This is a genomic window from Streptomyces sp. NPDC002513, from assembly GCF_053595355.1.
Map to the genome: position 1 here is coordinate 1 of NZ_JBSFXK010000029.1, position 55,693 is coordinate 55,693.

Annotated in this window: 55 protein-coding genes and 1 pseudogene (1 of these 56 cut by a window edge); 39 read left to right on the top strand and 17 right to left on the bottom strand. The window is 70.8% G+C overall.

Annotated elements, in window-relative coordinates; all coding sequences use genetic code 11:
• Positions 1-118 precede the first annotated feature (118 nt).
• Positions 119-682 carry a hypothetical protein gene (locus ACWD5Q_RS19860; protein ID WP_451428318.1) on the bottom strand — a complete coding sequence of 188 codons (564 nt, stop codon included), beginning with the start codon at positions 680-682 and terminating at the stop codon, positions 119-121.
• Between the two features lie 520 nt (positions 683-1,202).
• Here ACWD5Q_RS19860 and ACWD5Q_RS19865 point away from each other — a divergent pair.
• The 7 genes from ACWD5Q_RS19865 to ACWD5Q_RS19895 all read left to right on the top strand — a co-directional run bounded on the left by ACWD5Q_RS19865 (position 1,203) and on the right by ACWD5Q_RS19895 (position 7,832).
• The gene (locus ACWD5Q_RS19865) at positions 1,203-1,358 is read left to right on the top strand and encodes a hypothetical protein (protein WP_451428319.1); all 156 of its coding nucleotides are present in this window, start codon (positions 1,203-1,205) and stop codon (positions 1,356-1,358) included.
• Between the two features lie 36 nt (positions 1,359-1,394).
• Positions 1,395-1,622, top strand: a complete 228-nt coding sequence (locus ACWD5Q_RS19870; RefSeq protein ID WP_451428320.1) for a hypothetical protein — start codon at positions 1,395-1,397, stop codon at positions 1,620-1,622.
• A 269-nt stretch (positions 1,623-1,891) separates the two neighbouring features.
• A complete protein-coding gene (locus tag ACWD5Q_RS19875) occupies positions 1,892-2,518 on the top strand; it encodes a hypothetical protein (RefSeq protein ID WP_451428321.1) in 627 nt (208 codons plus the stop codon).
• A 170-nt stretch (positions 2,519-2,688) separates the two neighbouring features.
• Positions 2,689-3,795 (top strand): 23S rRNA (adenine(2503)-C(2))-methyltransferase RlmN, encoded by a 1,107-nt coding sequence (gene rlmN, locus ACWD5Q_RS19880; RefSeq protein ID WP_451428322.1) that lies wholly within the window; start codon positions 2,689-2,691, stop codon positions 3,793-3,795.
• Positions 3,796-4,036: 241 nt separating this feature from the next.
• Positions 4,037-5,158, top strand: coding sequence for a thiamine ABC transporter substrate-binding protein (locus tag ACWD5Q_RS19885; protein ID WP_451428323.1), 1,122 nt, complete (start codon positions 4,037-4,039; stop codon positions 5,156-5,158).
• The gene (locus tag ACWD5Q_RS19890) at positions 5,134-6,798 is read left to right on the top strand and encodes an ABC transporter permease (protein ID WP_451428324.1); all 1,665 of its coding nucleotides are present in this window, start codon (positions 5,134-5,136) and stop codon (positions 6,796-6,798) included. Before ACWD5Q_RS19885 ends, ACWD5Q_RS19890 begins: the two co-directional genes overlap by 25 nt.
• Before the next feature lie 2 nt (positions 6,799-6,800).
• Positions 6,801-7,832, top strand: a complete 1,032-nt coding sequence (locus tag ACWD5Q_RS19895; RefSeq protein ID WP_451428325.1) for an ABC transporter ATP-binding protein — start codon at positions 6,801-6,803, stop codon at positions 7,830-7,832.
• 87 nt (positions 7,833-7,919) lie between these two features.
• Here ACWD5Q_RS19895 and ACWD5Q_RS19900 read toward each other — a convergent pair whose 3' ends face one another.
• The 6 genes from ACWD5Q_RS19900 to ACWD5Q_RS19925 all read right to left on the bottom strand — a co-directional run bounded on the left by ACWD5Q_RS19900 (position 7,920) and on the right by ACWD5Q_RS19925 (position 13,512).
• Positions 7,920-8,606, bottom strand: coding sequence for an LAETG motif-containing sortase-dependent surface protein (locus ACWD5Q_RS19900; RefSeq protein WP_451428326.1), 687 nt, complete (start codon positions 8,604-8,606; stop codon positions 7,920-7,922).
• Positions 8,607-8,831: 225 nt separating this feature from the next.
• On the bottom strand, positions 8,832-9,239 hold the full coding sequence (locus ACWD5Q_RS19905; RefSeq protein WP_451428327.1) for a VOC family protein: 408 nt from the start codon (positions 9,237-9,239) through the stop codon (positions 8,832-8,834).
• A gap of 184 nt (positions 9,240-9,423) precedes the next feature.
• Positions 9,424-10,668: a hypothetical protein gene (locus tag ACWD5Q_RS19910; RefSeq protein ID WP_451428328.1), complete on the bottom strand. Its 1,245-nt coding sequence runs from the start codon at positions 10,666-10,668 to the stop codon at positions 9,424-9,426.
• Positions 10,650-11,393 carry an ABC transporter ATP-binding protein gene (locus ACWD5Q_RS19915; RefSeq protein WP_451428329.1) on the bottom strand — a complete coding sequence of 248 codons (744 nt, stop codon included), beginning with the start codon at positions 11,391-11,393 and terminating at the stop codon, positions 10,650-10,652. Before ACWD5Q_RS19915 ends, ACWD5Q_RS19910 begins: the two co-directional genes overlap by 19 nt.
• A 236-nt stretch (positions 11,394-11,629) precedes the next feature.
• The gene (locus ACWD5Q_RS19920; protein WP_451428330.1) at positions 11,630-12,994 is read right to left on the bottom strand and encodes an aspartate aminotransferase family protein; all 1,365 of its coding nucleotides are present in this window, start codon (positions 12,992-12,994) and stop codon (positions 11,630-11,632) included.
• A 2-nt stretch (positions 12,995-12,996) separates the two neighbouring features.
• Positions 12,997-13,512 (bottom strand): Lrp/AsnC family transcriptional regulator, encoded by a 516-nt coding sequence (locus ACWD5Q_RS19925; RefSeq protein WP_451428331.1) that lies wholly within the window; start codon positions 13,510-13,512, stop codon positions 12,997-12,999.
• Positions 13,513-13,677: 165 nt separating this feature from the next.
• Between ACWD5Q_RS19925 and ACWD5Q_RS19930 the strand changes: the two genes are divergently transcribed.
• From ACWD5Q_RS19930 to ACWD5Q_RS19945, 4 genes are all read left to right on the top strand, one after another.
• Positions 13,678-15,117 carry a gamma-aminobutyraldehyde dehydrogenase gene (locus ACWD5Q_RS19930; RefSeq protein WP_451428332.1) on the top strand — a complete coding sequence of 480 codons (1,440 nt, stop codon included), beginning with the start codon at positions 13,678-13,680 and terminating at the stop codon, positions 15,115-15,117.
• A gap of 367 nt (positions 15,118-15,484) precedes the next feature.
• On the top strand, positions 15,485-16,675 hold the full coding sequence (locus ACWD5Q_RS19935) for a polyamine ABC transporter substrate-binding protein (RefSeq protein WP_451428333.1): 1,191 nt from the start codon (positions 15,485-15,487) through the stop codon (positions 16,673-16,675).
• Positions 16,676-16,842: 167 nt separating this feature from the next.
• Entirely contained in the window at positions 16,843-17,433 is a 591-nt protein-coding gene (locus ACWD5Q_RS19940) for an ArsR/SmtB family transcription factor (protein WP_451428334.1), read from the top strand.
• A gap of 14 nt (positions 17,434-17,447) precedes the next feature.
• Positions 17,448-17,636, top strand: a complete 189-nt coding sequence (locus ACWD5Q_RS19945) for a hypothetical protein (RefSeq protein WP_451428335.1) — start codon at positions 17,448-17,450, stop codon at positions 17,634-17,636.
• A gap of 139 nt (positions 17,637-17,775) precedes the next feature.
• Here the strand turns inward: ACWD5Q_RS19945 and ACWD5Q_RS19950 are convergent, their stop codons facing one another.
• Positions 17,776-18,051: an SHOCT domain-containing protein gene (locus ACWD5Q_RS19950; protein ID WP_451428336.1), complete on the bottom strand. Its 276-nt coding sequence runs from the start codon at positions 18,049-18,051 to the stop codon at positions 17,776-17,778.
• 381 nt (positions 18,052-18,432) lie between these two features.
• Between ACWD5Q_RS19950 and ACWD5Q_RS19955 the strand changes: the two genes are divergently transcribed.
• From ACWD5Q_RS19955 to ACWD5Q_RS19975, 5 genes are all read left to right on the top strand, one after another.
• Entirely contained in the window at positions 18,433-18,855 is a 423-nt protein-coding gene (locus ACWD5Q_RS19955) for a sortase-dependent protein (RefSeq protein ID WP_451428337.1), read from the top strand.
• Positions 18,852-19,475, top strand: a complete 624-nt coding sequence (locus ACWD5Q_RS19960) for a class F sortase (protein WP_451428338.1) — start codon at positions 18,852-18,854, stop codon at positions 19,473-19,475. Before ACWD5Q_RS19955 ends, ACWD5Q_RS19960 begins: the two co-directional genes overlap by 4 nt.
• Positions 19,476-19,562: 87 nt before the next feature.
• The gene (locus tag ACWD5Q_RS19965; RefSeq protein WP_451428339.1) at positions 19,563-20,054 is read left to right on the top strand and encodes an RNA polymerase sigma factor; all 492 of its coding nucleotides are present in this window, start codon (positions 19,563-19,565) and stop codon (positions 20,052-20,054) included.
• Positions 20,038-20,532, top strand: coding sequence for a hypothetical protein (locus ACWD5Q_RS19970; RefSeq protein ID WP_451428340.1), 495 nt, complete (start codon positions 20,038-20,040; stop codon positions 20,530-20,532). Before ACWD5Q_RS19965 ends, ACWD5Q_RS19970 begins: the two co-directional genes overlap by 17 nt.
• A gap of 51 nt (positions 20,533-20,583) precedes the next feature.
• Entirely contained in the window at positions 20,584-21,120 is a 537-nt protein-coding gene (locus ACWD5Q_RS19975) for a hypothetical protein (protein WP_451428341.1), read from the top strand.
• Positions 21,121-21,177: 57 nt separating this feature from the next.
• Here the strand turns inward: ACWD5Q_RS19975 and ACWD5Q_RS19980 are convergent, their stop codons facing one another.
• Positions 21,178-21,870, bottom strand: a complete 693-nt coding sequence (locus tag ACWD5Q_RS19980; protein WP_451428342.1) for a glycerophosphodiester phosphodiesterase — start codon at positions 21,868-21,870, stop codon at positions 21,178-21,180.
• A 13-nt stretch (positions 21,871-21,883) separates the two neighbouring features.
• Positions 21,884-22,997 (bottom strand): annotated as a pseudogene (locus tag ACWD5Q_RS19985) (adenosine deaminase).
• 285 nt (positions 22,998-23,282) lie between these two features.
• Between ACWD5Q_RS19985 and ACWD5Q_RS19990 the strand changes: the two are divergent.
• Both ACWD5Q_RS19990 and ACWD5Q_RS19995 read left to right on the top strand, forming a co-directional pair.
• The gene (locus tag ACWD5Q_RS19990; RefSeq protein WP_451428343.1) at positions 23,283-23,996 is read left to right on the top strand and encodes a DUF4190 domain-containing protein; all 714 of its coding nucleotides are present in this window, start codon (positions 23,283-23,285) and stop codon (positions 23,994-23,996) included.
• 94 nt (positions 23,997-24,090) lie between these two features.
• Entirely contained in the window at positions 24,091-24,534 is a 444-nt protein-coding gene (locus tag ACWD5Q_RS19995; RefSeq protein WP_451428344.1) for a DUF4190 domain-containing protein, read from the top strand.
• A 102-nt stretch (positions 24,535-24,636) separates the two neighbouring features.
• Here the strand turns inward: ACWD5Q_RS19995 and ACWD5Q_RS20000 are convergent, their stop codons facing one another.
• Positions 24,637-25,197, bottom strand: a complete 561-nt coding sequence (locus tag ACWD5Q_RS20000; protein ID WP_451428345.1) for an NADAR family protein — start codon at positions 25,195-25,197, stop codon at positions 24,637-24,639.
• Between the two features lie 210 nt (positions 25,198-25,407).
• On the opposite strand from ACWD5Q_RS20000, the gene ACWD5Q_RS20005 reads away from it, so the two are divergent.
• Genes ACWD5Q_RS20005 through ACWD5Q_RS20030 form a run of 6 tightly spaced genes read left to right on the top strand, consistent with a single transcriptional unit; the run spans position 25,408 to position 32,621 of the window.
• A complete protein-coding gene (locus ACWD5Q_RS20005) occupies positions 25,408-26,961 on the top strand; it encodes a gamma-aminobutyraldehyde dehydrogenase (protein WP_451428346.1) in 1,554 nt (517 codons plus the stop codon).
• Between the two features lie 51 nt (positions 26,962-27,012).
• Positions 27,013-28,260 carry a polyamine ABC transporter substrate-binding protein gene (locus ACWD5Q_RS20010; RefSeq protein WP_451428347.1) on the top strand — a complete coding sequence of 416 codons (1,248 nt, stop codon included), beginning with the start codon at positions 27,013-27,015 and terminating at the stop codon, positions 28,258-28,260.
• A gap of 5 nt (positions 28,261-28,265) precedes the next feature.
• On the top strand, positions 28,266-29,426 hold the full coding sequence (locus ACWD5Q_RS20015; protein ID WP_451428348.1) for an ABC transporter ATP-binding protein: 1,161 nt from the start codon (positions 28,266-28,268) through the stop codon (positions 29,424-29,426).
• Positions 29,426-30,355, top strand: a complete 930-nt coding sequence (locus tag ACWD5Q_RS20020; protein WP_451428349.1) for an ABC transporter permease — start codon at positions 29,426-29,428, stop codon at positions 30,353-30,355. Before ACWD5Q_RS20015 ends, ACWD5Q_RS20020 begins: the two co-directional genes overlap by 1 nt.
• The gene (locus tag ACWD5Q_RS20025; protein WP_451428350.1) at positions 30,356-31,156 is read left to right on the top strand and encodes an ABC transporter permease; all 801 of its coding nucleotides are present in this window, start codon (positions 30,356-30,358) and stop codon (positions 31,154-31,156) included. It abuts the gene before it with no gap.
• A gap of 46 nt (positions 31,157-31,202) precedes the next feature.
• Positions 31,203-32,621: an NAD(P)/FAD-dependent oxidoreductase gene (locus tag ACWD5Q_RS20030; RefSeq protein WP_451428351.1), complete on the top strand. Its 1,419-nt coding sequence runs from the start codon at positions 31,203-31,205 to the stop codon at positions 32,619-32,621.
• 56 nt (positions 32,622-32,677) lie between these two features.
• Here ACWD5Q_RS20030 and ACWD5Q_RS20035 read toward each other — a convergent pair whose 3' ends face one another.
• Together ACWD5Q_RS20035 and gabT are read right to left on the bottom strand one after the other, a co-directional pair.
• A complete protein-coding gene (locus ACWD5Q_RS20035; protein WP_451428352.1) occupies positions 32,678-33,379 on the bottom strand; it encodes a phosphatase PAP2 family protein in 702 nt (233 codons plus the stop codon).
• A 528-nt stretch (positions 33,380-33,907) separates the two neighbouring features.
• A complete protein-coding gene (gene gabT, locus ACWD5Q_RS20040; RefSeq protein WP_451428353.1) occupies positions 33,908-35,242 on the bottom strand; it encodes a 4-aminobutyrate--2-oxoglutarate transaminase in 1,335 nt (444 codons plus the stop codon).
• 314 nt (positions 35,243-35,556) lie between these two features.
• Between gabT and ACWD5Q_RS20045 the strand changes: the two genes are divergently transcribed.
• From ACWD5Q_RS20045 to ACWD5Q_RS20055, 3 genes are all read left to right on the top strand, one after another.
• Positions 35,557-37,704 carry an ATP-binding protein gene (locus ACWD5Q_RS20045; protein ID WP_451428354.1) on the top strand — a complete coding sequence of 716 codons (2,148 nt, stop codon included), beginning with the start codon at positions 35,557-35,559 and terminating at the stop codon, positions 37,702-37,704.
• Positions 37,705-37,916: 212 nt separating this feature from the next.
• A complete protein-coding gene (locus ACWD5Q_RS20050; RefSeq protein ID WP_451428392.1) occupies positions 37,917-39,581 on the top strand; it encodes a PucR family transcriptional regulator in 1,665 nt (554 codons plus the stop codon).
• Positions 39,582-39,724: 143 nt separating this feature from the next.
• Entirely contained in the window at positions 39,725-41,170 is a 1,446-nt protein-coding gene (locus tag ACWD5Q_RS20055) for an aldehyde dehydrogenase family protein (RefSeq protein WP_451428355.1), read from the top strand.
• Positions 41,171-41,323: 153 nt separating this feature from the next.
• Here the strand turns inward: ACWD5Q_RS20055 and ACWD5Q_RS20060 are convergent, their stop codons facing one another.
• Both ACWD5Q_RS20060 and ACWD5Q_RS20065 read right to left on the bottom strand, forming a co-directional pair.
• Entirely contained in the window at positions 41,324-42,562 is a 1,239-nt protein-coding gene (locus tag ACWD5Q_RS20060; RefSeq protein ID WP_451428356.1) for an MFS transporter, read from the bottom strand.
• A 291-nt stretch (positions 42,563-42,853) separates the two neighbouring features.
• Positions 42,854-43,291 (bottom strand): MarR family winged helix-turn-helix transcriptional regulator, encoded by a 438-nt coding sequence (locus ACWD5Q_RS20065; RefSeq protein ID WP_451428357.1) that lies wholly within the window; start codon positions 43,289-43,291, stop codon positions 42,854-42,856.
• 224 nt (positions 43,292-43,515) lie between these two features.
• Between ACWD5Q_RS20065 and ACWD5Q_RS20070 the strand changes: the two genes are divergently transcribed.
• Genes ACWD5Q_RS20070 through ACWD5Q_RS20080 form a run of 3 tightly spaced genes read left to right on the top strand, consistent with a single transcriptional unit; the run spans position 43,516 to position 44,485 of the window.
• Positions 43,516-43,899: a type II toxin-antitoxin system RelE/ParE family toxin gene (locus ACWD5Q_RS20070; RefSeq protein WP_451428358.1), complete on the top strand. Its 384-nt coding sequence runs from the start codon at positions 43,516-43,518 to the stop codon at positions 43,897-43,899.
• Positions 43,896-44,234 carry a helix-turn-helix domain-containing protein gene (locus tag ACWD5Q_RS20075; protein WP_451428359.1) on the top strand — a complete coding sequence of 113 codons (339 nt, stop codon included), beginning with the start codon at positions 43,896-43,898 and terminating at the stop codon, positions 44,232-44,234. Before ACWD5Q_RS20070 ends, ACWD5Q_RS20075 begins: the two co-directional genes overlap by 4 nt.
• Positions 44,235-44,248: 14 nt before the next feature.
• Complete coding sequence (locus tag ACWD5Q_RS20080) at positions 44,249-44,485, top strand: helix-turn-helix domain-containing protein (RefSeq protein WP_451428360.1); 237 nt, start codon at positions 44,249-44,251, stop codon at positions 44,483-44,485.
• Between the two features lie 198 nt (positions 44,486-44,683).
• On the opposite strand, the gene ACWD5Q_RS20085 is transcribed toward ACWD5Q_RS20080, so the two are convergent.
• Positions 44,684-45,481 (bottom strand): hypothetical protein, encoded by a 798-nt coding sequence (locus ACWD5Q_RS20085; RefSeq protein ID WP_451428361.1) that lies wholly within the window; start codon positions 45,479-45,481, stop codon positions 44,684-44,686.
• 594 nt (positions 45,482-46,075) lie between these two features.
• Between ACWD5Q_RS20085 and ACWD5Q_RS20090 the strand changes: the two genes are divergently transcribed.
• The 4 genes from ACWD5Q_RS20090 to ispG all read left to right on the top strand — a co-directional run bounded on the left by ACWD5Q_RS20090 (position 46,076) and on the right by ispG (position 52,112).
• Complete coding sequence (locus ACWD5Q_RS20090) at positions 46,076-48,022, top strand: acyl-CoA dehydrogenase family protein (protein WP_451428362.1); 1,947 nt, start codon at positions 46,076-46,078, stop codon at positions 48,020-48,022.
• A gap of 205 nt (positions 48,023-48,227) precedes the next feature.
• Complete coding sequence (gene dxr, locus ACWD5Q_RS20095) at positions 48,228-49,484, top strand: 1-deoxy-D-xylulose-5-phosphate reductoisomerase (RefSeq protein WP_451428363.1); 1,257 nt, start codon at positions 48,228-48,230, stop codon at positions 49,482-49,484.
• An 8-nt stretch (positions 49,485-49,492) separates the two neighbouring features.
• Positions 49,493-50,785 (top strand): M50 family metallopeptidase, encoded by a 1,293-nt coding sequence (locus ACWD5Q_RS20100; protein ID WP_451428393.1) that lies wholly within the window; start codon positions 49,493-49,495, stop codon positions 50,783-50,785.
• A 169-nt stretch (positions 50,786-50,954) separates the two neighbouring features.
• Positions 50,955-52,112, top strand: coding sequence for a flavodoxin-dependent (E)-4-hydroxy-3-methylbut-2-enyl-diphosphate synthase (gene ispG, locus ACWD5Q_RS20105; RefSeq protein WP_451428364.1), 1,158 nt, complete (start codon positions 50,955-50,957; stop codon positions 52,110-52,112).
• Positions 52,113-52,138: 26 nt separating this feature from the next.
• Here the strand turns inward: ispG and ACWD5Q_RS20110 are convergent, their stop codons facing one another.
• Positions 52,139-52,630, bottom strand: a complete 492-nt coding sequence (locus ACWD5Q_RS20110) for an ATP-binding protein (RefSeq protein WP_451428365.1) — start codon at positions 52,628-52,630, stop codon at positions 52,139-52,141.
• Positions 52,631-52,765: 135 nt separating this feature from the next.
• Here ACWD5Q_RS20110 and ACWD5Q_RS20115 point away from each other — a divergent pair, with 135 nt between their 5' ends.
• From ACWD5Q_RS20115 to ACWD5Q_RS20135, 5 genes are all read left to right on the top strand, one after another.
• Complete coding sequence (locus ACWD5Q_RS20115; protein WP_451428366.1) at positions 52,766-53,581, top strand: helix-turn-helix domain-containing protein; 816 nt, start codon at positions 52,766-52,768, stop codon at positions 53,579-53,581.
• On the top strand, positions 53,578-53,835 hold the full coding sequence (locus tag ACWD5Q_RS20120; RefSeq protein ID WP_451428367.1) for a DUF397 domain-containing protein: 258 nt from the start codon (positions 53,578-53,580) through the stop codon (positions 53,833-53,835). The genes ACWD5Q_RS20115 and ACWD5Q_RS20120 overlap by 4 nt, the downstream gene beginning before the upstream one ends.
• 93 nt (positions 53,836-53,928) lie before the next feature.
• Positions 53,929-54,777, top strand: coding sequence for a GNAT family N-acetyltransferase (locus ACWD5Q_RS20125; protein WP_451428368.1), 849 nt, complete (start codon positions 53,929-53,931; stop codon positions 54,775-54,777).
• Positions 54,778-54,808: 31 nt separating this feature from the next.
• Positions 54,809-55,357 (top strand): GNAT family N-acetyltransferase, encoded by a 549-nt coding sequence (locus ACWD5Q_RS20130; RefSeq protein ID WP_451428369.1) that lies wholly within the window; start codon positions 54,809-54,811, stop codon positions 55,355-55,357.
• Positions 55,358-55,479: 122 nt separating this feature from the next.
• Positions 55,480-55,693: the beginning of a proline--tRNA ligase gene (locus ACWD5Q_RS20135; protein ID WP_451428370.1), read on the top strand. 1,487 nt of this gene lie beyond the right edge of the window; 214 of the gene's 1,701 nt are visible here — the first part of the coding sequence; it begins with the start codon at positions 55,480-55,482; its stop codon lies off the right edge, out of view.

Below are 55,693 nucleotides of genomic sequence, written 5' to 3' on the forward strand. Positions count from 1 at the left end.
CACCAACTCCGGCGTAAAGGTCCGCGACAGCAGCCCCATCCGTGTCCGCTCGGGGTATGTCTCACCAGCTATGTGCCCACTCGCCACAAGATCAGGACCCTACCCGACCAAGATCACACTACGGAAGCGACGTTGCGTCGTAGACAGCCAAGGCCAGCGCTAGCTGGGAGATCGCCGGTGCGCCGATCTTCTTGCTCGTCAGGATCCTCCTGATCTGGGTGTGTTCGACCACCGTCTCAAGCTGGTCGAATCGGAAGTACGGGTCGACCAGGAGACCCTCTCCGATGTCGGAAAGTGCTCCGATTACCCGCACGTATGCGAATGGATCAGACGGGTCCAGGATCACCGCGGAGGCGTCCTCATTCGCCACGTCCAGTTTGGGTGCGGAGAGATCGGCGAGAATCGCGTGACCCAGTGGTGTGAGTTTCACCGACTCACAAGCGACCTTGATCCATCCAACTCGCTCTAGATACTGCGTCCAAGTCTCAAGGGGCTCACTTTTCCCGCCCAGGGCGGCACTAAAAGTGCTCACGAAGTCTTGGATCGTTGAATTGCTTCGCATGCGCCTGAAAGGAGCCCTGGCATAGGCTTCCAGGTTATCCGCGCTGAGGATTGCTCCGCGTCGAGTTGCGGCACTGATGTATGCGAGGAGTCTATGTCCATCCTCAGTTGCGATGTTCATGTCGCCAGTATGCGCGTGCCTCGCCCGTCGTACACCAGGTTTTTGAAGCAGGCCAGCGGGTCTGCTGTAGCGGGCCGGACAGCGTGCCGGAAGGTCGTGTTTTGCTCACCTCTGGCGCTCCCGCTGGAGGGTTCGGACGCCAGTTGGAATGGAGCTGGTACGAATGAGTAGATGCGAGCTTCGTACCCCCACCATGGCTGACCTGAACCTCGCTGTGCTGGGGCACAACCGAGCTCGTCTGAGTGTCTACTACAGCAGCGAGCCGAGCCGAACCAGAGTGGTTGCCAACGGTCACCAACCGGATACACCGTCGGCGGCTCGGCACATCCGGCAGGATCACGGCATGGACCCTGCCGTCATCGCCGCTCTCATAACCACCCCGACTGCAGTCCTTGCGGCCGTCACCGCATACGCCGCCGGTCGAGCCCAGGGGCGAGGCACCGTGGACGCCGTACGTCGCCAACACCAACGCGACGCCTACGCCGCATTCCTATCCGCCGCCGTCTCCTTCGCTGATCAAATGGACTGGCGACGGTGCGTGGAGCTGGTCACCAGGGATACAACCAACTCGACCTCTCCGGAGAGCGCCGAAGCAGCGCACCGCCTCGCGGCTGGCATCCGAGCCGCCGTCGACATCAGGCCCATGCAGGATGCCGCCATGTCGGTGCATCTGTAAGGCCCGAAGCACATCAGCCAGCTCGTCATCGCAGCCATGGACCGGGCCCGCCAAAACCAGAAGGATGCGGACACGGCGATCCAGAACACTTCGTCGACATCCGGCACATTTGCGCTGCCCGATCCCGAAGAGGCCGACTACGCCTTCAACCGTAGCGTGGCGATCTTCACGGCCGCCGCCAGCGCTCACTTAAACGGGGACAACGCCCTTGCGGCGGAGGCCCAAGCGTCGGCAGCTACACAAGTGACCAGCCGCCCGGCGTGACGTACGGGTGCCTGCGACCACGCTTGCCTACCGCTTCCTGCTTCACGGCTGCAATTTCGTACGCGCCCCCCGTCGACAACTGCCGACGGCTGAGCATCAGGTCAGGACGCTGATCGTTTGGGCGGGCACAGATCACGGCCCCCGGTGATCAGTTGTGGCTGTTCCGAGCGGTGATCATGCGTGGCTGTCCTGGCCAGATCGCCCCCTTGTGCCGCCCTCGTGTACGTGACACACAGTTCAGAGGAGGGGCCGGGGGAGGGGAGCACTGCATGTCGGTGTTGGGTGGCTATCCGGTGGGGCCGTCGGCCTGGGCCGTCGAGCGGTTTGGGCGGCATGCCGGCGCGCTTGCCGCTGCGGTTCCGGTGCAACTGGCCAAGGCGCACGAGAAGGCTCATGCCGCGCACCTCGCCGCAGGACTGAAGAAGCGGAGTCCGTACGGCGTCGCCCTTGCGGGAGTGGTGCGCGAGAACCTGGCGGAGACGGCGCGGGAGCTGGGGGAAGCCGTGCGAGACGTGCGCGGATACGAGTATGCGGTGATCAACGATCACGCACTCTTCCCGTTCCGGTACGCGGACAGGCCGAGGCCCCTGTACCGAGCCCGACTGCCCGCGAACGCGTCGCCCACTCGGCACCGGCTGTTCCGGGAGCACGGGCCGCAGCCTCCGGAAGGTCTATTCGACGTCGACGAGGACTTGGCGACCGAGGAGTACCTGGGGCTGCACGAAGCGTTCGAGGAGCTGGGAGCTTCCACCAGGCTGGTCTGTGTGTTCTTCACGGCCAACGCCGAAGACGGCATCCATGCCATCCACTGGGGGGACGCCCACCTCGAACCCGATCGCACCTTCACATGGCCCTACAGGGAACAGCTCCCGGTCGCTCCCGTGCAGCTGGAGTGACGGGAGGAAACGCCGCTGCCTGGGCACGGCCGGGCGGGGGCTGGCTGACTCCTGGGCCGTCCCTGGGCCGTGCGAGGCCGACCAACGCTGAGAGGCGGCGCCCGCGGGTGACCACCCCCACCCCGCTCTGGCCTGGGGACCCGGCGATGATCTGCCACACTGGACGTGTTATGCCTGCACCCGGAGAACTCACCTTTGTCGCGCCGCGCGGAGCCAAGACCCCGCCGCGGCATCTCGCCGATCTCACGCCCGCCGAGCGCAAGGAGGCGGTCGCCGCGATCGGTGAGAAGCCGTTCCGCGCCAAGCAGCTCTCGCAGCACTACTTCGCGCGGTACTCGCACGACCCGGAGCAGTGGACCGACATCCCCGCCGCCTCGCGCGCCAGGCTCCAGGAGGCGCTGCTCCCGGAGCTGATGTCGGTCGTCCGGCATCTGTCGACCGACGAGGACACCACCCGCAAGACGCTGTGGCGGCTCTTCGACGGGACGCTCGTGGAGTCCGTGCTCATGCGCTACCCCGACCGGGTCACCATGTGCATCAGCTCCCAGGCGGGCTGCGGTATGAACTGCCCCTTCTGCGCCACCGGTCAGGCCGGCCTCGACCGCAACCTGTCCACCGCGGAGATCGTGCACCAGATCGTGGACGGCATGCGGGCCCTGCGCGACGGCGAGATCCCCGGCGGCCCGGCACGGCTGTCCAACATCGTCTTCATGGGCATGGGCGAGCCTCTCGCCAACTACAAGCGCGTCGTCGGCGCCATCCGCGCCCTCACCGACCCCGCGCCGGACGGGCTCGGCCTCTCGCAGCGCGGGATCACCGTGTCGACCGTCGGGCTGGTGCCTGCCGTCCACCGCTTCGCCGACGAGGGCTTCAAGTGCCGCCTCGCCATCTCGCTGCACGCGCCGGACGACGAACTGCGGGACACCCTCGTGCCGGTCAACACGCGGTGGAAGGTGCGCGAGGTCCTCGACGCCGGGTTCGAGTACGCCGAGAAGTCCGGGCGCCGGCTGTCCATCGAGTACGCCCTGATCCGGGACATCAACGACCAGGCGTGGCGCGGCGACCGGCTCGGCCGGCTGCTCAAGGGCAGGCCCGTGCACGTCAATCTGATCCCGCTCAACCCGACGCCCGGCTCCCAGTGGACGGCGTCGCGGCCCGAGGACGAGAAGGCGTTCGTCGAGGCGATCGCCGCCCATGGGGTGCCGGTGACCATCCGGGACACCCGGGGCCAGGAGATCGACGGAGCATGTGGCCAGCTGGCGGCCGCTGAGCGGTAGTCTGAAGGACGTTCGTATCTCGTCGTCCTTACTGTCCATACTTCATTCATATCTTCATATTCCGACAGGGGAGCGCCGCAGCGCTGAGAGTGCGGGACAGCCCGCAGACCCTCTGAACCTCGCCCAGGTCATTCTGGGTAGGGAGTTCGGTCTTCACTCGAGCTGTTGCGCCCTGCCCGGGACCCTTCGGGGCTCCCGGGCGGGGCCGCGTCTCTTCCTGGTCACCTCCAGGAGGACTTCAGTGAGCATCACCCGCAGGCAGTTCGCGGCCGTCGCCGCCGGGCTGGGCCTGGTCACGCTGTCCGCGTGCGGATCGTCCGGCTCCACCGGCGCGAGCGGCGGCGATCCCAAGACCGTGACCCTCGTCAGCCACGACTCATGGGCCGCCTCCAAGAGCGTCATCGCGGCGTTCGAGAAGGAGTCCGGCTACCGCGTCAAGGTCCTCACCGACGGCGACGCGGGCCAGGCCGTCAACAAGGCGATCCTCACCAAGGACAACCCGCAGGGCGACGTCTTCTTCGGCGTCGACAACACCCTGCTGTCCCGGGCGCTGGACAACGGCCTGTTCCAGCCGTACGCGGCCAAGGGGCTGGACCGGGTCGGCGCGCAGTACCAGCTGGACCGCGACAAGCACCGGGTCACCCCGATCGACTACGGCGACATCTGCGTCAACTACGACAAGAAGTACTTCGCCGACCACAAGCTCGCCCCGCCGGCCTCCTTCGACGACCTCACCAAGCCGGCGTACCGGAACCTCCTCGTCACCGAGAACGCCGCCACGTCCTCGCCGGGCCTCGGCTTCCTGCTCGGCACCGCCGCCCGGTACGGCGACGGGGGCACCTCCCGCTCGGGCGGAGCCGGAAGCGGGGGAGGCTGGCAGGGCTACTGGAAGAAGCTCAAGGACAACGGCGTGAAGGTGGTCGACGGCTGGGAGCAGGCGTACGAGCAGGAGTTCTCCGGTTCGGCCGCGGGCCGCAAGGCGGGCGGCGACCGGCCGCTCGTCGTCTCCTACGCCTCCTCGCCGCCCGCCGAGGTCGTCTACGCCACGCCGCGGCCCACGACCGCGCCGACCGGCGTCGCGACCGGCACCTGCTTCCGCCAGATCGAGTTCGCGGGCCTGCTGAGCAACGCTCACAACCCCCAGGGCGCCAAGGCGTTCCTCGACTTCCTGATCAGCAGGAGGTTCCAGGAGGACATGCCGCTGAACATGTTCGTCTACCCGGTCGTGCAGGGGGCGCGGGTGCCCGCCGAGTTCACCGAGTTCGGGCCCGCGGCCAAGAACCCCGAGACCATGGCCCCGGCCCAGATAGCCGCCAACCGTGACCAGTGGGTCAGGTCGTGGACCTCGCTCGTACTGAAGTAGCCCCGAGAGGACGGGGCGGCGCGGCGCGGTTCGGGCTGATGGCCCTGCCCGTCGCGTTCTTCGCGGTCTTCTTCGCCTACCCCGTCGCCGCGATCGTCACGCGCGGTCTGCGCGTCGACGGGGTCTGGCGCCTTCGGCGCCTGGCGGACGTGCTCGCACAGCCCGACATCCTGCATGTGCTGTGGTTCACGACCTGGCAGGCGCTCGCCTCCACCGCGCTCACCCTGCTGGTGGCGATGCCCGGCGCCTATGTCTTCGCCCGCCTGGACTTCCCCGGCAAGCAGGTGCTCCGCGCGGTCGTCACCGTCCCGTTCGTGCTGCCCACGGTGGTCGTCGGCACGGCGTTCCTGGCGCTCGTCGGCCGCGGCGGACTCCTCGACGACCTGTGGGGCGTCCGGCTCGACACGACCGTGTGGGCCATCCTGCTCGCGCATGTCTTCTTCAACTACGCGGTCGTCGTCCGCACGGTCGGCGGCCTGTGGGCGCAGCTCGACCCGCGCCAGGAGGAGGCCGCACGGGTGCTCGGCGCCTCCCGCGCCGCCGCCTGGCGGACGGTCACGCTGCCCGCCCTGGCTCCGGCCGTGGCCGCCGCCGCCCTCATGGTCTTCCTGTTCACCTTCACCTCGTTCGGTGTGGTGCAGATCCTGGGCGGCCCCACCTTCTCCACCCTGGAGGTGGAGATCTACCGGCAGACCTCGGAGATCTTCGACCTGTCCACGGCCGCCGTGCTGACGATCGTGCAGTTCCTGGCGGTGGGCGCGATCCTCGTCGTGCACGCCTGGACCGTGCGCCGCCGGGAGAGCGCGCTCCGGCTCGTCGACGCGTCCCGCACGGCGCGCAGACCGCGCGGGGCGGGCCAGTGGGCGCTGCTCGGCTCGGTCCTCGTCACCGTCGCCGTCCTGCTCGTCCTGCCGCTGGCCGTGCTCGTCGGCCGGTCGCTCGACGCGCCCGGATTCGCGTACTACGAGGCCCTGACGCACACGGACGGCGGGACCTTCCTCGTCGCCCCAGTGAGCGCCGTCGGCACCTCCCTCACCTACGCCGTCGTCGCCACCCTCATCGCCGTGCTGATCGGCTCGCTCGCCGCCGCCGCCCTCGCCCGCCGGGACGCCGGCCGCCTGGTCCGCGGCCTGGACGCGCTGCTGATGCTGCCGCTGGGCGTGTCCGCCGTGACCGTCGGCTTCGGGTTCCTGATCTCGCTCGACCGGCCGCCGCTGGATCTGCGCGGTTCCTGGATCCTGGTGCCGCTCGCGCAGGCGCTGGTGGGCGCCCCCTTCGTCGTCCGTACGATGCTGCCCGTGCTGCGCGCCGTGGACGAGCGGCTGCGGGAGGCGGCGGCCGTACTCGGGGCCTCGCCGTGGCGGGTGTGGCGTGAGGTCGACCTGCCGATCGTGCGGCGGGCGCTGCTGATCGCGGCAGGGTTCGCGTTCGCGGTGTCGCTGGGCGAGTTCGGGGCGACCGTGTTCATCGCCCGGCCCGACAACCCCACGCTGCCCGTCGCGGTGGCGCGGCTGCTCGCGCGGCCCGGCGACCTCAACTACGGCCAGGCGATGGCCCTTTCGACGATCCTGATGGTGGTGTGCGCGGTGTCGCTGCTGGTCCTGGAGAGGCTGCGGACCGATCGGACGGGGGAGTTCTGACGATGCTCGGACTTGAACAGGCGACCGTGCGCTTCGGGGCGAGCACCGTGCTCGACGAAGTGGACCTCCAGGTCGCCGAGCACGAGGTGGTGTGCGTGCTCGGGCCCAGCGGCGGCGGCAAGTCGACGCTGCTGCGCACCGTGGCCGGGCTGCAACCGCTGAACTCCGGGCGGGTGGTCCTCGACGGCCGCGATCTGGCCGGGGTGCCCGCGCACCGGCGCGGGGTGGGGCTGATGTTCCAGGACCACCAGCTCTTCCCGCAGCGCGACGTGGGCGGGAACGTCGCCTTCGGGCTCCGGATGCAGGGCGCCTCGCGCGCCGAACGGGACGTGCGCGTGGTCGAGTTGCTGGACCTCGTCGGGCTGCCCGGGGCGGCCGGACGGGCTGTCGCCGCGCTCTCCGGCGGTGAGCAGCAGCGGGTCGCGCTCGCCCGCGCGCTCGCCCCCCGGCCCCGGCTGCTGATGCTGGACGAGCCCCTGGGCCAGCTCGACAGGTCGCTGCGCGAGCGTCTGGTGGTCGAACTCCGTGAGCTGTTCGGCCGGTTGGGCACGACCGTGCTCGCGGTCACCCACGACCAGGGGGAGGCCTTCGCGCTCGCGGACCGGGTCGTCGTGATGCGCGAGGGACGGATCGCCCAGTCCGGTACGCCCCTTGAGGTCTGGCAGCGGCCCGCGGACGCGTTCGTGGCACGCTTCCTCGGCTTCGACAACGTGGTGCAGGCGGCCGTCTCCGGGGAGGCCGCGGACACTCCGTGGGGCAAGCTCCCCGTCCCCGAGGGTTCCCCGCAGGGGCCGCGCGCCGTGCTCGTACGGCCCGCCGGCGTACGGCTCGTGCCCGTCTCCGAGGGACTGCGCTGCACCGTGACCGCACGCACCTTCCGCGGCACCCATGTCGCCGTACGCCTCCAGCCCGAGCAGGCACCCGCGCTGGAGGCGGCCTGTCCGCTGCGGGCGGCACCGGAACCCGGGGACGTGACCGGGGTCGTGTTCGACGCCGCCGAGGTCGTCGTACTCGGGGGCGCGTCCGGCGTGTAGGCGGGCGCCGGCCACCCGTCCCGGCACGCACAACGGCCCGCCCCCGGCAAGGGGCGGGCCGTTGGTTCTGCGCTCGTGCCGCGTACGTCAGTTGCTCTTCGACGCGCCGCGACGGCGCATACCGAAGAAGACCGCGAGGCCGCCGATGACGACCAGGCCGCCGGCGATACCGGCGATCAAGGGCGTGCTGGAGCTGGCACCGGTCTCGGCCAGGTTGGAGCTGCCGGCCGCGGGCGAGGGGGCGTTGCCCCCGGCGGCGCCGGGGGCCGTGCCGCCCGACTCCGACGGGGTGGCCGACGCGCTCGGCGTGGCCGACGGCTTCGGGACGGCCGAGGCCGGGGGAGTGGTGGCCGGAGCGGTGGTCTCCGAGGTGGTGCAGGCCTTGTCCGGCGTGGTCAGGCCCGACGAGATGTCCTGGTCGACCCGGCCGCCGTTGGCGTTGACGTGGATGCGGTACCGGGCGGTCGGCGCCCAGTCCTCGGAGAAGGTGACGATCGCACCCTCCTTGGCGCCGGTGACTGTCTGCTCGCCGACCTTCTTCACGTCGGCGCCGTTCGACTCGAGGTAGACCGTGACGGTCGCCTCCTTGCCGGAGGAGTCCGTGTCCGTGACGGTGATGATGCCCTTCCCGTTGCCGTCGCAGGACGCGACGGCGGAGAAGTCACCGATGCTGCAGGCGAGCGCGTTTCCTGCGGCGCCGAGCGCGAGCGCGGCGGTGGCGGAGGCGACGCCGAGGATGCGCACTGATCGTGCGGTGCGGGAGGATATGGACACGATTGCCCTTCACGTGATGCGCAACTGCGGGGGGTTCTGGGGACGTTGCTGCGACAACACTGTCCCCACGAGGCTCACAGGTTTATAAGCGGCGGCTGAGCGCTGTCAACGCCGATGTCCGGCATGACACCCGACTTTGCCGGGTCATTAACAGCCGGGACGTTTGAGAAGCCGCCGGATCACCTCGACTCCCCCCGCAGTGGCGCCCCGTTCACCTCGGCGGGTTCAGCTCTGGACGGCCGCGGGGTCCATCCACATGACCTCCCAGGTGTGGCCGTCGAGGTCGTCGAAGGAGCGGCCGTACATGAAGCCGTGGTCCTGCGGCTCCCCGCTGACCGAGCCGCCCGCCGCGAGCGCCCGGTCCACCAACGCGTCGACCTTCTCCCGGCTCTCGGCGCTGAGGCACAGCAGTACCTCGCTGGTCCTCGTGGCGTCCGCGATCTCCTTCTTGGTGAAGTCGGCGTAGTGCTGCTTGCTGAGCAGCATCGCGATGATCGTGTCGCTGATGACGACGCAGGCGCTGTCGTCCGCGGTGAACTGCGGGTTGATCGTGTAGCCCAGCTCGGTGAAGAACTTCTTCGACGCCTCGACGTCGACGACGGGCAGGTTCACGAAGATCATCTGCTGGTACATGAGCGGTCTCTTTCGGTGATGTGGTGGTCCGTACGGGTCCGGACCGTCCGTGTGGCGGTCCGCACGGGTCTGGACCGTCCGTGTGGCGACCCGTACGGAAGAAGAGACCGCGGGCCGCGGCGAAACTCATCGGTGCTCATCGGTGTGCTGCCCTGATTTTTCGAAGAACGCGTCCCGGGACCGCTCAGCCCCTCAGCGGCATCGCCGCCAGATCCGCGACCGCCCACGTCAGCGGCACGAACACCACGGCCAGGGCACCCACCCGCAGCAGCGCCGCCCCGCGCAGCAGGGTGGCGGGCGCGCCCAGCCGCACCAGCGCGGCCACCGTGCCGGCGCGCGTCTGCCGCGCCTCGACCGCCGCCGTCGCCAGCGTCGCCAGCGCGCACCCCGCCACCAGCAGCGCACCGAGCGTGGTGAGCGGCCCGAAGGAGAGACGCGCGCCGGCGTACGGCGCTGTCATGGCGTACGCCCCCGAGGCCACCGCGCACACCACGCCGAGCGGCCTCCCGATCCGCCCCGCCTCCCGCTGCAGACCGCGCCCCGCGAGCAGCCGTACCGCCCCCGGACGCGCGACCTCCAGCAGCCGTCCGCACAGGTGGGCGACGGCGGGCCCGGCCAGTGCCAGCCCCAGCGCGGTCAGCGCCCAGCCCGCCAGAACCCCGGCGGGCCCGCCCGCGATCCCGCCGGGCAGCGGGAAGCGCGATGCCCCGCCCGAGCCACTGGCGTGCGCCTCCACGGCGAGCCCCGTGGCGACCGCGGCCACGCCCCAGGACAGTCCGCCGGGCGCGGGCCCGGCCTCGGGGGCCAGGCCGGGCACCGGGACCTCGTCCGCCGCGCCGTCGGCCTGTTCCCCGGGGGCGGCGTCCGCGCCGGAGGCGGCCGGCGGGGCGTTGCGGCGTCCGGCACGGCGCCGCCCCGCGTCCTTCGGCCGCAGGGCCACCGCGCTCGCCATGGAGGCCGCGAGCGGTACCAGCGTGAGCAGGGTGAGCGTCGCGGGCAGCGGCAGCGGCAGATCCGCGGCGAGGAACCCGGCCGCCGCGCCGTCGAACGGCGTTCCGGGCAGATCCCCGCGCAGATGCAGGAAGGCCAGCAGCGCCAGCAGCGAACCGAGCGCGGTCGACAGGGCCGTGGTCAGTGCCGACAGGGCCATCAGCCGGGCGGGGCCGAGGCCGATGGCGGCGAGACCGGACCGGGGGCGGGTGCCGGGGTCCGTACGGGCGACGGCGACCGCGAGGTACACCGTGGCGGTCATCGGCACGGCGCACCAGACCAGCCGCAGCACCGAACCGGCCGGCGCGTCCGGGTGCGCCAGCGCGTACCCGAGCGTGCACAGCAGCAGCAGGCCCGTGCCGGCCGAGGCCGCTGCGACCAGCAGCCGGCAGAGCTGGACCAGGGGGTGGGCCCCGCGGGCTAGACGGAGAGCGAGCACGCGGCCCGGCCTTCCGTCTCCGCCTCCGGGACCGGCGGCAGCTCGACCGTGGTCACGCGCCGCCCGTCCAGCAGGGACACCGTGCGGTCGGCGAGGGCCGCGACGTCCGGGTGCAGCGTGGCCAGGACGACCGTGATGCCGTGCGAGCGGGCCGCCGAGGTGAGCGTACGCAGCACCTGGGCGCCCTCGAAGCGGTGCAGGGTGGCGGTCGGCTCGTCCGCGAAGAGCACGGTCGGGCCCGCGGCGAGCGCCCGCGCGACGGCGAGCCGCTGCCGCTCGGCCCCCGCCAGTCCGTCCGGGCGCTTGCGGGCGCAGCCGCCGATGTCGAGCCGGTCCAGCCACTCCAGGGCGGCGGACTTGGCCCGGCGGCGGCCGGCGCCGCGCAGCATCAGCGGCAGGGCGGCGTTCTCCCAGACGTTCAGTTCGGGCACGAGCAGCGGCACCGGGTCGATCCAGCCGAAGCGGTCGCGGTGCAGTCGTTCCCTGCTGAGCGAGCCCATGGTGTGCACCGGCGTGCTGTTGAACCAGACCTCGCCCCGCTGGGCGGGCAGCAGCCCCGCCAGGCACTGCAGGAGGGTCGTCTTGCCGCTGCCGCGCGGGCCGGTGACGGCCAGGATCTCGCCCTCCCGCACCCCCACGGAGACACCGCAGAGCGCGGGCGAGCCAGGGTGCTGGAAGTGCAGGGCGTGTGCCCAGAGCAGGTCGTTCTCCGGCGGGGCCACCATCGCGTACACCTCGGTTCAGATCCGTTTTCCCGTGCCGATCCCCGTCCGGGGAACCCGTTCGGGGGAACGAAGGCGGGACCGATCGGTCACTTCGCACGCTAGGCAGACGGCACCGGGAGCCAGGAACAGCAACGGCCCCGGACCGCCGTTTCTCACTCGAACGGGCGGCACGGGGCCGTTGGTTGATCATCCAGAAGGATGAATCATCCAGCCGGGCGATCGGAACCTCGGGGGGCTCAGAGCTTGGTCCACGCCTCCGTCAGCGTCGCGCGCAGGATCTGCTCGATCTCGTCGAACGTCTCCTGGTTGGAGATCAGCGGCGGGGCGAGCTGGACGACCGGGTCGCCGCGGTCGTCGGCCCGGCAGTACAGGCCGTTGTCGAACAGCGCCTTGGAGAGGAAGCCGTACAGGACGCGCTCGGTCTCCTCGTCGTTGAAGGACTCCTTGGTGTTCTTGTCCTTGACCAGCTCGATGCCGTAGAAGAAGCCGTTGCCGCGGACGTCGCCGACGATCGGCAGGTCGTGCAGCTTCTGCAGCGTGGACAGGAACGCGCCCTCGTTGTCGAGCACGTGCTGGTTGAGGTTCTCGCGCTCGAACAGGTCGAGGTTGGCGAGGCCCACCGCGGCCGACACCGGGTGGCCGCCGAAGGTGTAGCCGTGCAGGAAGGTGTTGTCACCCTTGTAGAAGGGCTCCGCCAGGCGGTCGGAGACGATGCACGCGCCGATCGGGGAGTAGCCCGAGGTCATGCCCTTGGCGCAGGTGATCATGTCCGGGACGTAGTCGAACTTGTCGCACGCGAACATCGTGCCGAGGCGGCCGAAGGCGCAGATGACCTCGTCCGACACGAGCAGCACGTCGTACTGGTCGCAGATCTCGCGGACCCGCTGGAAGTAGCCGGGCGGCGGCGGGAAGCAGCCGCCGGCGTTCTGCACCGGCTCCAGGAAGACCGCGGCCACCGTCTCCGGGCCCTCGAAGAGGATCTGCTGCTCGATCTGGTCGGCGGCCCAGCGGCCGAAGGCCTCCGGGTCGTCGCCGTGGATCGGGGCGCGGTAGATGTTGGTGTTCGGCACCTTGTGGGCGCCCGGGACCAGCGGCTCGAAGGGGGCCTTCAGGCCCGGCAGGCCGGTGATGGACAGGGCGCCCTGCGGGGTGCCGTGGTAGGCGACCGCACGCGAGATGACCTTGTACTTGGTGGGCTTGCCGACCAGCTTGAAGTACTGCTTGGCCAGCTTCCAGGCGGTCTCCACCGCCTCGCCGCCGCCGGTGGTGAAGAAGACCTTGTTCAGGTCGCCGGGCGCGTGGTGGGCGAGGCGCTCCGCCAGCTCCACGGCCTTCGGGTGGGCGTAGGACCACACAGGGAAGAACGCCAGCTCCTGCGCCTGCTTGAACGCCGTCTCAGCCAGCTCGGTGCGGCCGTGGCCCGCCTGGACCACGAACAGACCGGCGAGACCGTCGAGGTAGCGCTTGCCCTTGTCGTCGTAGATGTAGGTGCCCTCGCCTCGCACGATGGTCGGCACGGGCGCGTTCTCGTACGAGGACATGCGGGTGAAGTGCATCCACAGGTGGTCGTACGCGGTCTTGCTGAGGTCCTTGGTGCTCACGGCTATCGGGTTCCCCACATGTAGGTCTGCTTCTTGAGCTTGAGGTAGACGAAGCTCTCGGTGGAGCGCACTCCGGGGAGAGCCCGGATGCGTTTGTTGATGACGTCCAGCAGGTGGTCGTCGTCCTCGCAGACGATCTCCACCATCAGGTCGAACGAGCCTGCGGTCATCACCACGTACTCGCACTCGGACATGGCGGTCAGCACGTCGGCGACCGACTCCACATCGCCCTCGACGTTGATCCCGACCATCGCCTGTCGGCGGAAACCCACGGTGAGCGGGTCCGTGACGGCGACGATCTGCATCACGCCCTGGTCGAGCAGTTTCTGGACGCGCTGGCGCACGGCCGCCTCGGACAGGCCGACGGCCTTGCCGATCGCGGCGTACGGCCGGCGGCCGTCCTCCTGGAGCTGTTCGACGATGGCGAGGGAAACGGCGTCCAGCTGGGGGGTGCCGTTCCTGGACTCGCGGGAGTCCCTCTGGTCTGCGCTTCGACTGGCCACGACCTCACTCTGCACGACGTCTCGACAGTTTCGCAAGGCTCAATCAATGAAATTCGTCGTTTCCGTGATGGAAGCCTGCGGATTTCGCAGCGAGAGCGGGACTGGGGCTGTTGAAAACGTGGGGGTACGGATTAGGGTGGACGTCTCAGCGATTGGACACCCGAACTTGGAGGGCCCGCAGTGAGCACCGAGCTGCGCCGTCTGCGCAACTACATCGACGGCGAATTCCGCGACGCCGCCGACGGGCGGACCACCGAGGTGGTCAACCCCTCGACCGGCGAGGCGTACGCGACCGCCCCGCTGTCCGGGCAGGCGGACGTCGACGCCGCGATGGCGGCCGCCGCCGCGGCCTTCCCGGCATGGCGCGACACCACCCCCGCCGAGCGTCAGAAGGCCCTCCTCAGGATCGCTGACGCCTTCGAGGAGCGCGCCGAGGAACTGATCGCGGCCGAGGTCGAGAACACCGGCAAGCCGGTCGGGCTGACCAGGTCGGAGGAGATTCCGCCGATGGTCGACCAGATCCGCTTCTTCGCGGGCGCGGCCCGGATGCTCGAGGGCCGCTCGGCCGGCGAGTACATGGAGGGGATGACCTCGATCATTCGCCGTGAGCCGGTCGGCGTCTGCGCGCAGGTGGCGCCGTGGAACTACCCGATGATGATGGCCGTGTGGAAGTTCGCCCCGGCGATCGCGGCGGGCAACACGGTCGTGCTGAAGCCGTCGGACACCACCCCGGCGTCCACGGTCCTGATGGCCGACATCATCGGCTCGATCCTGCCCAAGGGCGTCTTCAACGTCCTCTGCGGCGACCGCGACACCGGCCGCATGATGGTCGAGCACCCGACCCCGGCGATGGCGTCCATCACCGGTTCGGTCCGCGCCGGCATGTCCGTCGCGGAGTCGGCCTCCCATGACCTCAAGCGCGTCCACCTGGAGCTGGGCGGCAAGGCGCCGGTCGTCGTCTTCGACGACACCGACATCGCCACGGCGGTCGAGGGCATCTCGGCGGCGGGCTACTTCAACGCCGGCCAGGACTGCACGGCCGCCACCCGTGTCCTCGTCCAGGAGTCCATCCACGACGAGTTCGTGGCCGCGCTCGCCAAGGCCGCCGCCGAGACGAAGACGGGCCGGCCGGACGACGAGGAGGTGCTCTACGGGCCCCTCAACAACCCGAACCAGCTCAAGCAGGTCTCCGGCTTCATCGAGCGCCTGCCCGCGCACGCCAAGGTCGAGACCGGCGGCCACCAGGTCGGCGACAAGGGCTACTTCTACGCGCCGACCGTCGTCTCGGGCCTCAAGCAGGACGACGAGATCATCCAGAACGAGGTCTTCGGCCCGGTCATCACCGTCCAGTCCTTCACGGACGAGGCGCAGGCCGTGGAGTGGGCCAACGGAGTCGACTACGCCCTCGCGTCCTCGGTGTGGACCAAGGACCACGCGCGTGCGATGCGGCTGTCCAAGGCGCTCGACTTCGGCTGTGTGTGGATCAACACGCACATCCCGCTGGTCGCGGAGATGCCGCACGGCGGCTTCAAGAAGTCCGGCTACGGCAAGGACCTGTCGGCGTACGGCTTCGAGGACTACACGCGCATCAAGCACGTGATGACGTCGCTGGACGTGTAAGGACGCCTGGACGGGCGCGAGGAGCCACGCGCGCGTACGGGTGGCCGCGCGCGAGCGGTCGCACGCGTGCCGTTTGCGAGCGCTCGTACGCGTAGCCACGCGTGAGCGGTCGCACGCGTGCCCGTCGCGAGCGCTCGCAGGCGTAGGCGCCCCTACGGCAGGTGCCCGGCCCCGCACGGGAGTTGTCCCGTGCGGGGCCTTCGCGTGGGCGCGCTCCGTGCGGCGCGGGCGGGACCGGGCCGCGGCGCGGAACCCCGGCACCGCCCGCCGGTCACCGCCTGCCGATTGACAGGGTGTCGGGTTCCCGCGGGGGCGCTCGACGCGGCGTCGATTGTCCGGCCGGCAAGGGGGGCGGCATGCTGCCGGGATGCCCCGGATACCGATGACTCCCGTGCTCTCCCGCCGTTCCCTTCTGCGCTCCCTGGGCGGGGGCGCGGTTCTCGGCGCGCTCGCCGGCTGTGGCGTGCCCGCCGCCTACGTGGCACCCGGCGACCGGCCCGCCACCGACCTGTCCGCCCGGGACAGGCGGCTGACCTGGGCGAACTGGCCGCTGTACATCGACACGGACGACAACAACCCGAGCCGGCGGCCGACGTTGGAGGCGTTCGAGAAGCGCACCGGCATCGCGGTCGACTACGTCGAGGAGATCAACGACAACGACGAGTTCTTCGGCAAGATCAGCCCGGCCCTGATGAACCATCAGCAGACCGGCCGCGATCTGATCGTCATCAGCGACTGGATGTGCGCGCGGTTCGTACGTCTTGGCTGGGTGCAGGAGATGGACCGGGCCCGGCAGCCGCAGGTGACGCGCCACCTCGATCCCCTCCTGCGCTCGCCCGCCTTCGACCCGGGGCGGAAGTTCACGGTGCCCTGGCAGTCCGGCATCACCGGCATCGCGTACAACCGCCGCAAGCTCGGCCGCGAGATCCGGCAGGTGCGGGACCTGTGGGCGGGCGACCTCAAGGGCCGGGTCACCCTGCTCTCCGGACTGGACGAGGCGATCGCGCTGCTGATGCAGGGCAACGGGGTGGACATCACCCGGTGGACCGCCGACGACTTCCACCGGGTCTGCGACCAGGTCGAGGGGCACGTCCGCAGCGGCCAGATCCGCCGGTTCACCGGGAACGACTACACCAAGGACCTGGTCAGCGGGGATGTGCTGGCCTGCCAGGCGTACTCCGGCGATGTGATCCAGCTCCAGGCGGACAACCCGGACATCCGCTTCGTCGTCCCCGAGGAGGGCGCCGAACTCTGGGCGGAGTCCCTGATGATCCCCAACCGGGCCCGCCACAAGGCGAACGCCGAGCGGCTGGTCGACTACTACTACCAGCCGGAGGTCGCCGCGACGCTCGCCGCCTGGGTGAACTACGTCTGCCCCGTCCCCGCCGCCCGGGACGTCCTGGCCGCCGCCAAGGACGAGGACACCGCCGCCCTCGCCGAGAACCCGTTGATCTTCCCGGACGCGACGATGCGCCGCCACCTGGCGATCGCACGGGACGTCACGTCGACGGAGCGAGTGGAGTTCGCGAAGCGCTGGAACAAGATCGTGGGGCTGTGAGGGGCCGACGGAAGGGATGCGACGAGGATTTCCGGTCGGCGCAGGAGAGGGCCGACCGGCACCGAGTTCATCTCTGACCTTCCCGCAGATGTCGCCAAGCGCCTTACAAAGGAATCGTTGCAAAGAAAGAGTTGCAACGGTTCCTTCGCATGGGTACTTTTGCAGGCATGGACGAACCGCAGGATCCGGACCCCAAGGTCCGTAGTCTCGACGCCCGCTCGCTGCGCGGCCTCGCTCACCCGCTGCGCATGCGGCTGCTGGACGCGCTGCGCTTCGGCGGCCCGGCCACCGCCTCCCAACTCGCCGAAAAACTGGGTGAGTCGAGCGGCGCCACCAGCTACCACCTGCGACAGCTCGCCGCCCATGGCTTCATCGAGGACGCCCCCGAGCGGGGCAAGGGCCGCGAGCGGTGGTGGAAGGCGGTCCACAAGGGCCTGCGCTTCGACGACGCCCTGCTCACGGACGCCAATCCGGAGGTACGCGGGGCCGCCGACATGTACCTGCACGAGGTCGCGACCACCCACGCCCGGGAACTGTCGTCCTGGCTCGGCAACCGCCAGGCATGGTCGGACGAGTGGAACCGCACCTGGGACATGAGCAGCGCGACGCTACGACTGACTCCCGAACTCACCCGCGAGCTCGTCGAGAAGATGCACGCGCTCGTCGACACCTACCGCGACCGGGCTGCCGGTGAAGACGACGCCGACACCGCTCAGGTACGCATCCACACCCACGCATTCCCCCTCACCACGGAATGAGAGGCCACCGCCCGATGCACCCCGAGACCCACCTCACCCTGCACCGTGTCCGCGCCGCCGAACTCCGTGCCGAGGCCGAGGCGTACCGTCTCGCCGCTTCGGTCAGGCGCCCCCAGGGCCTCCGCATCCGCGTCGGCTGGGCCCTCGTGGAGGTCGGCCTCCGACTGGCCGCCGCACCCAGGACGGCGGTCGCCGTTCCCTAGCGCTGTGTGCGCGCCGCTGTGTCGGTCCGGCTGCGGCGTCGCCCGGAGGCTGATTCCGATCCCGGCGCGGCGCGGGCAGCCCGGTGTGCGGGCCCCTATCGGGGCGGCGCGGCCGACCGGCCGACCGGGGCGTCGCCCTTCACCGGTGCTCTCGCAGTACCGTGAGGCGCCGTCTGTACTCGTCCTCGTCGATCTCCCCGCGGGCGAAGCGCTCCGCCAGCAGATCCTCGGCCTGCCGGCTGCCGCCCCATCCGGACCCGCCGGAGGCGGACGGGACCGCGTCGGGCCGCTGACCCGGGTGGGTGCGGTGGGAGTGGAGAACGAGGGCGAGGAGCCCGGCGATGAGCAGCGCCCAGAACGAGACCATGATCACGACCATGACCAGCCAACCGCCCCAACCGCCGTACCACATCATGGCGACCGCCTTCTCCCGGCAGAGTGTCCGCTGATCCTGCCTTCTCCAGGATGGAACGCGGCGAGGCCGGTGGGGAGGGGGCACATGGTCTCCCGCAGGGGGCCGAACGGTCCCCGGGGCAGCCGGCTCGGCAGCGGTGCCGCGGTCGATCGCGCGGGCACCGGTGCCGTCGACGGGGATCGGGGCCGACGACCCCGGGCGGGCTGAGGGGAAGGCGCGCCGCGTGGTCGCCGCACCCGTGTGCGGGCCGTGATCCGGAAGGACGGCCTCCACGCGTCTTTGCCTTCTCTTTACAACCCCCTCCGTCGCTGCCTCGTCTCTCCGCTCGATCCGTACGCCAGCCCGCCGAGATCGGGCGGGCCGACGAAAGAGAGCGACTCCATGCGCCGAACCCTCCTGTGCGGCACGGCACTCGCCTGCACCGCCGTCCTGGCGGGCACCGTGCCCGCGTTCGCCCACGGGGCGACCCCCAGCCCGGTCCCCAGCCGCCCCTCCGCCACCGTCTCCCCGGCACCCAGCGCCTCGCCCAGCAAGGCTCCGAGCAGGGCCTCCGCGGTGCCGAGCGCCGCCCCCACCAGGGCGCCGGGCAAGGCCTCCGCGGTGCCGAGCGCCGTCCCCACCCGGCCGTCGGGCGGGGGCCAGGTCTCCGTCGTGCCGAAGGGCGCGCCCGACACGGGGGTGACGGCCTCGTCCTCGGACTCCGGGACCGAGGGCGGACTCATCGGCGGGGGCGCCGCCGCGGTGCTGGCCGCGGGCGGCGCGGCGGTCTTCGTCGTACGCCGCCGGCGGGCGACCGGGGCATGAGCCCCCTCTTTAGGCGCGCCTTCGCCGCCGCGGCGACGGCCGCCCTGCTGGTGGGCTGCGGCGGCCCCTCGCCGCACCGGTCCACGGCCCCGGGCTCCGGCAGCGCGCCACCGCCCGCGCCGGCCTCTGTGAAGTCGGCGCGGCCCCTCGTGCGTTCGGTACCGGTCCGGCTGCGGATCCCGGCCATCGGGGTCGACACCCCGGTGATGCGGCTGGGGCTGGCGCCGGACGGCACGGTGCAGGTGCCACCGGTCACGGCGCACGACCGGGCGGGCTGGTACCGGCACTCGCCGACGCCCGGCCAGGTCGGCCCGTCGGTCATCCTGGGCCATGTCACGGTCGGCGCCTACGGGGACGGGGTGTTCCGCCGTCTCGCGCGGCTGCGCCGGGGCGACCGGATCGAGACGCGCCTGGAGAACGGCACGGTGGCGGTGTTCGCCGTCCGCGGCGTCCGCGTGGTCGCCAAGGCGGACTTCCCCACCGGCGACGTCTACGGCGACGTGCGCCGCCCGGAGCTGCGGCTCATCACCTGCGGCGGCCCCCGTACCGGCGACGGGTACCTCGACAACGTGATCGTCTTCGCCGCGCTGAGCGCCACGCCGACGTCCCCCCACCCCTGACCCGAGGTCACGGATCCCGGGGCGGCGGAACGTACACCGACGGCCCGGGGTCCTTCCCCACGAGTGCCCGAACGACCCTGGAGAGCGTTGAAACGGTCCCGTGAGAGGGCGGCGTCCGAGCTGTTCGCCGCCCTCTACCCGCGCCTTGCCGGCTGGTGCCGCCGTCTCGTCGACGACGACGAGACGGCGCACGAGATCGCCTCGGAGGCGTTCACCCGGCTCTGGGCCCGCTGGACGTCGGTGGAGGAGCCCCGCGGCTTCCTCTACGTCACCGCGGCCAACCTCGTCCGGGACCACTGGCGCAAGCTGGAGCGCGAGCGCCGGGCCGTGCACCGGGTCACCTCGGAGGCGGCCGTCCGCCCCCACAGCGAGCAGGCCGATCCGTCGGTACGCCTGCTCGTGCAGTCGCTGCCGGAACGACTGCGTGTCCCGATCCTGCTGCACTACTACGCTGACATGCCGATCCGGGAGGTGTCCGCACTGACCGGGCGCAAGGAAGGAACCGTCAAGGCCGATCTCCACGCGGCCCGGGAACTGCTCCGCGTCCATCTGAGGAGAAGCCTTGACCACACGCCTTGACGACGGCCCGGAGTTCGAACCCCACGACCCCCTCGCGGTGATCCTCCGGCCCCCTTCCGAGCACCTCGGCCCGCCCCCCGGCCGGTACGGGGCGATCCGCCGTGCCGCGGCCCGCCGCCGTGTGCTGCGGGCCGCGGCGGGGGCCGGCGTGACCTGCGTCGTCGCCGTCCTCGTCGCGCTGCCGCTGCGTCTGACGACACCCGAAGGGCCCGCGTCCCCCGTGGTCCCGCTCGCGCCGCCGCCCGCGAGTGGCCGTACGCTGCCGGCCACCCCGTCGGCGTCCCCCTCGGTGCCGAAGCCGTCCGAGCCCGCGCGCCCCACGGCCGGCAGCAGGCCCCGGGCCGGCGCGTCCCGCGCCCCGAGCAGTCCGGCGACCCCCACCCGCGGGCCGTCGGCGATACCGACCCCGGCACCGGGCGAGCCGTCGGCGGGCGCGAGCGGGGGCGTCCCCAAGTCCGGGCGCGGCCCCCGGTCGTAGAGCTCGCACCCCCACTTTTGAACGTGTTCAACTCACCGGTACGCTCCTGCCATGAGCGACAGAGCCGCCCTCCTGAAGGGCATTCGCGCCTGGTTGGTCCTCTTCGTCGTCTGCCTCGTGCTCAGCGGTGCCACGGCCTTCCCCCTGGTGCACGAACTGCGCTGGGCCGAGGATCTGCTGACGTCCCTGTCGGTGCCGCGGCACCTGCCCGCCCTCATGGACTGGATCGAGCGGGTACGCCAGGGGATCGACGCCACCGACGCCCGGTACCCCTTCGTGCTGTACGGCACGGACTGGCTGGCGTTCGCCCACCTGGTGATCGCGGTCGCCTTCTACGGGCCGTATCGGGATCCCGTCCGCAACATCTGGGTCGTCGAGTTCGGGATGATCGCCTGCGCGGGCATCGTCCCGCTCGCCCTGATCTGCGGACCGATCCGCGGGATTCCCGTCTGGTGGTCGCTGATCGACATGTCGTTCGGGGTCTTCGGCGTGATCCCGCTCGCCGTGGTGCGGAAGAAGATCAAACGGCTGGAGGGGCTGACGGCACCGGCGTCCTGGACCCCTCGCGCCGGGGCTGTCAGCGGGTGAACGCGTGGCGCACGGCCACGTTCACGTTCGACCGCCCGGGCCCCGGAGGGCGTGGCGTCAGTGGCCGCGCACCGCGTGCAGCGCGTCGAGGCGGTTCGTCGTGATCGAGTCCACGCCCAGCCCGAGAAGGCGCCGCATCGCGCGGCGGGTGTCGGGGGTCCACACGGACAGCAGCAGGCCGCCCCGGTGCACCTGGGCCGCCAGCTCCGCGCTCACCAGGGAGAAACGGTAGTTGAGCCAGCGCGGGCGCACCGCGTCCAGCACGGCGGGCCGGGGCGGGGCGAGCGTCGTCCAGGTCAGGGCGATCTCCGCCGAGGGGTCGGCGGCCCGGACCGCCAGCATGGTCTGCGCCCCCGCGCAGTAGTACGCCCGTTCCCGGGCGCCGCACTCCCGGACCACGTCCACGACCCGGCGCACGGCCCGGGCCGAGGGCGCGCCCGGCAGGTCGATCATCACCCGGCTTCCGTCGGTCGCGCCCAGCGCCTCCGCCAGGGTCGGCACGCCGCCCGCTGTCAGCCCGTGCACCTCGGCGGCCAAGAGCGCGGCGAGCGGCCGGTCCCGCTCCCACAGCCGCTTCAGTGTCGCGTCGTGCAGCAGGACGGGAACGCCGTCCCGGGTGAGCCGTACGTCGATCTCGATCGCGTCCGCGCCCCGTTGGAGCGCGGAACGCAGCGAGCCGATCGTGTTCTCGCGGTGGCGGTAGGGGTCGCCGCGATGGGCCACGGCGGTCACGGTACGCATGGGGCTCATTGTGGCGGTGTGCTCAGGGTGCGAGCCAGGCCGTGGTGTAGGCGTCGATCTCGGCCGTCAGCTTCTCCTTGCCGGCGTCGTCGAGGAAGGACGCCTCCACCGCGTTCCTGGCGAGGCCGGCGACCCCCCGCTCGTCGAGGTCCAGCAGCCGCGCGGCGACGGCGTACTCGTTGTTGAGGTCCGTGCCGAACATCGGCGGGTCGTCCGAGTTGATGGTCACGAGGACACCGGCCTGCACGAACTCCCTGAGGGGATGCTCGTCGAGCGTGCGGACGGCGCGCGTGGCGATGTTGGAGGTCGGGCAGACCTCCAGCGGGATGCGGTGCTCGGCGAGGTGCGCGAGCAGCCTGGGGTCCTGGGCGGAACTGGTGCCGTGCCCGATGCGCTCGGCGCGCAGCTCGAGGAGGGCGTCCCAGACCGTCTGCGGGCCGGTCGTCTCGCCCGCGTGCGGCACGGAGCGGAGGCCGGCCGCGATGGCCCGGTCGAAGTACGGCTTGAACTGCGGCCGGGGGACGCCGATCTCGGGTCCGCCGAGTCCGAACGAGATGAGCCCCTCGGGGCGCAGCCGGTCGTCGGTGGCCAGCCGGGCCGTCTCCTCCGCGGACTCAAGGCCCGCCTCGCCGGGGATGTCGAAGCACCAGCGCAGCACGGTCCCGAACTCCGCCTCCGCCGCCTTGCGGGCGTCCTCGATCGCGTCCATGAACGCGCGCTCGTCGATGCCGCGCCGGGTGGAGGAGAAGGGGGTGATGGTCAGCTCGGCGTAGCGGACCTGCTGCCGGGCCATGTCCCGGGCGACCTCGTACGTCAGCAGACGCACGTCCTCGGGGGTCCGGATGAGGTCGACGACGGACAGGTACACCTCGATGAAGTGGGCGAAGTCCGTGAAGGTGAAGTAGTCCGCCAGGGCCTCGGGGTCGGTGGGCACCGTGGAGTCGGGGTGGCGCGCGGCCAGTTCCGCGACGATGCGGGGGGAGGCGGAGCCGACGTGGTGCACGTGCAGTTCGGCCTTGGGTAGTCCGGCGATGAAGGCGTGCAGGTCGCGCACGGCACCAAAGTCGCGGTGGTCGGTCAAGGTTCCTCCCCGGGAACGGCACCCCGCTGCCGGGTGAGGGCGGGACGCGGATGATCGGCTGATCGGTGACTCGGGGACGATCCTAGGCATACGGTCCGGCTCCCGTGCCACGGGCCGCCCGCTCGCGGCCGTGCGGGGCGGGTGGGGGAGTCGTTCGTACGGAGGGGGCGGGCGGGAGAGCTGTTTGTGCGCGAGGGGGGAGGCGGGAGAGTCGTTCGCGTGTGAGGGGGTGGGCGCGAAGGCCGTGAGCGCACGCCCGGACTGCCCGTGCGGGGGGCGGCCGGAGCACCGGCGGGGGCCGGGCCTTAGCATGTCGGTCCGAGAACGTAGGGGGCTGGCCGTGGCCGACGAAGCACATCCGGGACAGGACGCCGCAGCGGGTGCGGGCGATCCATGGGCACCGCCGGAGCGGAAGGTGCCGATGGACAAGCCGCCCGCCGGACCACCGCGGCCCGGTGAGCCCCCGGTGGGCGGGCCCCCGCCGTACTTCCACGACCGGCTGGCGGCGGGCGGGGCGATGCCGCCGGCGGGCGGGTTCGCCCCGCCCGGGTCCGGTGCGGCGGGCGTCCCGGGGCCGGGTGAGGGGGGCTTTCCCGTTCCGCCGCCGCCGATCGCGCCGGCGGACCCCGCCGCGTCCGCGTACGCCACCCCGGCCGGCTACGGCTACCCGGTGCCCCCGGGCTATGCCGGCTACGGCTGGACCGGGATGCCGGCGCCCCCGCGCAACGGGTTCGGGGTCGCCGCCATGGTGCTGGGCATCCTCTCGGTGTGCCTCTTCTGCCTGTACGGCGTGGTCTCCGTGGTCCTCGGCATCCTCGCGGTGGTCTTCGGGATCAAGGGCCGCAAGCGGGCGGAGGCGGGAGAGGCCGACAACCGCGGACAGGCCCTCGCGGGATTCATCCTCGGCATCGTCGGCGTCGTCCTCGGGGTGGCCGTGATCGTGCTGCTGGTCATCGGGATCAGTGTCGCGCTCAACAACCCCTCGGTCTCCAATGATCCCTACGCCGGAGACAACGGGCTCAGGACCTCGGCACCCGTGCAGTTCCACGGCTGACCCGCCGGGCCCGACTCCCTTCCACGGCTGGGTGTTCAGCACGGTTGGCAGGGCCATTACCATGCCTTGACCACCAACGGAGGGGAGACCACTCATGTCCGACACCAGCCCGGGGGCCGGTGGCTTCGGGCCGCCGCAGCAACCGCCGCAGCAGACGCCCGGTTACGGATACCCGCAGTCCGGCCCGGGGTACGGACACCCCCAGCCGGGCTCGCCCTACCCGGCCGCGCCCCCCGTGGCGGCCGGCTACGCCCTGTCCGCCCAGCCGAGCAACGGCATGGGCACCACGGGGCTGGTGCTGGGCATCATCGGCCTGGTCTGCAGCCTGACCTTCTTCCTGTGGTTCTTCGGGATCATCCTCGGCATCCTCGCCATCATCTTCGGCGCGGTCGGCCGGGGGAAGGCCAAGCGCGGCGAGGCCACCAACAAGGGCGCGGCGACCGCCGGACTGGTCTGCGGGATCGTGGCGACGGTGGTGCTGCCGCTGCTCGGCTTCGCGCTCTTCGCGAGCTGGGTGGGCGCGTCCAGCACCTTCTGAACGGGGCCCGAGTCCCGGCCACGGGACTCGCGTCGTAGCAGGGGCGGCCCGTCGGGCCGCCCCTTCCTTGTCACCGGTGTGTCCGATGACCGCCGAGCCCGATCACGATCGTGCCCGCAGCCGCTCCCGTGCCTCCATCAGCGCGAACCCCAGCAGATTCGGTCCGCGCCAGCGCTCCGGATCCGCCGCGGCCTCGTCGGCCGCGGCGAGTCCGATGCCCCACACGCAGTCCACCGGGCTCGCCTCGACCAGCACCCGGTCGCCCGTGCCCAGCAGGAACGTCCGCAGTTCGGCGTGCGCCGCGAACTTGTGGACGCTGCCCTCGACCACGATCGCGAACCGCTCCCGTGCCCAGGTCGTCTCGTCGAAGCCGCGCACCAGCCGGCCCGCCCGCTTGGCGAGCGCGGGGTTCGGTGCGTCGAGGGCCGTGCGTTCCGCGTCCGCGTCGCCGAAGAGACGTGCCTTGGATGCCATCATCCAGTGTTCTGCCGTCGCGTACTCCACGCCGTCCACGGTGAACGGCGACGGCCACCACTGGCTCAGACAGTTCGTCCCGATCCGTCCGTCCCCGCGCGGCCGGTGGCCCCAGAAATGCAGATACTTGACGCTCGTCCCCGCGTGGACCGCCCTGACCAGGGCTTCCCGGGAATCGATCTTCTCCATGCCAGCCGAGTCTGGCAGGCACCACGGACACTCCGTCTTTCCTTTTTCGTCGGCACTCGACACCTGGTCGAAGGATTCCGTCGCGTAACCAAAAGGCAACAACGGAATCACTTGTTGGAGTCCATTTGCTCTGTCAGGATCGGCACTCAAATCGAGCCGGAGCTACGCCAGCCTCCGCGTGGACGCGGGCCGGCGGCGGAGGAGAGCGCTATGCACAACCCGGGCGGCACCGACGGCGCCGACGCCCGCCAAAGGACGCGGGACGACCTACGGACACGTTTCGCGGACGGTGCGCAGTACATCGCGGGCCGGCCGGCCAGGGGCACGTCGGGCCGTACGCACGCGGTGGTCGACCCGGCCACGGGCGACGAGGTGTACACCTATGAACTGGCCGGTGCCGAGGACGTCGACCGCGCCGTGGCCGCCGCCCGCGCCGCCTTCCCCGAGTGGGCCGGCGCGACGCCGGGCGAGCGCTCCGACGCGCTGCACCGCTTCGCCGCCGTCCTCGCCGAACAGGCCGAGGACCTCGCCCGCTTCGAGTCCCTCCAGTGCGGCAAACCCCTGAAGCTGACCCGGGAGTTCGACGTACCGGGCACGATCGACAACACCGCCTTCTTCGCCGGTGCCTCCCGGCATCTGCAGGGGCAGTCGGCCGGTGAGTACTCCGGCGACCACACCTCCTACGTCCGCCGCGAGGCCATCGGTGTCGTCGGCTCCATCGCGCCCTGGAACTACCCCCTTCAGATGGCCGCCTGGAAGATCCTTCCGGCGATCGCCGCGGGCAACACCATCGTGCTGAAGCCCGCCGAGCTGACCCCGCTGACCTCGCTGCTGTTCGCCCGGGCCGCCACCGAGGCGGGCATCCCGGACGGTGTGATCAACATCGTCACCGGAACCGGAAGGGAGGCCGGCGAGCACCTCATCGGCCATCCGGACGTCGCCATGACCTCGTTCACCGGTTCCACCGCCGTCGGCCGGCGGGTGGCCGAGATCGCCACCGCCACCGTCAAGCGGCTCCACCTGGAACTGGGCGGCAAGGCGCCCTTCGTCGTCTTCGACGACGCCGACCTGGAGGCCGCCGCGCACGGCGCCGTCGCGGGCTCGCTCATCAACACCGGGCAGGACTGCACGGCCGCCACGCGCGCGTACGTGCAACGGCCCCTCTACGAGGAGTTCGTCTCCCGGACGGCCGCCCTAATGGAGAGCGTCCGGCTCGGCGACCCGTTCGCACCGGGGACCGATCTGGGCCCGCTGATCTCGCACGTCCAGCGGGACCGGGTGGCCGCCTTCGTGGACCGGGCGCGCTCCTACGCGCGCGTGGTCACCGGCGGCGAGGTGCCGGGGGCCGACCTCGCCAAGGGCGCCTACTACCGGCCCACCCTGATCGCCGACGCCGCGCAGGACAGCGAGGTCGTCCAGTCCGAGATCTTCGGTCCGGTCCTGGTGGTCCTGCCCTTCGACTCCGACGACGACGGCATCCGGCTCGCCAACGACACCCCCTACGGCCTCGCCGCCTCCGCCTGGAGCCGGGACGTCTACCGGGCGAACCGCGCCACCCGCGAGATCAAGGCGGGCTGCGTCTGGGTCAACGACCACATCCCGATCATCAGCGAGATGCCGCACGGCGGATACCGGGCGTCCGGCTTCGGCAAGGATATGTCCGCGTATTCGTTCGAGGAGTACACGCAGATCAAGCACGTCATGTTCGACAACACGGCGGTGGCCCGCAAGGACTGGCACCGCACGATCTTCGGGGACCGATAGACCTTACCCGGCCGCTCACCCGGCCCATCTTCCCGAAAGGGCACCACGCGCATGGAGCAGTACGAGCCCGACCGCCTCTCCCCGGCCCAAGTGGCCGCCATGCGGCGCAGTTTCCGCAACGGCAGGGCCTCCCTCACCCGCCGTTCGCTGCTGCGGGCCACCGCGGGCGGCGCGCTCGCGGCCGGCGGACTCGGGGCGTTGACCGCCTGCGGTATCCCCGCGGCCGGCAAGACCCCGGGCGGCATGTCCGCCGAGGACCACTCGGCCAAGGAGAAGGTCGTCAATTTCTCCAACTGGCCCGAGTACATCGACGTCGACGACAGCGGCAAGCACCACCCGACGCTGGAGACGTTCGCCAAGCGGACCGGCATCGAGGTCAAGTACACCGAGGACATCAACGACAACAACGAGTTCTTCGGCAAGATCAAGCCGCAGCTCGCCGCGGGCCAGGACACCGGCCGCGACGTCGTGGTCCTCACGGACTGGCTGGCCGCCCGGGTGATCCGGCTGGGCTGGGCGCAGAAGCTGGACCCCGCGAACCTGCCGCACGCCTACGCGAACCTGTCGGCGCAGTTCCGCAGCCCCGACTGGGATCCGGGGCGCGCGTACTCCTATCCCTGGCAGGGCATCGCGACCGTCATCGCCTACAACAAGAAGGCGCTCGACGGCATCGAGGTGAAGTCGGTCTCCGACCTGCTCGACAACCCCAGGCTCAAGGGCCGCGTGGGCTTCCTCTCCGAGATGCGCGACAGCGTCGGCATGACGCTGCTGGACATGGGCAAGGACCCGGCGACGTTCACCGACGACGACTTCGACGCGGTGATAGCCCGTCTGCAGAAGGCCGTCGACAAGGGCCAGATCCGCCGCTTCACCGGCAACGACTACACCTCCGACCTCACCAAGGGCGACCTGGCCGCCTGTGTGGCCTGGAGCGGTGACATCGTCCAGCTCAAGGCGGACAGCCCGGACGTCGACTTCATCATCCCGGACAGCGGCTACATCACGTCGACGGACAACATGCTGGTCCCCAACAAGGCGCGCCACAAGACGAACGCCGAGCGGCTCATCGACTTCTACTACGAGCCCGAGCAGGCCGCCGCGCTCGCCGGCTACGTCAACTACGTCAGTCCCGTGGACGGGGTGAGGCCCTACCTCGCGAAGATCGACAAGACGGCGGCGGACAATCCGCTGATCATTCCCGACAAGGCCATGGCCGCGAAGTCGCACCCCTTCCGCTCGCTGACGCAGAAGGAAGACACGGCCTACGAAGAGAAGTTCGCGAAGCTCACAGGGGCGTGACGAAGATGACGACAGACAACAGCGGCGATGTCCGCCTCTCGGGGATCAGCAAGACCTACGGCTCCTTCACGGCCGTGCACCCGCTGGACCTGACCGTGCCGCAGGGCTCCTTCTTCGCCCTGCTCGGCGCCTCCGGGTGCGGCAAGACCACCACCCTGCGCATGATCGCCGGCCTGGAGGAGCCCACCACGGGCGCCGTGCGCCTCGGCGACCAGGCGGTGACGCATCTGCCGCCGTACAAGCGGCCGGTGAACACGGTCTTCCAGTCCTACGCCCTCTTCCCGCACCTGGACATCTTCGAGAACGTCGCCTTCGGTCTGCGCCGGCGCGGCATCAAGTCGGTGAAGAAGCAGGTCGAGGAGATGCTGGAGCTGGTGCAGCTCGGCGAGCAGGCGCGCAAGAAGCCGCACCAGCTCTCCGGCGGCCAGCAGCAGCGTGTGGCCGTGGCCCGCGCGCTGATCAACCACCCCAGGGTGCTCCTCCTCGACGAGCCGCTCGGCGCCCTGGACCTGAAGCTGCGCCGGCAGATGCAGCTGGAGCTCAAGCGCATCCAGACCGAGGTCGGCATCACCTTCATCCATGTCACGCACGACCAGGAGGAGGCCATGACCATGGCCGACACGGTCGCCGTGATGAACGCGGGCCGGGTCGAACAGCTCGGCTCGCCCACCGACCTCTACGAGAACCCGCAGACCACGTTCGTCGCCAACTTCCTCGGCACCTCCAACCTGATCGAGGCCGAGGTGGACGCCAAGCGCGGCGACGAGATCATCCTCAGGGCGGGCGGCGGCAAGCTCTCGCTGGCCGAGGCCCGGTGCTCCGCGCCGACGAGGACCGGCGGCAAGGTGCTGGTCGGTGTCCGCCCGGAGAAGATCTCCCTCACCCACGCCGACGACGCGGGCGCGATCCCCGACGGCCGCAACCGCATCACCGGCAGGATTGCCGACTCCAGCTTCATCGGCGTCTCCACCCAGTACGTCATCGACTGTCCCGTCTGCCCCGAGTTCGAGGTCTACGCCCAGAACATCGACCGCGACCCCCGCCTGGTGCCCGGTGCCGAGGTCGTTCTGCACTGGAACCCGGCGCACACCTTCGGTCTGGACGCGGCGCAGGACATCGACGCCGGCGTGGAGACCGTGGAGTCGGAAGAGGGGGCGGCCGCCTGATGACCGCCGTCACCGAGGCGCCCCCGCCCCTCGCGCCCACCGCCCCCGAGACCAAGCCCCCGCGTAAACGGGGCCGCCTCACGCCGTACTGGCTGCTGCTGCCCGGCATCCTCTGGCTGGTCGTCTTCTTCGCGCTGCCGATGGTCTACCAGGCGTCCACCTCCGTGCAGACGGGCTCCCTGGAGCAGGGCTACAAGGTCACCTGGCACTTCGCGACCTACTGGGACGCGCTGAGCGAGTACTGGCCGCAGTTCCTCCGCTCGGTCCTCTACGCGGCCGCCTCGACGCTGCTGTGCCTGCTGCTCGGCTACCCGCTCGCATACCTCATCGCCTTCCGCGCGGGCCGCTGGCGCAACCTGATCATGATCCTGGTGATCGCCCCGTTCTTCACCAGCTTCCTGATCCGCACCCTGGCCTGGAAGACGATCCTCGCGGACAGCGGACCGGTCGTCGGCGCCCTCAACACCCTGCACGTCCTCGACGTCACCAACTGGCTCGGCTGGACCCAGGGCGACCGCGTCCTCGCCACACCGCTCGCGGTGGTGTGCGGTCTGACGTACAACTTCCTGCCGTTCATGATCCTGCCGCTGTACACGTCGTTGGAGCGCATCGACGGACGCCTCCACGAGGCGGCGGGCGACCTGTACGCCAAGCCCTTCACGACCTTCCGGAAGGTCACCTTCCGGCTGTCGATGCCGGGTGTGGTCTCCGGCACGCTGCTGACCTTCATCCCGGCGGCCGGTGACTACGTGAACGCCGATCTGCTCGGCTCCACCGACACCCGCATGGTCGGAAACGTCATCCAGACGCAGTTCCTGCGGATCCTCGACTATCCGACGGCCGCGGCGCTCTCGTTCATCCTCATGGCCGCGATCCTCATCATGGTCACGGTCTACATTCGCCGGTCCGGGACGGAGGATCTGGTTTAAATGGCCTTCGTACGCTGGCTCAGGCGCCATCTCGTGGTTCTCGCGGGACTGCTGACGCTCGGTTATCTCCTCCTGCCGAACATCATCGTCACGGTGTTCTCCTTCAACAAACCGAAGGGGCGTTTCAACTACCAGTGGCAGCAGTTCTCCATGGACGCCTGGAAGGATCCGTGCGGTGTCGCCGACATGTGCGGCTCGCTGTCGCTCAGCCTCCAGATCGCGGTGTGGGCGACGCTCGGCGCCACCGTCCTCGGCACGATGATCGCCTTCGCGCTGGTGCGCTACCGCTTCCGCGCCCGCGGTGCCGTGAACTCGCTGATCTTCCTGCCGATGGCGATGCCGGAGGTCGTCATGGCGGCCTCGCTGCTCACCCTCTTCCTCAACATGGGCGCGCAGCTCGGCTTCTGGACGATCCTGATCGCGCACATCATGTTCTGCCTCAGCTTCGTCGTCACCGCGGTCAAGGCGCGCGTGATGTCGATGGACCCGCGCCTGGAGCAGGCGGCCCAGGATCTCTACGCCGGGCCCGTGCAGACCTTCCTGCGCGTCACCCTGCCCATCGCGGCCCCCGGAATCGCCGCGGGCGCGCTGCTCGCCTTCGCGCTCTCCTTCGACGATTTCATCATCACCAATTTCAACGCGGGTTCGACCGTCACCTTCCCCATGTTCGTCTGGGGATCGGCGCAGCGCGGAACGCCCGTTCAGATCAATGTCATCGGTACGACGATGTTCATCGTCGCCGTACTGTTCGTCCTGGTCTCCATGGCGATCGGAAACCGCCGAAACCGCCAGAAGGCCTAAGAGCTCTAAACCGCTCCGTGTAATGCACTGGTAGGGAGTTGAAATCATGGCCCCAAGCGCCATGACCCGTTGGACGAAGTCTCTTTCCGAAGCACAGCCGGTCCCGTACTGGCTGGAGGACCCCGGCAAGCCCCACCCCGAGCCCGCCCTCACCGGCACCGAGACCTGCGACCTGCTGGTCGTCGGCGGCGGCTACAGCGGACTGTGGACCGCGCTCATCGCCAAGGAGCGCGACCCGCAGCGGGATGTGGTGCTGGTGGAGGGCCGCGAGGCGGGCTGGGCCGCCTCGGGCCGCAACGGCGGCTTCTGCGCGGCCTCCCTCACTCATGGACTCGCCAACGGACTCGCCCGCTGGCCGGACGACATCCACACGCTTGAGGAGCTGGGCGCCCGCAACCTGGACGAGATCGAGAAGGCGGTCGCCCGCCACGGTCTCGACTGCGACTTCGAGCGCACCGGCGAGATCGACGTGGCGACCGAGGCGTACCAGGCGCGGGAACTGCGGGACTGGTACGACGAGATGGAGCGCCGGGGCCTCGCCGAGGGCACCGAGTTCCTGGACACGGAGGCGGTACGGGAGCAGGTCGACTCGCCGACCTTCCTCGCCGGGCTCTACGACCGCACGGGCGTGGCCATGGTCCATCCGGCCAAGCTCGCCTGGGGCCTCAAGCGCGCCTGCCTCCGCCTCGGCGTCCGGGTCTACGAGCACACGCCCGCGCTCACCCTGCGGCCGTACGGCGCCGGCATGGCCGTACGCACCCCCTACGGGCAGGTCCGGGCGCGCCGGGTCGCGCTCGGCACGAACATCTTCCCCAGCCTGGTGCGGCGCGTGCGCTCGTACACCATCCCGGTCTACGACTACGCGCTGATGACCGAACCGCTCACCGACGAGCAACTGGCGTCGGTCGGCTGGCAAAACCGCCAGGGACTCGGGGACTCGGCGAACCAGTTCCACTACTTCCGGCTCTCGGCCGACAACCGCATCCTGTGGGGCGGCTACGACGCGATCTACCCGTACGGCAAGCGGGTGCGCGCCGAGTACGACGACCGCCCGGAGACCTACGCCAAACTCGCGGGGCACTTCTTCGGCTGCTTCCCGCAGCTCGAGGGCGTCCGCTTCACCCACGCGTGGGGCGGCGCGATCGACACCTGCTCGCGTTTCTCGGCGTTCTTCGGGACGGCCCACCAGGGGAAGGTGGCGTACGCGGCCGGCTACACGGGGCTCGGCGTCGGAGCCACCCGCTTCGGCGCGGACGTGATGCTGGACCTGCTGGCGGGGGAGCGCACGGAACGGACCGAGCTGGCGATGGTCCGCAAGAAGCCGCTGCCCTTCCCGCCCGAGCCGTTCGCCTGGACGGGCATCGCACTCACCAAGTGGTCGCTGGCCCGGGCCGACGCCCACGGCGGACATCGCAACCTCTGGCTGAGGACGATGGACCGCCTGGGCCTCGGCTTCGACAGCTGACCCTCCTCCGGGGCACGGCTGCCCTCGCCGAGCACGGTTCTCCCGGCCGGGAACCGCTACTTCGGCCGAGGCTGACGCCGAGGCCGGGGACCGCCGCTCCGGCCGGGCAGGCGGCCGAGGACGAGCCGCAGTGCGCACAGCAGCACCGCGCACAGGCACCAACTGCCCAGCACATCGAGGGGCCAGTGGTAGCCGTGGCGGACCAGGCCGAAGGCGGCGCCGAGGTTGAGGGCCGCGCAGAGGGCGAGAAGCCCGCGACGGGCGACCGCGGTGGTCAGCCACGGCCACAGCACCAGCGCCGCCGCGCCGTAGGCGAGCGCGGCCGTGGCGGTGTGGCCCGAGGGGTAGAAGCCCGTCGCCGGGCCCATGACGGGTGGGCCCGGCCGGGCGATCAGGTCCTTCAGCGGCACGATCAGGGCGGGCAGGACCGCCATGAGCCCGGCCGCCGCGACGGCCGGCAGCCACCACCGGTGCGCCCCCGCGCGGCGGGCGCGCCGGGCCGCCCAGCCGAGGGCGAGGACCAGGACGGGGACGGCGACCGCGATGTTCCCCAGGTCCGCGAGCAGTCCGGACACCTGGTCCGGATCGACGGCGTCCCGGCCGATCCGCTGGTCCGCCCGCGCGAGCGGACCGTGGGTGACGACCTGCCAGGTGATCAGGAGGAAGAGCAGACCCGAGACGGCCGCGACGACGGCCGGCCTGCGGCGGGACGGGGGAGGCGCGGGTGTGAGGTCCTGCGCTCGGGAGGGCGGCGGCACCGGGACAGCTTCGCAGGGACAGCCCTTCGCACAGGCACCCGGGTGGGTGCGGCATCGCGTGCGGGTGCTTGTCGTGAGGCCTCGCGGAACCGTGCGGAAAGCAGGTCGGCCGCCCCGGAACAGGGGGGAGGTTCCGAGGCGGCCGACCGGACCGGGTTGCCGCGCGCCCCGGGGGGTTTGGGGCGTGCGGCCGTCCGATCCGAGATCCGGAACTGGACGCTCCGGGTGTGTGCGCGAGGCACGACCAGGTCGAAGCTGGGGAGGCCCCGGCCCGGCGTCGCCCACAGTCCCCTGTGGACGGGTGTATCTCTCATCTGCTGAGAAACCTACGGCAGGGAAAACCGCTCCGACAGCCGGAAACGCGTCTTGCCATCCACCTCCCACAGCTTCTTCACACCCTCTGACCGCCGTCGCCCGGCCCCGGAATCCTGACGGAGGAACGGGGCCGGGACGGACGGGGCGCACGAGGTGCTCGGCCGGTGTCCGGGCGGCGGGTTTCGCCGCGCCCGGCGGAGGCGTCCGGCCTGCTCAGATGCGTGCGAACTGCTGCTCGATGACGTCGAGGCCCTCGTTCAGGAGGTCCTGGCCGATCACCAGCGGGGGCAGGAAGCGCAGCACATTGCCGTAGGTGCCGCAGGTCAGGACCAGCAGGCCCTCCTGGTGGCAGGCCTTGGCGAGCGCGGCGGTCGCCTCCGGGTTCGGCTCCTTGGTGGCGCGGTCCTTGACCAGCTCGATCGCGATCATCGCGCCACGGCCGCGGATGTCGCCGATCAGGTCGAACTTCTCGGCCATCGCCGTGAGGCGGGCCTTCATGGTCTCCTCGATCTCCTTCGCCCGGGCGTTGAGGTCGAGCTCCTTCATCGTCTCGATCGCGCCGAGCGCGGCCGCGCAGGCGACCGGGTTGCCGCCGTAGGTGCCGCCCAGACCGCCCGCGTGGGCGGCGTCCATGATCTCGGCGCGGCCGGTCACGGCGGCCAGCGGCAGACCGCCGGCGATGCCCTTGGCGGTGGTGATCAGGTCCGGGACGATGCCCTCGTCCTCGCACGCGAACCACTGGCCGGTGCGGCAGAAGCCGGACTGGATCTCGTCGGCGACGAAGACGATGCCGTTGTCGGTGGCGAACTGGCGCAGCGCGGGCAGGAAGCCCTTCGCCGGCTCGATGAAGCCGCCCTCACCGAGCACCGGCTCGATGATGATCGCGGCCACGTTGTCGGGGCCGACCTGCTTGGTGATCTGGTCGATGGCCTGGGCGGCGGCCTCGGGGCCAGCGTTCTCCGGACCGGTCGGCCAGCGGTAGGCGTACGCCATCGGCATGCGGTAGACCTCGGGCGCGAACGGGCCGAAGCCGTGCTTGTACGGCATGTTCTTGGCGGTGAGCGCCATCGTCAGGTTCGTCCGGCCGTGGTAGCCGTGGTCGAAGACGACGACCGCCTGGCGCTTGGTGTAGGCGCGGGCGATCTTGACGGCGTTCTCGACGGCCTCGGCGCCCGAGTTGAACAGCGCGGACTTCTTGGCGTGGTCACCCGGCGTGAGCTCGGCCAGCGCCTCGGCGACGGCCACATAGCCCTCGTACGGCGTGACCATGAAACAGGTGTGGGTGAAGTCCTGAAGCTGCGCGGAGGCGCGGCGGACGACGGCCTCGGCGGAGGCGCCGACCGAGGTCACGGCGATACCGGAGCCGAAGTCGATCAGGCGGTTGCCGTCGACGTCCTCGATGATGCCGCCGCCCGCACGCCGGGTGAAGACCGGCAGCGTGGAGCCCACGCCCTGCGCGACCACGGCGGTACGGCGGGCCTGCAGCTCCTGCGACTTCGGGCCGGGGATGGCGGTGACGACGCGGCGCTCCTGCGGAAGTGCGCTCATGGGGGCTCCCTGATGATCGTGCGAACCGAACCGGGGGTTCCGGTGCACCGGTGCGGTGGTGGACCGGGGTCCGGGCGGGGTGTTTTCGGACGCTTGCCTTCTTTTCTCGCAGGCTAGAGGCGGTGGTGGGGGGTGGGCATGCTCCATGTGGGAGCCTTGCGCGCCGCTGCTTGTCCGCGGTGGACATAGCGAGGGACACGGCGGAACGGGACGCGTCACCGCAGGCCCGGCACCGAATGCGGTGAACTCCCCGTGGAGCGCGTTAGATTGACTCGCTGATGGTGGACGGTGCGGCTGGTCAGGGGGCAACGGCGATGGACAGCGACGGGACGCAGGACGCCCGGGGCACACGGGCCACTCCCGTGCCGCGTCCGGCGGGGCCGCCGGAACACCCGGAACGCCCGGAACGCTCTGAGGTGCCCCCCAAGCCCACGGTGGCGCCGGGGGTACCCCCTCTGCCCGACGGTACCGCCTTCCTCGCCTGGGTGCGGGCGCCACGGCCCCAGGCCGCACCGGGCGTCTGGCGCTTCGGCCACCGGCCCCGCCCGGAGAAGGAGCCCGAGCGGATCCCGGCCCGGCAACTGCTGAGCGGCGCGCTGATCGCGTTCCTGGTCGGCTGGCTGCTGTGGTCGCTGCTGTCCCACGGCTACCTGGGCGACTGGTGGATCCTGCCCCTGTTCCTGCTGACGCCGGACTCCTGGCGCCAGAGCGGCAACCACGGCGATGTCTTCAACCTCATCCTCTGGGACGGCTACGACCTCCTCGTCGTGGTCGGGATCATGCTGGTGGTGGGCCGGCTGGGCCGCTGGGGCGAGGTGTGGCGCCGCTTCCTCGCGCCCCGCCTGAGGCGCCGCGAGCCCGAGCCGCCCCCGCCCGCCCCCGAGGACGACCCCGCCCAGTGGAACCAGCTCCGCGCCGCGGGCGCCCGCGACGCCGCCGACCGGCTCGCCGCCGAGGCGCGCGCCGGGCTCATGCGGGACGTCGACCACGCCCGTATCACCCGCGCCTGGCAGGGCGTGCTGAACGGCCGGCACGGCCTGGCCACGTTCACCGGCGCGGTCCTGGGGGACGGCGCCGCAGCCTGTCCGCACCCCTCCGGGCAGCGTGACCTGCCCGCCCGGCTGGCCCGGCACGACCTGATGACCGGCCAGGTACGGCTCGGCGCCACCGTCGACGACCCGCGCAACCCCTACGGCTACCGCGGCACCGGACTCGCCCTCGGTCCCGATCTGCTCGGCACCTCCCTGGTCGCCGTCGGGCCCGCCGGCTCCGGCAAGACCGGCTCGGTGGTGTGGCCGCTCGCCGAGTCGCTGTGCCTGCACGCGCTCGCCGGGCGGGCCGCCGTGGTCGTCGTCGGCGCGGCCGGCGCCGGACTCGGCCCCGCGGACGCCTACGACGTCGTCGTACGCATCGGCCATCCCGACTCGGTGTACGACCTGGACCTGTACGGCGGGACCACCGACCCCGACGAGGCGGCGGCCGTACTGGCCGAGGCCCTCGCCGGGGACCTCGCCGACCCGCACCCCGGCGGGGACAGCCGCCGCTCGGCCACCGTGCTCGCCCAGCTCCTCGGGCCGTACCTGGCCGTCCACGGCCGTTTCCCGTCGGTGCCCGAGCTGCGGCAGCTCCTGGACGGCGCGCCCGCCCCGCTCGCGGCGCTGCGCAAGGCGCTGGCGGACTCCGGGCAGGACTCGCTGCTGCGGGAGCTGGACGCACGGGAGCGGCAGGCGCGGCACCCCGGTGACGGGGGCGGTGTCCTCGCCGACCGGCTCGCGCTGCTCGACCGGCCCGCCTTCGCCTCCTTCTTCGACACCTCCGGACAGTCCCGGCCCTTCTCGCTGCGCGCCCTGGACCACCCGGTGCGGGTCCGCATCGACCTGCCCGAGCGCGGCCACGCCGACGCCTCGCGGATCCTCGCGCGACTGGTGCTCGCCCAGTTCACGGCCAGCGTCGCGGTGCGCGAGGACCGGTCGCTGTTCGCGTGCCTGGTGCTCGACGACGCGACCGGTGTGGTGACCCCGGAGGCCGTCCGGGGCATCCAGCGGCTGCGGTCCGCGAACGCCGGGACCGTGCTCACCCTGCGCACCCTCGACGATGCGCCCCGGCCGCTGCGCGGTCCGCTGCTCGGCGCCGCCGGGTGCCGGATGGCGCTGTCCGGGCTCACCCCCTGGGACGGGCAGGACTTCGCCGAGGTGTGGGGCAAGGAGTGGATCGAGGCCCGGGACGTCACCGACCGGCAGATCATCGCGGAGACCCCCGCGGGCAAGGCCCTGCACATGCTGCGCCGCGTGATCACCGGCCATGCGCCGACCGCGCGCGCCGTGACCGTCCGCCAGGTCGAGCGCGAGCGCTGGTCCGCGTCGGAGCTGGCGCACGCGGTGCCGCCGGGGCACGCGGTGCTGTCCCTGACGAACGTCCAGGGCGAGCACGCGCCACCGCTCCTGGTGAACCTGCGCGGCTGAGGCCTTTGGGCGGGATGTCCCGAAATCTCGGGCGGAAGGGCCGGACGGACGGGTCCGGCCGGACCGTACGGTGAGGCAGAATCGACATAGGTCGTTCATACGCGGCGGCCAAAGCATCACCAAGCCCACACCGTCCGTGCCCCTCGCGGAAATCGTGAAGGACTCCGTCACGGATTCCGTGAGGACTCCCGTCCGTGCAGACCGAAGGCCTTATGCCCCCCACGCTCGCCTCGCTCGTCCACCACTCCGCGCTCAAGCTGACCGTGCGCGCGGGCGAGGACCGTCTCGACGTCCCCGTCCGCTGGGCCCACGTCAGCGAACTCGCCGACCCCGTGCCCTACATGGAGGGCGGCGAGCTGCTGCTGATCACGGCGCTGAAGCTGGACGCCGAGAACCCGGTGGCCATGCGGCAGTACGTGAAGCGGCTGGTGGGCGCGGGCGTCGTCGGCCTCGGCTTCGCCGTCGGCGTCAACTACGACGAGATCCCCGAGGCACTCGTGGACGCGGCGCGTCAGGAGGGGCTGCCGCTGCTGGAGGTGCCCCGGCGCACGCCCTTCCTCGCCATCAGCAAGGCCGTCTCCGCCGCCATCGCCGCCGACCAGTACCGGGCCGTGACGGCAGGGTTCGCCGCCCAGCGGGAGCTGACCCGGCAGGCCCTCGCCGGCGGCCCCGAGGGGCTGCTCGCCGCGCTCGCCCAGCAGGTCGACGGCTGGGCCGCGCTCTACGACGCGTCCGGCGCCGTCGTCGCGGCGGCGCCCGAGTGGGCGGGACGGCGCGCCGCACGGCTCACCGCCGACGTGGAACGCCTGCGGGAGCGGCCCGCGCCCGCGAGCTCCGTGGTCGGCGGGCCGAACGGCGAGGACCGGGTCGAGCTGCACTCCCTGGGCACCGGACGCCGCCCCCGGGCCGCCCTCGCCGTGGGCACGGCCGCCGCGCTCGGCACCGCCGAGCGGTACGCGGTCCACTCCGCCATCGCCCTGCTGACCCTGACCACCGAACGGTCCCGGTCCCTGCACGCCGCCGAGCAGCGCATCGGCACGGCCGTGCTGCGCCTGCTGCTCGCCGGCCAGCCCGACCACGCGCGGGCGGTGGCCGGGGACCTGTACGGCGACCTGCTGGACGCGCCGTTCCGGCTGATCCTCGCCGAGTCGGCGTCCGCGTCCGCCGCCCGCGCGCACGCCGACGGGCACGCGCGTGCGGCGCCCGCGCCGCCCACCGCGGCGGCCCTCGCCGCGGCCGAGACGGACGGCGATCCGCTGGACGGGCTCGCGGAGACCGTGGAGTCCGCCGCCGCGCGCGCCGGAGAGTCCGTCCTGGTCGTGCCCGACGGGGAGCGGCTGGTCGTGCTCGCCGCGGACGGCGGCGCGGCCGTCGCCGCGTGCCAGAGTTACGCGCTGGCTGTGCAGGCGGCCCGGGCCGCAGCGGAGAAGCCGGCCGCCGACGAGGACGAGCTGGTGGTGGGGGTGTCGGCGCCCGCCGGTCCGATCGCCGCGGCAGCCGCGTACAAGCAGGCCGAACAGGCCCTGTCGGTGGCCCGGCGGCGCGGCCGGTCGCTGGTCGAGCACGACGAGCTGGCGGCCGGATCGGTGCTGCCGCTGCTCCAGGACGACGCGGTACGCGCCTTCGCGGACAGCCTGCTGCGCGCGCTGCGCGAGCACGACGCGACCGGCCGGGGAGACCTGGTGGCCTCGCTGCGGGCCTGGCTGTCACGGCACGGCCAGTGGGACGCGGCGGCGGCCGACCTCGGCGTCCACCGCCACACGCTGCGCTACCGGATGCGACGCGTCGAGGAGATCCTGGGACGCTCGCTCGACGACCCGGACGTACGGATGGAGCTGTGGCTGGCGCTCAAGACGACGGCCGCGGCGGGGGAGTGACGAACGTCGGACCGCGGCTGTACAACCCGTACTAGACCCGCCCCGCACTGCTCCCCTCCGGACAAACGACCCTACGCAGTTACGGCTTTACCGTGGACCACGCAGTGCAGGGAACACCAACCTCCGAAGGGCCGGGACTCGACATGACCTCCACCCACGCCTTCTGGCTCGCCGGCCGCCAGGCCACCGGTGAGACCACCTTCGACGTCACCTCCTCGTGGGACGGCCGGCTGGTCGCGAAGGTCAGCGTGCCGACCGACGCCCAGGTCGAGGAGGCCGTGGCCGCCGCGTACGCCGTGCGGGACGAGTTCGCCGCCACCCCGGCCCATGTGCGCGCCGCCGCCCTCGACCACGTCTCGAAGCGGCTGGCCGAGCGCACCGAGGAGATCGCGCAGCTGATCTCCGCCGAGAACGGCAAGCCCATCAAGTGGGCCCGTGGCGAGGTCGGCCGTGCCGTCTCCGTCTTCCGCCTCGCGGCCGAGGAGGCCCGCCGCTTCAACGGCGGCGAGGGCCAGCGCCTGGACACCGACGCGGGCGGCCAGGGCCGCCTCGCGCTCACCCGCCGCTTCCCCAAGGGCGTCGTTCTCGGCATCGCGCCGTTCAACTTCCCGCTGAACCTGTGCGCCCACAAGGTCGCCCCCGCGATCGCCGTCGGCGCCCCGATCATCCTCAAGCCGGCCCCCGCCACCCCGCTGTCCGGCCTGATCCTCGGTGACCTGCTCGCCGAGACCGACCTGCCCGCCGGTTCCTGGTCGATCCTGCCGGTCACCAACGACCGCATGCCGGCCCTGGTCCAGGACGAGCGTCTGCCGGTCATCTCCTTCACCGGCTCCGACAAGGTCGGCTACGCGATCATGGACTCGGTGCCGCGCAAGCACCTCACCCTGGAGCTGGGCGGCAACGGCGCGGCCGTCGTGCTCGGCGACTACGCGAGCGACGCGGACCTGGACTGGGCCGCCACCCGCATCGCCACCTTCTCCAACTACCAGGGCGGCCAGTCCTGCATCTCCGTACAGCGCGTGATCGCCGACGCCTCGGTCTACGACCGGCTGCTGCCGCGCATCGTCGCCGCCGTCGAGGCCCAGGCCACCGGCGACCCCTCCGACGACACCACCGACGTCGGCCCGCTGGTCAGCGAGGACGCGGCCAAGCGCGTGGAGTCCTGGGTCGACGAGGCTGTGGGCGCGGGCGCGAGGCTGCTGGCCGGCGGCAAGCGGGACGGCGCCTCGTACGCGCCGACCGTCCTGACCGATGTGCCGGCCGGCGCGACCCTCGCCAGCGAGGAGGTCTTCGGACCCGTCCTCACCGTGCAGAAGGTGGACGGCGAGGCGGAGGCGTTCGCCACCGTCAACGACTCCAAGTACGGCCTCCAGGCGGGCGTGTTCACGCACGACCTCCAGGTCGCCTTCCGCGCCCACCGGGCCCTGGAGGTCGGCGGCGTCGTCATCGGCGACGTGCCCTCCTACCGCGCCGACCAGATGCCGTACGGCGGCGTCAAGCAGTCCGGCGTCGGCCGCGAGGGCGTGACGTTCGCGATGAACGACTACACCTACGAGCGGGTCCTGGTCCTGACGGGCCTGGCTCTCTGAGCCACCCCGCACCACACCGACGGCCGGAGCCCGCTGTGCGGGGGCTCCGGCCGTCGGTATACATCCATGCTCCGACCGTGGAAACCCCCGCCCCGATCCGGGCGCGTGGGGGTTGTCGCGGCGCCAGAGGGGCGAGGGCGGGTGGACGGGCGATCACGCCAACTGCGGCTCGGCGTGCGTCTCCTGGACGGGGACCGCGGTCTCGGTGCCGCCGTGGCCATGGTGAGCACCTTGGGCGAGGTGGCCCCTGGCGCGCAGGATCACCAGGACGGCGATGAGCGACGACAGTCCGGCCGCGCAGAACGGTGCCCAGTCGCCGAGTGCCTCGGCCAAGTGCGGGGCGCACCACGGGGAGGCGGCGGCGCCGAGCCAGCGCAGGAAGTTGTAGCCACCGGAGACCACCTGGCCCGGCAGGTTGCTGCCCGCCATCACGGAGCCGGTCAATGCGGCGTTGTTGACGCCGATGAAGACTCCGGAGGCGATCAGCAGAGCCGCGAAGAGCGGACCATGGGCGAACGCCATCGCGACCATGTCGAGGGTGAACAGCAGCAGGCTGGTGATCAGGACGGGGATCATCCCGAACCGGGCTTCGATCCGTGGGGCGACGATGACGGAGAAGATCGCGAAGGCGACACCCCAGCCGAAGAACACCGCCCCGGTGCCGTAGGTGCTCATGTGCAGCGGGAACGGCCCGTAGCCGAGGATGGTGAAGAAGCCGTAGAAGTAGACGGTGGTGGCGATGATCAGCGGGCGCAGGGCACGGTGGCGCAACGGCTGGAAGGTGTCGGAGACCTTGAACGTGACCTTCGGCTTCGGCTCCTCGCGGAGCATCGTCAGGACGGCGACGAAGCCGATCGCGACGAGGGTGGCGGTGCCGAAGAAGGGGTAGCGCCAGTTGGCGTTGCCGAGTACCGCGCCGAGAATCGGACCGATGGCCATGCCGAGGCCGAAGGACGACTCGAACAGCACGATGGCCTGGGCCCGGCCGCCGCTGGCGGCGCCGACGATGGCTGCGAGTGCGATGGAGACGAACAGGGCGATGCCCACGCCCCAGCCCATGCGGTAGCCGACCAGTTGGCTGATCCCGCCGGAGGTGCCGGACAGCACGGCGAACAGGACGATCGTGGCCATGCCGATCAGGAGCGTCTTGCGTGCCCCTATCCGGCTGGAGAGCCAGCCGGTGAACAGCATGACGATCGAGACGACGAGGAAGTATCCGGTGAACAGCAGCGTGACCTGCGCTTCTCCGGCGTTGAGTGCCGCAGCGATGCTCGGCATGATCGGGTCGACCACACTGGCGCCCATGAAGGCGACGGTCATGGCGAAGGCGACGGCCCAAACGGCCTTGGGCTGGCGCAGGATGCTGCTGCGGGACGGGGATGGTTCTGACATGCCGGGGTGGGACTCCTTCGCAGCGTACGAAGATGGATGGCACGTACACGTATGTGGGCAGGCTTTCCGGGGGGCCGGAAACAGCCACTGGTCAGGGCGGAAGGTGTCATCGAAGCGAAGAGGGGGCTGTCGACCGTCGCGCGTGGGGGCGCGAACCAAAGCGTGCTGTGAGCCGTCAGCCCTCATGGCCTGCGAAACGGATCGCATGAAACCTGAGCCCATCGCCTAAGATAGGTGACCTAATGAGCGCAGTCAAAACCCGAGCGGCGCCGCGACCGAGCGCGCGACTGCTCAGCGAGCGTCGTCGCCGGGCGCCCCGAAGATCAGGTCGAGGGCCGACAAGGCCCCGCGCAGCGCGTCGATCTCACCCTGGGGCAGCTCGGCCAGCCTGGACGCCAGGGCCGCGATCCGCACCGCGGCCACCTCCTCCGTGAGTGCCCGACCCGACTCGGTGATCACTACGTCGTTTCCGCGTCCGGCCCCGCCGGTACGGGTGACCCAGCCGGCCTTCTCCATCCGGCCGACGATCTGCGTCATGCTCGGCAACCGCACACCTTCGGCGCGAGCCAACTCGCCGACCTTCCGTGGACCGACGATGAGCTGATTGAGCACCGAGCCCTGCGCCACGGTGAGTGGCAGGGTCTCGGTCTCGCGGCGCATGGCCTGACCCACGCGGAGCAGACGTGGGCTGAGCTGGTCGGCCAGCTCTTGGATCACCGAATCAGTCACGCTGGCCTCCCATCCGGACCGTCGAAGAACGTCCACATTACGTTGCCCGCCGGCCCTGCGCCGCCTCGGCCGGTTGCCGCTGGTTTGCGGCGGTGCCTTGACATCAGGTCGAAGGGGGGAACGTTGGGGTGTGCGACGTTGGAGTGGCTGCGGTCGCGGCGATGGCACACGACCTGAGCTACGAAATCCCGCTATCGTACCCCGCGCCATATATCATCGGTGCTATGGACAGCGGGCGGTACTCGATCGAGATCGAGCCGGAGGTGCGGCTGTGGCTGGAGAACATTCCCGCCCATCACTACAAGCAGGTCGAACGCGTCGCGGACCTGCTCGCCGAGCAGCCCACCACGCTCGACGAACCGCACTCCCGCCACTTGGGCGGCCGGCTCCGCGAGCTGCGCTTCCGCCTCGGCGATGCCCACCAGCGCATTACCTACTGGCTCGCACCCGACCGTCGCGTCGTGCTGCTCACCGTGTTCCGCAAGACCAAGATGCGCGAGCAGGCCGAAGTGGACCGCGCGCACGCAGCTCAACGGCTGTGCGAAGCCGAGCACCAGGCAGCCGCTGAACACGACATCTACAGCCGCGACCTCAAGGGGAACCGATGAATCACAGCGAATGGCGGACCCGCCGCCACCGCCGGCCGGCCGGTGAACACCTCGACGCCGACCCCGAGTACGACCGCGTCTACGAAGAAGCCAGCCTGGCCATGACACTGGGCAAGGCCGTCTACGACCGGCGCAAGCAACTCGGGCTGAGCGAGGCCGACCTGGCCGAGCGCCTGCACACCACCACCGACGAGATCGAAGGTATCGAGACCGCCACCGAACTGCCGCCCATCGCTGTCATCATGCGCCTGGCCCGAGCCCTGGACCTCACCGTCGACATGCATCTCGCCCCTGGGGATGAGCCCACCGTCACCATCGTCACCCGAGCCGCCTGAACCCGGGAGGAGCCATGCATGACGCCTCCACAGCACTCGCCCGCGAGCTAGGAAGACTCATCCGCGACCGGCGCATTGAACTCCGGCTGTCCCAGACCGAGCTGGCTGAGCGGTGCGGGATGAAACAGCCGCAGATCTCCCGCTTCGAAGCCGGGGGAACGGTGCCCACCCTTCCGATGCTGCGCCGCCTGGCCCGTGCCCTTGGAGCCGACTTGAGCATCAGTCTCACTCCGCACGACGAGGCCGCTTGACGTGGATCTCCAATCCCGAGAATTCCCTGAGCGATGTAGATCGTTGACCGCTCGCGCCGTTGCGGGAGACGCGACCGCACACGTTATCGACGGCCCGCCCTTCGGCTCCCGGCGTCAGCGGCCGTTCTCTGACGTCTCCTTCAGGGTCTCCTTTGTCACCGCGACACCGCGAGAACGTGGTGTCGCACGACAGGCGGTTCAGCGATACGCCCTTCCGCGGATGTAGACGATGACGAGGGTGATCGCGGTGATGGCGCACACCAGCATCCCGATGGACAGGAATGCGTAGCCTGCCTCGCTGATGCCTGGTTCGGTCTGGACGATGGTCAATCCGCCACCGCCGGGGATCCGGCGTTCCTTGTCCGGGTGGTGGGTGATGTAGAGGATCATCGCGGGGACGGCCGCCGCGCATGCCACGGCCCCGGCGAGCGGCCAGGCGCCCGCTTTGCCGTACCAGGGGATCCGCGGTTTCAGTGCGATGTGCGGGCACTGTGTCAGCAGGGCGCGTCCCAGGTCCGCGGCGCGTTGGGTGAGCCCGTCCGCCCGGAGTCGGGTGCCGTCGTCGAGCCCGATCTCGATGCGGTAGCCGTTGCCGAGTCGGGTCGCGAGGGCGTTCACCGCGTCGCCGGCGACGTGGAGCGAGGTGACGCGGTTCCAGGTCCAGCCCGCGGTCCTCCGCCGGGATCCGTGGACCAGGCCGCCCTGGCGCACCTCGAAATACTCGCCGGGCTCGACGCGCACGGCCCGCGCGATCTGGTTCGCCGCGATCGCCACGGCGCCCAGTGCGAGGCCGATCAGCAGGCCGATCGCCTTGTTGCTGCCGGGCGAGCCCTCGCCGCCGGTCGCGGACCAGCCCCACACGCCAAGCCACCCGGACGGGACGGCTATGAGCAGTGCGCAGCCCGCGTTCACCCAGCGCTTCCGGCGGTCCACCGTGTGCCGGCTGACCACCGGGCCGAGGCCTTCGAGCCCGTCTGCTCCTTCGATACCAGTCACTGGAGAAGTGAAGCATCAGGACTTCCGACTCCTCAACATCCTTTCACGCGCTGGTGGTTGAGGCTGGGCAGCCGGATTCGTGGAGACCATCGCAAGGGCAGCCACGTCTTCCTGCAGAGCGTCTCGTCGATGATCTTCTCCGAGTGTGTCGTCGGCCTGACCGGCGTCCTCCCCGGTCGATGTTCCCGGTCATCCGGGCCGTCGCGTTCTGCGTCGGCAGGCCCACCGACCCCGCCCCGGCCGCCCCCGGCACGGCCGCCGCAGGAGCACCCTGAGTGCCCTCGCCCCCGCCCTCGTCCCCGCGCCCGAGGAGGCGCAGCGGGAAGTCGTCGACCTGTGCGCAGAGCTGATCCGCTTCGACACCTCCGCCGATTTGACGCCGGGGCGAACCTGGCAGGCGTCGGGTGGGGCCTTTTCCCGGGTCCAGGGCTGCGCGAGGACTGGTGGGGGCGCCCGGATTGCGGTACCAACGATCGAGTAGCACCGGTCAGTAACGTACGCCCGCAAGATCGCCGTACGGCACCCCTTGGGCGCCCTGCGGCATCTTGCCCGGTGTGCGCCCCACAAGCCCCGATTCGCGGCGAGGTGAGCCTCATGTCCGCACCAACAACCCCTACACACAAGCCCACGGTCACCGAGCGTGAGGCCCGCCAGGTCGCGGAGGCCGCGCGCGAGCAGGGCTGGCGCAGGCCCAGCTTCGCCAAGGAGCTCTTCCTCGGCCGTCTCCGGCTGGACCTGATCCACCCCCATCCGCAGCCCGCCGAGGAGGACGTGCAGCGCGGCGAGGAGTTCCTCGCCAAGCTGCGCGACTTCTGCGAGACACAGATCGACGCCGCCCGTATCGAGCGCGAGGCGCGCATCCCCGACGAGACGATCAACGGTCTCAAGGAACTCGGCGCCCTCGGCATGAAGATCGACACGAAGTACGGCGGTCTCGGCCTCACCCAGGTGTACTACAACAAGGCACTCGCCCTGGCCGGCTCCGCGAGCCCCGCGATCGGCGCGCTGCTGTCCGCGCATCAGTCGATCGGAGTACCGCAGCCGCTGAAACTGTTCGGTACCCAGGAGCAGAAGGACACGTTCCTGCCGCGCTGCGCCCGCACCGACATCTCCGCGTTCCTGCTCACCGAGCCGGACGTCGGCTCCGACCCGGCCCGCCTGGCCACGACGGCCGTGCCGGACGGGGACGACTACGTCCTCGACGGGGTGAAGCTGTGGACCACCAACGGTGTGGTCGCCGACCTGCTGGTGGTCATGGCGCGCGTGCCGCGGTCCGAGGGCCACAAGGGCGGTATCACGGCGTTCGTCGTCGAGGCCGCGTCCGAGGGCATCACCGTCGAGAACCGCAACGCCTTCATGGGCCTGCGCGGTCTGGAGAACGGTGTCACCCGCTTCCACCGGGTCCGGGTCCCGGCCGCCCACCGCATCGGCCCCGAGGGCGCGGGCCTGAAGATCGCGCTGACCACCCTGAACACCGGCCGCCTGTCGCTGCCCGCGATGTGCGTCGGCGCGGGCAAATGGTGTCTGAAGATCGCCCGCGAGTGGTCGGCGACCCGGGAGCAGTGGGGCAAGCCGGTCGCCCTGCACGAGGCGGTCGGCGCGAAGATCTCCTTCATCGCGGCGACCACCTTCGCCCTGGAGGCCGTGGTCGACCTGTCGTCGCAGATGGCCGACGAGGACCGCAACGACATCCGCATCGAGGCCGCCCTCGCCAAGCTCTACGGCTCCGAGATGGCCTGGCTGATGGCCGACGAACTGGTCCAGATCCGCGGCGGGCGGGGCTTCGAGACCGCGGAGTCCCTCAAGGCCCGCGGCGAGCGGGCGGTCCCGGCCGAGCAGATGCTGCGCGACCTGCGCATCAACCGCATCTTCGAGGGGTCCACGGAGATCATGCACCTGCTGATCGCCCGGGAGGCCGTGGACACCCATCTGTCCGTGGCCGGTGACCTGATCGACCCGGACAAGTCCCTGTCCGACAAGGCGAAGGCGGGCGCGAACGCCGGCCTCTTCTACGCCACATGGCTGCCGAAGCTGCTCGCCGGGCAGGGCCAGATCCCGGGCGCCTACGGCGCGTTCCACCAGAGGGTCGACCTCTCCGGGCATCTGCGGTTCGTCGAGCGCAGCGCCCGCAAGCTCGCCCGGTCCACCTTCTACGGCATGTCCCGCTGGCAGGGCCGCATGGAGACCAAGCAGGGCTTCCTGGGCCGCGTCGTGGACATCGGTGCCGAGCTGTTCGCGATGAGCGCGGCCTGTGTGCGCGCCGAGCACCTGCGCAGGAGCGGACAGCACGGGCGCGAGGCGTACCAGCTCGCCGACGCCTTCTGCCGGCAGTCCCGTATCCGTGTCGACGAGCTGTTCGGCCGGTTGTGGAGCAACACCGACGACCTCGACCGGAAGGTGGTCAAGGGCGTGCTGTCCGGTACGTACGCGTGGCTGGAGGAGGGGGTCGTGGATCCGTCCGGCGACGGCCCGTGGATCGCGGACGCCCATCCGGGTGAATCGTCCCGCAAGGATGTGCGGAGGAAGATCCCGAAGAGCTGAGCCGTAGCGGTGCGAGGGGCCCGGCCGCACGTCACCCGAGCGGCCGGGCCTTAGAGCTCCGAACAAAATGGGCGCCCGGCTCCCATTTTGTTCGGAGCTCTTGGTGCGGGCGTGCAGCGCGACGCGCCACCCCGTGCCCGCGCGGTTCCGCCCGGCTGAGGGACGCTCTGTCCTGCCGGAGACGCGGTGCGGCAACAATGGAGGGATGAGCGACAGTCCAGCCCCTCTTGCCGACCCCCATCTCGTCTTCGACCCCGTGGACGGAATACGGGACGTCGTGATCCTCGGCTCCACCGGCTCGATCGGCACCCAGGCGATCGACCTCGTGCTGCGCAACCCCGAACGGTTCAAGGTCACCGGGCTCTCCGCCAACGGCGGCCGGGTCGGACTGCTCGCCGAGCAGGCCCGCCGGCTGCGGGTGCGCACGGTCGCGGTCGCGCGCGAGGACGTCGTACCGGCCCTGCGTGAGGCCCTGAGCGCCCAGTACGGCCCCGGGGAGCCGCTTCCCGAGATCCTCTGCGGACCCGACGCGGCCACCCGGCTCGCCGCCTCCGACGGCCACACCGTCCTCAACGGCATCACCGGTTCCATCGGCCTCGCGCCCACCCTCGCCGCCCTGGAGGCGGGCCGCACCCTGGCGCTCGCCAACAAGGAGTCGCTCATCGTGGGCGGCCCGCTGGTGAAGGCCCTGGCCAAGCCCGGACAGATCATCCCGGTCGACTCCGAGCACGCCGCGCTCTTCCAGGCCCTGGCCTCCGGCACCCGCGCGGACGTGCGCAAACTCGTCGTCACCGCCTCCGGTGGCCCGTTCCGCGGCCGGAGCCGGGACGAGCTGGCCGGGGTCACGCCCGAGGAGGCGCTCGCCCACCCCACCTGGGCGATGGGCCCGGTGATCACGATCAACTCCGCGACCCTGGTGAACAAGGGACTCGAGGTGATCGAGGCCCATCTGCTGTACGACATTCCCTTCGACCGCATTGAGGTGGTCGTGCATCCGCAGTCGTATGTCCACTCGATGGTGGAGTTCACGGACGGATCGACGATGGCGCAGGCGACGCCCCCCGATATGCGGGGGCCGATCGCCATCGGACTCGGCTGGCCCGAGCGGGTGCCCGACGCGGCCCCTGCCTTCGACTGGACCAAGGCCTCGACCTGGGAATTCTTCCCGCTGGACAACGAGGCGTTCCCGTCGGTCGGACTCGCCCGGCACGTGGGAGAGCTCGCGGGCACGGCCCCGGCGGTGTTCAATGCGGCCAATGAGGAGTGCGTCGACGCGTTCCTGAACGGCGCACTGCCGTTTCCCGGGATCATGGAGACGGTGACGCGGGTGGTGGAGGAGCACGGCACACCCGGTACGGGAACTTCCCTCACCGTCTCGGACGTCCTCGAAGCGGAGACCTGGGCGCGCGCCCGGGCGAGGGAACTGACGGCACAGACGGCAACCGCGGAGGTTCGTGCATGACGACCCTGATGATGATCCTCGGCATAGTCGTCTTCGCGCTCGGACTGCTGATCTCGATCGCCTGGCACGAGCTGGGGCATCTGACGACGGCCAAGCTCTTCGGCATCCGCGTGCCGCAGTACATGGTGGGGTTCGGCCCGACCGTCTGGTCACGCAAGAAGGGCGAGACCGAGTACGGCGTCAAGGCGATCCCGCTCGGCGGCTACATCCGGATGATCGGCATGTTCCCGCCGGGTCCGGACGGCCGGATCGAGGCCCGTTCCACCTCGCCGTGGCGCGGGATGATCGAGGACGCCCGGGCCCAGTCCTTCGAGGAACTGCAGCCCGGTGACGAGGAGCGGCTCTTCTACACGCGCAAGCCGTGGAAGCGGGTCATCGTCATGTTCGCGGGCCCCTTCATGAACCTGGTGCTCGCCGTGGCGCTCTTCCTCGGCGTGATGATGACCTTCGGCATCCAGACCCAGACCACCACGGTCTCCAAGGTCTCCGACTGCGTCATCCAGCAGAGCGAGAACCGCACGAAGTGCGAGAAGGGCGACCCGGCCACGCCCGCCCAGGCCGCCGGCCTCAAGCCGGGCGACAAGATCGTCGCCTTCGACGGCTGGCAGGTGGCGGACTGGGACACCCTCCAGTCCGACATCCGCGCCAACCCCGGCAAGGACGTCACGATCACCGTCGAGCGCAAGGGACAGCAGGTCGACCTGCACACCCACCTGATCAAGAACCAGGTGAGCAAGACGGACGGCAACGGCGGCTACGTCGAGGGCAAGTACGTCTACGCCGGCTTCCTCGGCTTCACGCCCGCCGCCGGCATCGTCCCGCAGTCCCTCGACCAGTCCGTGCAGCGCATGGGCGACATGATGCAGAACGGCGTGGAGTCGCTGGTCTCCCTGCCCGGCAAGGTCCCCGCCCTGTGGGACGCGGCCTTCGGCAACGCCCCGCGCCAGCCGGACTCCCCGATGGGCGTCGTCGGCGCGGCCCGGGTCGGCGGCGAGGTATTCACGCTGGACATCCCGCCGTCGCAGCAGATCGCGATGATGCTGCTGCTCGTCGCGGGCTTCAACCTGTCCCTGTTCCTGTTCAACATGCTTCCGCTGCTCCCGCTGGACGGCGGGCACATCGCGGGCGCGCTGTGGGAGTCGCTGCGCCGCGCCGTGGCCAGGGTGCTGCGCCGCCCCGACCCGGGCCCGTTCGACGTGGCGAAGCTGATGCCGGTGGCGTACGTGGTGGCCGGGATCTTCGTCTGCTTCACCCTGCTCGTCCTGGTCGCGGACGTGGTTAACCCCGTGAAAATCTCCTAGCCATACGGCGTTGGCGGCGGCCGGGGAGGCTCTCTTCCCGGCCGCCGCCCTATGGGTGGGTTTAGCGGGCGGTGATGTGCTGGCGCACACGCGTGTGGCGTAATCTCGGGGCTTGGAGCCCGCCGTTACGGGAACAGACCTTGATCCACAACTTGGGGTTGCACACCAGATGACTGCGATTTCACTCGGCATGCCGTCCGTTCCGACCAAGCTCGCCGAGCGCCGCAAGAGCCGGCAGATCCAGGTCGGATCCGTGGCGGTGGGCGGAGACGCGCCGGTGTCGGTGCAGTCGATGACGACGACGCGTACGTCGGACATCGGTGCCACGTTGCAGCAGATCGCGGAGCTGACGGCGTCGGGCTGCCAGATCGTGCGGGTGGCGTGTCCGACGCAGGACGACGCGGACGCGCTGGCCACGATCGCGCGGAAGTCGCAGATCCCGGTGATCGCGGACATCCACTTCCAGCCGAAGTACGTCTTCGCGGCGATCGAGGCGGGCTGCGCGGCCGTCCGGGTGAACCCGGGCAACATCAAGCAGTTCGACGACAAGGTCAAGGAGATCGCGAAGGCGGCCAGGGACCACGGCACCCCGATCCGCATCGGCGTGAACGCGGGCTCCCTGGACCGGCGCCTGCTCCAGAAGTACGGCAAGGCCACCCCGGAGGCGCTGGTGGAGTCGGCGCTGTGGGAGGCCTCGCTCTTCGAGGAGCACGACTTTAGGGACATCAAGATCTCCGTCAAGCACAACGACCCGGTCGTGATGATCGAGGCGTACCGCCAGCTCGCCGAGCAGTGCGAGTACCCCCTCCACCTCGGCGTCACCGAGGCGGGCCCGGCCTTCCAGGGCACGATCAAGTCGGCCGTCGCCTTCGGCGCGCTGCTGTCGCAGGGCATCGGCGACACCATCCGCGTCTCGCTGTCCGCGCCTCCGGTCGAGGAGGTCAAGGTCGGCATCCAGATCCTGGAGTCGCTGAACCTGCGCCAGCGGGGTCTGGAGATCGTCTCCTGCCCGTCCTGCGGGCGCGCGCAGGTGGATGTGTACACGCTGGCCGAGGAGGTCACGGCGGGCCTGACCGGCATGGAGGTGCCGCTGCGGGTCGCGGTCATGGGCTGTGTCGTGAACGGTCCGGGCGAGGCCCGTGAGGCCGACCTCGGTGTCGCCTCCGGCAACGGCAAGGGTCAGATCTTCGTCAAGGGCGAGGTCATCAAGACCGTGCCCGAGTCGAAGATCGTGGAGACCCTGATCGAGGAGGCCATGAAGCTCGCCGAGCAGATGGAGAAGGACGGCGTGGCCTCCGGCGAGCCGTCCGTCTCGGTCGCGGGCTGACACACGCCCCGCACGTTCCACGAGTTCTACGAGTTCCGCGAGAGTCCCGTCACCGTTCGTTCGGTGGTGGGACTTTGTCGTACGTCCGCCCAGACGCATTTCCCGGGGCTGCGCGGCTCCACGCCCCACCGCTCGGCCAGCGCCTCCACCAGCAGCAGCCCCCGCCCGGACTCGTCGTCCGCCGGGCCCCCCGGGGGCCGCGCCTCGGGCAGCCGCTCGGTCCTGGTGTCGGACACCTCCAGCCGTACGCCGTCCGGCGCCTCGACGAGCCGTAGATGAAAGTCCCGCCCCGGCACATGCCCGTGCCGTACGGCGTTGGCGGCCAGCTCGGCGGCGATCAGGGTGGCGGTCTCGTTGAGGGCGCCGTCGTAGGGGTGCCCCCACTCATGGAGCCGAAGCGAGACGAGACGCCGGGCGAGCCGGGCGCCCCGGGGACTGGACGTGAACCGCATCTCGAACGTGCGCGCGGGCGCGGTGCACTTCTGCATATGCCAGTCGGAGGGAGTTGCTGACTTCATGATGCTTACGGTCGCGCACGCTGCGTAGCGTTGAACAGCGGCTGAACCTCGACCGCAGGGCGTTGTACGTGGTCAGGGCGCGTCTGTACGCGGGTTGAGCCGTAACCGGTGCTGCGCGAGAGCGGTGAGGGGAGTATGAGCGACGAACAGGCTGTAGGGACGGGTGTGCCGCAGATTTTCGGGCGGCAGTTGAAGAGGTTGCGGATGTGGGTGGGGATGGGGCGGGCCGAACTGGGGGCGCGTACGGGGTACTCCGAGTCCACCATCGCCTCGTTCGAGCAGGGGAGGCGGATTCCGCCACGGCAGTTCATCGTGCAGGCGGATGAAGTGCTGGGTGCGCATGGGGTGTTGCTGGAGTTCGTCGAGGAGATGGAGAGGGCGCAGTATCCGCCGTTCTTCCAGGATGCGGCGAAGTTGGAGAAGGAAGCGGTCGCGTTGCATTTCTTCGGTGTGCAAACGGTCCCTGGTCTGTTGCAGACGGAGGAGTATGCGCGAGCGGTGTTCGCCATACGGCGGCCTCCGCTGGACGAGTCGACGATCGAACAGCGCGTGGCGGCGCGACTGGCTCGGCAGGCGGTCTTCGTGCGTAGGCCGATGCCCGTGATCAGTTTCGTGATCGAGGAGGCGGTTCTGCGCAAGCGATTGGGTGGACCGGCAGTCATGCGAGGGCAGTTGGAGCAGATCCTGCTCATTGGTGAGCGGCCCAACGCCGAGATCCAGGTCATGCCGGACAGTCGTGAGGAGCATGCGGCACTCTCGGGTCGCTTCACCTTGATCGAGACCGCAAACGGGCGCAGGATCGCCTATGTGGAGGCTTTCAAGAGCAGTCGCCTCTTCACTGACCGGTCCACCGTCAGGGAGCTTGACGAGCGGTACGGCGTTCTGCGCGCCCAAGCCCTGACGCCTCGCGAATCGTTGGCCCACGTAGAGAAGTTGCTGAGGGAGACATGAACGCCCAAGAAGCGTCAGAGCTCGTGTGGTTCAAGAGCAGCTACAGCAGCGGCGCGGGAGGCGAGTGCCTCGAAGTCGCCCTAGCCTGGCGCAAGTCCAGCTACAGCGACGGTGAAGGAGGCGAATGCCTGGAGGTCGCCCCCTGCCCCACCGCCATCCACATCCGCGACTCCAAACGCGTCCCCGAAACCGGTCCCGTCCTCACCCTCCCGCCCACCGCCTGGAAGGCGTTCATAGGTTTCGCCACCCGGTGACGGTGTGCTCACCCGATGCCACCGGGCGGCGCCGAACAGGGACGCCAGGTACAGTGCGGAGATCAGCAGACCCCAGGGTGAAGGCATCCGCACGTGTTGACGCAGACCACCACCCGGGTCCTCGAACCGAGTGACCTGGACGCCGCGCTCGCCGTTCTCGACCGCGAGCCGGTCGCGAACGCCTTCGTGACGTCCCGAGTCCGGGTCGCGGGCCTCGACCCCTGGCGCCTCGGCGGCGAGATGTGGGGCTGGTACGAGGACGGCATCCTCACGTCGCTGTGCTACGCGGGCGCCAACCTCGTACCGGTCTGCGCGACCCCGCGCGCGGTGCGCGCCTTCGCCGACCGTGCCCGGCGGACCGGCCGACGCTGCTCCTCGATCGTCGGCCCCGCCGGGCCCACCGCCCAGTTGTGGCGGTTGCTGGAGCCCGGCTGGGGCCCGGCCCGCGACGTCCGCGCCCACCAGCCGCTCATGGTCACCGACCGTATGCCCGACGGCGTCGCCCCCGATCCGTACGTCCGCCGCGTCCGCAAGGACGAGGTGGAGACGATCATGCCGGCGTGCGTGGCGATGTTCACCGAGGAGGTCGGCGTCTCCCCGCTGGCCGGCGACGGGGGACTGCTGTACCAGGCCCGGGTCGCCGAACTCGTCGGCGCCGGACGGTCGTTCGCCCGGCTCGACGACCAGGGCCGGGTCATGTTCAAGGCGGAGATCGGCGCGGCCACCCCGAGGGCCTGCCAGATCCAGGGTGTGTGGGTCGCCCCCGAGTACCGCGGCCAGGGCCTCGCGGCACCCGGCATGGCGGCGGTGCTGCGCTACGCGCTCGCGGACGTGGCGCCGGTGGCGAGCCTGTACGTCAACGACTTCAACACGGCCGCCCGGCGCACGTACCGCAGCGTGGGGTTCCAGGAGGCCGGCGCCTTCATGAGCATCCTGTTCTGAGAGCGGTCCGGCACCCCGGTAGGCTCCAGGCATGCCGCGTACCCCCGACGACGTAGTGATCGGCCCCCTGGACCTGTCCGCGCGCGTCGACGAGGCGCTCGCCGTGCAGGCCGTCGCCTTCGGGCTCGGCGCCCAGGAGGTCGCCATACGCCGCCAGATCGTGGTGCGGCACATGGCCTACCCGGGAGCGCGTGCCCTCGGCGCCACCACCGCCGACGGACGGCTCGCAGGGTTCGTCTACGGCATGCCCAACGACCGTACGCACTGGTGGTCCACCATCGTCGAGCCCTACTTGCGTGCCCAGGGGTACGACGACTGGCTCGACAGCTCCTTCGTGATCACCGAACTGCACGTCCACCCGGCCCACCAGAACCGCGGCATCGGCCGCGCCCTGATCACCACCATCACCGACAGCGCCGACCAGCCCCGCTCGATCCTGTCGGCGGTCGACACGGACAGCCCGGCCCGCGGCCTGTACCGCTCCCTGGGCTATGTGGACCTGGCACGGCAGGTGGCCTTCCCCAGCGCGCCGACGCCGTACGCCGTGATGGGCGCCCCGCTGCCGCTCCGCCGCCGCTGACGGATTTCCACCGGCACAGCAGGCCCGGCTAACCTCCTAGTACCCCGGCAGGCAACCATCAGCCTCCCCCACGCTCGGCTTCGCCGGAGCGGGGGACCCCATCGGCAGGAGTACGAGAAACCATGGCGAACGCACCGGTCCAGCGCATGTCCCAGTTGATGGCGAAGACGCTGCGCGACGACCCGGCGGACGCCGAGGTCCTCAGCCACAAGCTGCTGGTGCGCGCCGGCTATGTGCGCCGTACCGCCGCCGGAGTGTGGACCTGGCTGCCGCTCGGCAAGAAGGTCCTCGCCAACGTGGAGCGGATCGTCCGCGAGGAGATGGACGCGATCGGCG

Bases quoted from the DNA above. Each gene is read 5' to 3' on its own strand.
- ACWD5Q_RS20030 (WP_451428351.1), top strand. From the start codon at position 31,203: ATGGCCCCAAGCGCCATGACCCGTTGGACGAAGTCTCTTTCCGAAGCA.
- ACWD5Q_RS19980 (WP_451428342.1), bottom strand. From the start codon at position 21,870: ATGAGCCCCATGCGTACCGTGACCGCCGTGGCCCATCGCGGCGACCCC.
- ACWD5Q_RS19870 (WP_451428320.1), top strand. From the start codon at position 1,395: ATGGACCGGGCCCGCCAAAACCAGAAGGATGCGGACACGGCGATCCAG.
- ACWD5Q_RS20130 (WP_451428369.1), top strand. From the start codon at position 54,809: ATGCCGCGTACCCCCGACGACGTAGTGATCGGCCCCCTGGACCTGTCC.
- ACWD5Q_RS19865 (WP_451428319.1), top strand. From the start codon at position 1,203: ATGGACTGGCGACGGTGCGTGGAGCTGGTCACCAGGGATACAACCAAC.
- ACWD5Q_RS19975 (WP_451428341.1), top strand. From the start codon at position 20,584: ATGAGCGACAGAGCCGCCCTCCTGAAGGGCATTCGCGCCTGGTTGGTC.
- ACWD5Q_RS20000 (WP_451428345.1), bottom strand. From the start codon at position 25,197: ATGGAGAAGATCGATTCCCGGGAAGCCCTGGTCAGGGCGGTCCACGCG.
- ACWD5Q_RS19950 (WP_451428336.1), bottom strand. From the start codon at position 18,051: ATGATGTGGTACGGCGGTTGGGGCGGTTGGCTGGTCATGGTCGTGATC.
- ACWD5Q_RS20055 (WP_451428355.1), top strand. From the start codon at position 39,725: ATGACCTCCACCCACGCCTTCTGGCTCGCCGGCCGCCAGGCCACCGGT.
- ACWD5Q_RS20080 (WP_451428360.1), top strand. From the start codon at position 44,249: ATGCATGACGCCTCCACAGCACTCGCCCGCGAGCTAGGAAGACTCATC.
- ACWD5Q_RS20100 (WP_451428393.1), top strand. From the start codon at position 49,493: ATGATGATCCTCGGCATAGTCGTCTTCGCGCTCGGACTGCTGATCTCG.
- gabT (WP_451428353.1), bottom strand. From the start codon at position 35,242: ATGAGCGCACTTCCGCAGGAGCGCCGCGTCGTCACCGCCATCCCCGGC.
- ACWD5Q_RS19935 (WP_451428333.1), top strand. From the start codon at position 15,485: ATGCCCCGGATACCGATGACTCCCGTGCTCTCCCGCCGTTCCCTTCTG.
- ACWD5Q_RS20045 (WP_451428354.1), top strand. From the start codon at position 35,557: ATGGACAGCGACGGGACGCAGGACGCCCGGGGCACACGGGCCACTCCC.
- ACWD5Q_RS19905 (WP_451428327.1), bottom strand. From the start codon at position 9,239: ATGTACCAGCAGATGATCTTCGTGAACCTGCCCGTCGTCGACGTCGAG.
- ACWD5Q_RS20115 (WP_451428366.1), top strand. From the start codon at position 52,766: ATGAGCGACGAACAGGCTGTAGGGACGGGTGTGCCGCAGATTTTCGGG.
- ACWD5Q_RS19995 (WP_451428344.1), top strand. From the start codon at position 24,091: ATGTCCGACACCAGCCCGGGGGCCGGTGGCTTCGGGCCGCCGCAGCAA.
- ACWD5Q_RS20090 (WP_451428362.1), top strand. From the start codon at position 46,076: ATGTCCGCACCAACAACCCCTACACACAAGCCCACGGTCACCGAGCGT.
- ACWD5Q_RS19860 (WP_451428318.1), bottom strand. From the start codon at position 682: ATGAACATCGCAACTGAGGATGGACATAGACTCCTCGCATACATCAGT.
- ACWD5Q_RS19875 (WP_451428321.1), top strand. From the start codon at position 1,892: ATGTCGGTGTTGGGTGGCTATCCGGTGGGGCCGTCGGCCTGGGCCGTC.
- ACWD5Q_RS20010 (WP_451428347.1), top strand. From the start codon at position 27,013: ATGGAGCAGTACGAGCCCGACCGCCTCTCCCCGGCCCAAGTGGCCGCC.
- ACWD5Q_RS20025 (WP_451428350.1), top strand. From the start codon at position 30,356: ATGGCCTTCGTACGCTGGCTCAGGCGCCATCTCGTGGTTCTCGCGGGA.
- ACWD5Q_RS20075 (WP_451428359.1), top strand. From the start codon at position 43,896: ATGAATCACAGCGAATGGCGGACCCGCCGCCACCGCCGGCCGGCCGGT.
- ACWD5Q_RS20020 (WP_451428349.1), top strand. From the start codon at position 29,426: ATGACCGCCGTCACCGAGGCGCCCCCGCCCCTCGCGCCCACCGCCCCC.
- ACWD5Q_RS20015 (WP_451428348.1), top strand. From the start codon at position 28,266: ATGACGACAGACAACAGCGGCGATGTCCGCCTCTCGGGGATCAGCAAG.
- ACWD5Q_RS19955 (WP_451428337.1), top strand. From the start codon at position 18,433: ATGCGCCGAACCCTCCTGTGCGGCACGGCACTCGCCTGCACCGCCGTC.
- ACWD5Q_RS20120 (WP_451428367.1), top strand. From the start codon at position 53,578: ATGAACGCCCAAGAAGCGTCAGAGCTCGTGTGGTTCAAGAGCAGCTAC.
- ACWD5Q_RS19945 (WP_451428335.1), top strand. From the start codon at position 17,448: ATGCACCCCGAGACCCACCTCACCCTGCACCGTGTCCGCGCCGCCGAA.
- ACWD5Q_RS20005 (WP_451428346.1), top strand. From the start codon at position 25,408: ATGCACAACCCGGGCGGCACCGACGGCGCCGACGCCCGCCAAAGGACG.
- ACWD5Q_RS19915 (WP_451428329.1), bottom strand. From the start codon at position 11,393: ATGGTGGCCCCGCCGGAGAACGACCTGCTCTGGGCACACGCCCTGCAC.
- ACWD5Q_RS20060 (WP_451428356.1), bottom strand. From the start codon at position 42,562: ATGTCAGAACCATCCCCGTCCCGCAGCAGCATCCTGCGCCAGCCCAAG.
- ACWD5Q_RS19960 (WP_451428338.1), top strand. From the start codon at position 18,852: ATGAGCCCCCTCTTTAGGCGCGCCTTCGCCGCCGCGGCGACGGCCGCC.
- ispG (WP_451428364.1), top strand. From the start codon at position 50,955: ATGACTGCGATTTCACTCGGCATGCCGTCCGTTCCGACCAAGCTCGCC.
- ACWD5Q_RS19895 (WP_451428325.1), top strand. From the start codon at position 6,801: ATGCTCGGACTTGAACAGGCGACCGTGCGCTTCGGGGCGAGCACCGTG.
- ACWD5Q_RS20110 (WP_451428365.1), bottom strand. From the start codon at position 52,630: ATGAAGTCAGCAACTCCCTCCGACTGGCATATGCAGAAGTGCACCGCG.
- ACWD5Q_RS20070 (WP_451428358.1), top strand. From the start codon at position 43,516: ATGGACAGCGGGCGGTACTCGATCGAGATCGAGCCGGAGGTGCGGCTG.
- ACWD5Q_RS19940 (WP_451428334.1), top strand. From the start codon at position 16,843: ATGGACGAACCGCAGGATCCGGACCCCAAGGTCCGTAGTCTCGACGCC.
- ACWD5Q_RS20050 (WP_451428392.1), top strand. From the start codon at position 37,917: ATGCCCCCCACGCTCGCCTCGCTCGTCCACCACTCCGCGCTCAAGCTG.
- dxr (WP_451428363.1), top strand. From the start codon at position 48,228: ATGAGCGACAGTCCAGCCCCTCTTGCCGACCCCCATCTCGTCTTCGAC.
- rlmN (WP_451428322.1), top strand. From the start codon at position 2,689: ATGCCTGCACCCGGAGAACTCACCTTTGTCGCGCCGCGCGGAGCCAAG.